The organism is Paenibacillus sp. DP01, from assembly GCF_044784315.1.
Classification (GTDB): Bacteria; Bacillota; Bacilli; order Paenibacillales; family Paenibacillaceae; genus Paenibacillus; species Paenibacillus polymyxa.
Genome location: NZ_CP173059.1, coordinates 4,282,131 through 4,332,500, shown reverse-complemented (window position 1 = coordinate 4,332,500; position 50,370 = coordinate 4,282,131). Strand labels below are relative to the sequence as shown.

The 50,370-nt window shown below is 46.3% G+C and carries 40 protein-coding genes, 11 tRNA genes and 2 rRNA genes (2 of these 53 running past the window's edge); 48 read left to right on the top strand and 5 right to left on the bottom strand.

The features are described 5' to 3' along the window. The 21 genes from ACH59B_RS18975 to yajC form a co-directional block, all read left to right on the top strand. A 23S ribosomal RNA gene (locus tag ACH59B_RS18975) occupies positions 1 to 2,624 on the top strand (it extends 302 nt beyond the left edge of the window). Between the two features lie 150 nt (positions 2,625 to 2,774). Beyond that, a 5S ribosomal RNA gene (gene rrf, locus ACH59B_RS18970) occupies positions 2,775 to 2,891 on the top strand. Between the two features lie 18 nt (positions 2,892 to 2,909). After that, a tRNA-Asn gene (locus ACH59B_RS18965) sits at positions 2,910 to 2,985 on the top strand. A gap of 3 nt (positions 2,986 to 2,988) precedes the next feature. Further along, positions 2,989 to 3,080, top strand: a tRNA-Ser gene (locus tag ACH59B_RS18960). Positions 3,081 to 3,097: 17 nt separating this feature from the next. Next, positions 3,098 to 3,169, top strand: a tRNA-Glu gene (locus tag ACH59B_RS18955). Positions 3,170 to 3,178: 9 nt separating this feature from the next. Continuing rightward, positions 3,179 to 3,254, top strand: a tRNA-Val gene (locus ACH59B_RS18950). Between the two features lie 30 nt (positions 3,255 to 3,284). Further along, a tRNA-Met gene (locus tag ACH59B_RS18945) sits at positions 3,285 to 3,361 on the top strand. Between the two features lie 26 nt (positions 3,362 to 3,387). Continuing rightward, positions 3,388 to 3,464 (top strand) — tRNA-Asp (locus ACH59B_RS18940). 28 nt (positions 3,465 to 3,492) lie between these two features. After that, positions 3,493 to 3,568, top strand: a tRNA-Lys gene (locus ACH59B_RS18935). A 35-nt stretch (positions 3,569 to 3,603) separates the two neighbouring features. Continuing rightward, a tRNA-Gly gene (locus ACH59B_RS18930) sits at positions 3,604 to 3,678 on the top strand. Between the two features lie 5 nt (positions 3,679 to 3,683). Next, a tRNA-Arg gene (locus ACH59B_RS18925) sits at positions 3,684 to 3,760 on the top strand. Between the two features lie 12 nt (positions 3,761 to 3,772). Next, positions 3,773 to 3,852, top strand: a tRNA-Leu gene (locus ACH59B_RS18920). Between the two features lie 7 nt (positions 3,853 to 3,859). Next, positions 3,860 to 3,933, top strand: a tRNA-Pro gene (locus ACH59B_RS18915). 113 nt (positions 3,934 to 4,046) lie between these two features. Then, positions 4,047 to 4,748, top strand: a complete 702-nt coding sequence (locus ACH59B_RS18910; protein WP_031462079.1) for a BofC C-terminal domain-containing protein — start codon at positions 4,047 to 4,049, stop codon at positions 4,746 to 4,748. A gap of 230 nt (positions 4,749 to 4,978) precedes the next feature. After that, complete coding sequence (gene ruvC, locus ACH59B_RS18905) at positions 4,979 to 5,482, top strand: crossover junction endodeoxyribonuclease RuvC (RefSeq protein ID WP_016819144.1); 504 nt, start codon at positions 4,979 to 4,981, stop codon at positions 5,480 to 5,482. Beyond that, positions 5,479 to 6,093, top strand: coding sequence for a Holliday junction branch migration protein RuvA (gene ruvA, locus ACH59B_RS18900; protein WP_031462078.1), 615 nt, complete (start codon positions 5,479 to 5,481; stop codon positions 6,091 to 6,093). Before ruvC ends, ruvA begins: the two co-directional genes overlap by 4 nt. A 50-nt stretch (positions 6,094 to 6,143) precedes the next feature. Beyond that, complete coding sequence (ruvB, locus tag ACH59B_RS18895; protein ID WP_016819142.1) at positions 6,144 to 7,151, top strand: Holliday junction branch migration DNA helicase RuvB; 1,008 nt, start codon at positions 6,144 to 6,146, stop codon at positions 7,149 to 7,151. A 225-nt stretch (positions 7,152 to 7,376) separates the two neighbouring features. Then, on the top strand, positions 7,377 to 9,470 hold the full coding sequence (locus tag ACH59B_RS18890) for a SpoIID/LytB domain-containing protein (RefSeq protein ID WP_123797537.1): 2,094 nt from the start codon (positions 7,377 to 7,379) through the stop codon (positions 9,468 to 9,470). 7 nt (positions 9,471 to 9,477) lie between these two features. Beyond that, a complete protein-coding gene (queA, locus tag ACH59B_RS18885) occupies positions 9,478 to 10,506 on the top strand; it encodes a tRNA preQ1(34) S-adenosylmethionine ribosyltransferase-isomerase QueA (protein WP_102999040.1) in 1,029 nt (342 codons plus the stop codon). Positions 10,507 to 10,526: 20 nt separating this feature from the next. Further along, on the top strand, positions 10,527 to 11,666 hold the full coding sequence (gene tgt / locus ACH59B_RS18880) for a tRNA guanosine(34) transglycosylase Tgt (RefSeq protein ID WP_019688330.1): 1,140 nt from the start codon (positions 10,527 to 10,529) through the stop codon (positions 11,664 to 11,666). A 35-nt stretch (positions 11,667 to 11,701) separates the two neighbouring features. After that, on the top strand, positions 11,702 to 12,037 hold the full coding sequence (gene yajC, locus ACH59B_RS18875) for a preprotein translocase subunit YajC (protein WP_016819138.1): 336 nt from the start codon (positions 11,702 to 11,704) through the stop codon (positions 12,035 to 12,037). A 69-nt stretch (positions 12,038 to 12,106) separates the two neighbouring features. On the opposite strand, the gene ACH59B_RS18870 is transcribed toward yajC, so the two are convergent. Continuing rightward, entirely contained in the window at positions 12,107 to 12,496 is a 390-nt protein-coding gene (locus ACH59B_RS18870; RefSeq protein ID WP_016819137.1) for a TIGR04086 family membrane protein, read from the bottom strand. A gap of 205 nt (positions 12,497 to 12,701) precedes the next feature. On the opposite strand from ACH59B_RS18870, the gene ACH59B_RS18865 reads away from it, so the two are divergent. Next, complete coding sequence (locus tag ACH59B_RS18865; protein WP_016819136.1) at positions 12,702 to 13,478, top strand: DUF421 domain-containing protein; 777 nt, start codon at positions 12,702 to 12,704, stop codon at positions 13,476 to 13,478. Between the two features lie 6 nt (positions 13,479 to 13,484). Here the strand turns inward: ACH59B_RS18865 and spoVB are convergent, their stop codons facing one another. Next, positions 13,485 to 15,056: a stage V sporulation protein B gene (gene spoVB / locus ACH59B_RS18860; RefSeq protein WP_404302384.1), complete on the bottom strand. Its 1,572-nt coding sequence runs from the start codon at positions 15,054 to 15,056 to the stop codon at positions 13,485 to 13,487. A 308-nt stretch (positions 15,057 to 15,364) separates the two neighbouring features. On the opposite strand from spoVB, the gene ACH59B_RS18855 reads away from it, so the two are divergent. The 7 genes from ACH59B_RS18855 to ACH59B_RS18825 all read left to right on the top strand — a co-directional run bounded on the left by ACH59B_RS18855 (position 15,365) and on the right by ACH59B_RS18825 (position 24,255). Further along, the gene (locus ACH59B_RS18855; RefSeq protein WP_013372642.1) at positions 15,365 to 15,622 is read left to right on the top strand and encodes a post-transcriptional regulator; all 258 of its coding nucleotides are present in this window, start codon (positions 15,365 to 15,367) and stop codon (positions 15,620 to 15,622) included. 90 nt (positions 15,623 to 15,712) lie between these two features. Continuing rightward, positions 15,713 to 16,969 (top strand): protein translocase subunit SecD, encoded by a 1,257-nt coding sequence (gene secD / locus ACH59B_RS18850; RefSeq protein WP_016819134.1) that lies wholly within the window; start codon positions 15,713 to 15,715, stop codon positions 16,967 to 16,969. Beyond that, positions 16,959 to 17,873: a protein translocase subunit SecF gene (gene secF / locus ACH59B_RS18845; protein WP_017427789.1), complete on the top strand. Its 915-nt coding sequence runs from the start codon at positions 16,959 to 16,961 to the stop codon at positions 17,871 to 17,873. The genes secD and secF overlap by 11 nt, the downstream gene beginning before the upstream one ends. A gap of 140 nt (positions 17,874 to 18,013) precedes the next feature. After that, complete coding sequence (locus ACH59B_RS18840; protein WP_404302381.1) at positions 18,014 to 18,970, top strand: cation diffusion facilitator family transporter; 957 nt, start codon at positions 18,014 to 18,016, stop codon at positions 18,968 to 18,970. Between the two features lie 33 nt (positions 18,971 to 19,003). Beyond that, on the top strand, positions 19,004 to 21,400 hold the full coding sequence (gene recJ, locus ACH59B_RS18835) for a single-stranded-DNA-specific exonuclease RecJ (protein ID WP_404302379.1): 2,397 nt from the start codon (positions 19,004 to 19,006) through the stop codon (positions 21,398 to 21,400). Positions 21,401 to 21,465: 65 nt separating this feature from the next. Further along, positions 21,466 to 21,978, top strand: a complete 513-nt coding sequence (locus ACH59B_RS18830) for an adenine phosphoribosyltransferase (RefSeq protein WP_013372637.1) — start codon at positions 21,466 to 21,468, stop codon at positions 21,976 to 21,978. Positions 21,979 to 22,206: 228 nt separating this feature from the next. Next, complete coding sequence (locus ACH59B_RS18825; protein ID WP_404302377.1) at positions 22,207 to 24,255, top strand: methyl-accepting chemotaxis protein; 2,049 nt, start codon at positions 22,207 to 22,209, stop codon at positions 24,253 to 24,255. Between the two features lie 146 nt (positions 24,256 to 24,401). Here ACH59B_RS18825 and uraA read toward each other — a convergent pair whose 3' ends face one another. Then, the gene (gene uraA, locus ACH59B_RS18820; RefSeq protein ID WP_016819129.1) at positions 24,402 to 25,712 is read right to left on the bottom strand and encodes a uracil permease; all 1,311 of its coding nucleotides are present in this window, start codon (positions 25,710 to 25,712) and stop codon (positions 24,402 to 24,404) included. A gap of 269 nt (positions 25,713 to 25,981) precedes the next feature. Here uraA and ACH59B_RS18815 point away from each other — a divergent pair, with 269 nt between their 5' ends. The 14 genes from ACH59B_RS18815 (at position 25,982) to crcB (ACH59B_RS18750) (ending at position 43,187) form a co-directional block, all read left to right on the top strand. Next, positions 25,982 to 28,159, top strand: a complete 2,178-nt coding sequence (locus ACH59B_RS18815) for a bifunctional (p)ppGpp synthetase/guanosine-3',5'-bis(diphosphate) 3'-pyrophosphohydrolase (protein WP_016819128.1) — start codon at positions 25,982 to 25,984, stop codon at positions 28,157 to 28,159. Between the two features lie 137 nt (positions 28,160 to 28,296). Next, the gene (gene dtd / locus ACH59B_RS18810; protein ID WP_013372633.1) at positions 28,297 to 28,743 is read left to right on the top strand and encodes a D-aminoacyl-tRNA deacylase; all 447 of its coding nucleotides are present in this window, start codon (positions 28,297 to 28,299) and stop codon (positions 28,741 to 28,743) included. A gap of 69 nt (positions 28,744 to 28,812) precedes the next feature. After that, the gene (locus tag ACH59B_RS18805; RefSeq protein ID WP_145958755.1) at positions 28,813 to 29,037 is read left to right on the top strand and encodes a hypothetical protein; all 225 of its coding nucleotides are present in this window, start codon (positions 28,813 to 28,815) and stop codon (positions 29,035 to 29,037) included. 229 nt (positions 29,038 to 29,266) lie between these two features. Further along, positions 29,267 to 29,773: a type 1 glutamine amidotransferase domain-containing protein gene (locus tag ACH59B_RS18800; RefSeq protein WP_031462070.1), complete on the top strand. Its 507-nt coding sequence runs from the start codon at positions 29,267 to 29,269 to the stop codon at positions 29,771 to 29,773. Between the two features lie 61 nt (positions 29,774 to 29,834). Further along, on the top strand, positions 29,835 to 30,305 hold the full coding sequence (locus ACH59B_RS18795; RefSeq protein ID WP_031462069.1) for a hypothetical protein: 471 nt from the start codon (positions 29,835 to 29,837) through the stop codon (positions 30,303 to 30,305). Positions 30,306 to 30,963: 658 nt separating this feature from the next. Further along, positions 30,964 to 32,208: a histidine--tRNA ligase gene (hisS, locus tag ACH59B_RS18790; protein WP_013372628.1), complete on the top strand. Its 1,245-nt coding sequence runs from the start codon at positions 30,964 to 30,966 to the stop codon at positions 32,206 to 32,208. Between the two features lie 85 nt (positions 32,209 to 32,293). After that, on the top strand, positions 32,294 to 34,072 hold the full coding sequence (gene aspS / locus ACH59B_RS18785) for an aspartate--tRNA ligase (RefSeq protein WP_031462068.1): 1,779 nt from the start codon (positions 32,294 to 32,296) through the stop codon (positions 34,070 to 34,072). Between the two features lie 158 nt (positions 34,073 to 34,230). Continuing rightward, a complete protein-coding gene (locus ACH59B_RS18780; RefSeq protein WP_016819123.1) occupies positions 34,231 to 34,980 on the top strand; it encodes a ThiF family adenylyltransferase in 750 nt (249 codons plus the stop codon). Positions 34,981 to 35,152: 172 nt separating this feature from the next. Then, positions 35,153 to 36,451, top strand: coding sequence for an NCS2 family permease (locus ACH59B_RS18775; RefSeq protein WP_017426714.1), 1,299 nt, complete (start codon positions 35,153 to 35,155; stop codon positions 36,449 to 36,451). Between the two features lie 97 nt (positions 36,452 to 36,548). After that, the gene (locus ACH59B_RS18770; protein ID WP_031462067.1) at positions 36,549 to 38,366 is read left to right on the top strand and encodes an ABC transporter ATP-binding protein; all 1,818 of its coding nucleotides are present in this window, start codon (positions 36,549 to 36,551) and stop codon (positions 38,364 to 38,366) included. A gap of 238 nt (positions 38,367 to 38,604) precedes the next feature. Next, on the top strand, positions 38,605 to 40,746 hold the full coding sequence (locus tag ACH59B_RS18765; RefSeq protein ID WP_017426716.1) for a UvrD-helicase domain-containing protein: 2,142 nt from the start codon (positions 38,605 to 38,607) through the stop codon (positions 40,744 to 40,746). Positions 40,747 to 41,025: 279 nt separating this feature from the next. After that, positions 41,026 to 42,336 (top strand): replication-associated recombination protein A, encoded by a 1,311-nt coding sequence (locus tag ACH59B_RS18760; protein ID WP_017426717.1) that lies wholly within the window; start codon positions 41,026 to 41,028, stop codon positions 42,334 to 42,336. A gap of 87 nt (positions 42,337 to 42,423) precedes the next feature. After that, positions 42,424 to 42,825, top strand: a complete 402-nt coding sequence (gene crcB / locus ACH59B_RS18755; protein WP_017426718.1) for a fluoride efflux transporter CrcB — start codon at positions 42,424 to 42,426, stop codon at positions 42,823 to 42,825. Continuing rightward, positions 42,822 to 43,187, top strand: a complete 366-nt coding sequence (gene crcB, locus ACH59B_RS18750; protein ID WP_016819117.1) for a fluoride efflux transporter CrcB — start codon at positions 42,822 to 42,824, stop codon at positions 43,185 to 43,187. Before crcB (ACH59B_RS18755) ends, crcB (ACH59B_RS18750) begins: the two co-directional genes overlap by 4 nt. A gap of 106 nt (positions 43,188 to 43,293) precedes the next feature. On the opposite strand, the gene ACH59B_RS18745 is transcribed toward crcB (ACH59B_RS18750), so the two are convergent. Next, the gene (locus ACH59B_RS18745) at positions 43,294 to 44,124 is read right to left on the bottom strand and encodes a PPK2 family polyphosphate kinase (protein WP_016819116.1); all 831 of its coding nucleotides are present in this window, start codon (positions 44,122 to 44,124) and stop codon (positions 43,294 to 43,296) included. A 418-nt stretch (positions 44,125 to 44,542) separates the two neighbouring features. On the opposite strand from ACH59B_RS18745, the gene ACH59B_RS18740 reads away from it, so the two are divergent. Both ACH59B_RS18740 and ACH59B_RS18735 read left to right on the top strand, forming a co-directional pair. Next, the gene (locus ACH59B_RS18740; protein WP_025365609.1) at positions 44,543 to 45,691 is read left to right on the top strand and encodes a WXG100 family type VII secretion target; all 1,149 of its coding nucleotides are present in this window, start codon (positions 44,543 to 44,545) and stop codon (positions 45,689 to 45,691) included. Further along, positions 45,688 to 46,344, top strand: a complete 657-nt coding sequence (locus ACH59B_RS18735) for a DUF5984 family protein (RefSeq protein ID WP_017426720.1) — start codon at positions 45,688 to 45,690, stop codon at positions 46,342 to 46,344. The genes ACH59B_RS18740 and ACH59B_RS18735 overlap by 4 nt, the downstream gene beginning before the upstream one ends. A gap of 269 nt (positions 46,345 to 46,613) precedes the next feature. Here ACH59B_RS18735 and mnmA read toward each other — a convergent pair whose 3' ends face one another. Next, a complete protein-coding gene (gene mnmA, locus ACH59B_RS18730; protein WP_025365607.1) occupies positions 46,614 to 47,735 on the bottom strand; it encodes a tRNA 2-thiouridine(34) synthase MnmA in 1,122 nt (373 codons plus the stop codon). 304 nt (positions 47,736 to 48,039) lie between these two features. Here mnmA and cymR point away from each other — a divergent pair, with 304 nt between their 5' ends. From cymR to ACH59B_RS18715, 3 genes are all read left to right on the top strand, one after another. After that, positions 48,040 to 48,459 (top strand): cysteine metabolism transcriptional regulator CymR, encoded by a 420-nt coding sequence (cymR, locus tag ACH59B_RS18725; RefSeq protein WP_013372613.1) that lies wholly within the window; start codon positions 48,040 to 48,042, stop codon positions 48,457 to 48,459. 389 nt (positions 48,460 to 48,848) lie between these two features. Next, complete coding sequence (locus ACH59B_RS18720; RefSeq protein ID WP_017426722.1) at positions 48,849 to 50,000, top strand: cysteine desulfurase family protein; 1,152 nt, start codon at positions 48,849 to 48,851, stop codon at positions 49,998 to 50,000. 135 nt (positions 50,001 to 50,135) lie between these two features. Further along, positions 50,136 to 50,370, top strand: partial view of a PRC-barrel domain-containing protein gene (locus tag ACH59B_RS18715; protein ID WP_016819088.1) — the 5' portion only. Its footprint extends 287 nt past the window's final position; only the first 235 of its 522 coding nucleotides appear in the window; it begins with the start codon at positions 50,136 to 50,138; its stop codon lies beyond the right edge, outside the window.

Here is a 50,370-nt window from a genome sequence, read left to right as displayed (position 1 = left end):
GGGACGTCTCACATGGAGTTACAAAGGAACCGGTTAGATGAAGAGGTCTGGAAAGGCCCGCCAGAGAAGGTAAAAGCCCTGTAGTTCAAAACCTGTTCCCTCCGAGACGGATCCCGAGTAGTGCGGGGCACGTGAAACCCCGTATGAATCCGGCAGGACCATCTGCCAAGGCTAAATACTCCCTGGCGACCGATAGTGAAGCAGTACCGTGAGGGAAAGGTGAAAAGCACCCCGGAAGGGGAGTGAAATAGATCCTGAAACCGTGTGCTTACAAGAAGTCAGAGCCCGATCTATGGGTGATGGCGTGCCTTTTGTAGAATGAACCGGCGAGTTACGTTCCCGTGCAAGGTTAAGGTGAAGAGCTGAAGCCGCAGCGAAAGCGAGTCTGAATAGGGCGAATGAGTACGTGGACGTAGACCCGAAACCGGGTGATCTACCCCTGTCCAGGGTGAAGGTGCGGTAACACGCACTGGAGGCCCGAACCCACGCATGTTGAAAAATGCGGGGATGAGGTGGGGGTAGCGGAGAAATTCCAATCGAACCCGGAGATAGCTGGTTCTCCCCGAAATAGCTTTAGGGCTAGCCTCGGAAAGAAGAATCGTGGAGGTAGAGCACTGATTGGGTGCGGGGCCCGCAAGGGTTACCAAGCTCAGTCAAACTCCGAATGCCATAGATTTAGTTCCGGGAGTCAGACAGTGAGTGCTAAGATCCATTGTCGAAAGGGAAACAGCCCAGACCATCAGCTAAGGTCCCCAAGTGTGTGTTAAGTGGGAAAGGATGTGGAGTTGCACAGACAACCAGGATGTTGGCTTAGAAGCAGCCACCATTGAAAGAGTGCGTAATAGCTCACTGGTCGAGTGACTCTGCGCCGAAAATGTAACGGGGCTAAACACACCACCGAAGCTATGGCTTGATGCTTTGCATCAGGGGTAGGGGAGCGTTGAATGCGGGTTGAAGGTGTACCGGAAGGAGCGCTGGACTGCATTCAAGTGAGAATGCCGGTATGAGTAACGAAAAGATCTGTGAGAATCAGATCCGCCGAAAGCCTAAGGGTTCCTGAGGAAGGTTCGTCCGCTCAGGGTAAGTCGGGACCTAAGGCGAGGCCGATAGGCGTAGTCGAAGGACAACAGGTCGAAATTCCTGTACCACCGTAATCCGCTATGAGCGATGGGGTGACGCAGTAGGGTAGTGACGCGGACTGATGGATGTCCGTCTAAGCAGTGAGGCTGATGTGTAGGCAAATCCGCACATCGTAAGGCTGGGCTGTGATGGGGAGCGAAAATTATAGTAGCGAAGGTCATGATCTCAGACTGCCAAGAAAAGCCTCTAGCCAGGAGAAGGTGCCCGTACCGCAAACCGACACAGGTAGGCGAGAAGAGAATTCTAAGGCGCGCGGAAGAACTCTCGTTAAGGAACTCGGCAAAATGACCCCGTAACTTCGGGAGAAGGGGTGCCTCGGTAGGGTGAATAGCCCGAGGGGGCCGCAGTGAAAAGGCCCAAGCGACTGTTTAGCAAAAACACAGGTCTGTGCGAAGCCGCAAGGCGAAGTATACGGGCTGACGCCTGCCCGGTGCTGGAAGGTTAAGGGGAGTGGTAAGCCTTCGGGCGAAGCTATGAACCGAAGCCCCAGTAAACGGCGGCCGTAACTATAACGGTCCTAAGGTAGCGAAATTCCTTGTCAGGTAAATTCTGACCCGCACGAATGGCGTAACGACTTGGGCGCTGTCTCAACGAGAGATCCGGTGAAATTTTAATACCTGTGAAGATGCAGGTTACCCGCGACAAGACGGAAAGACCCCATGGAGCTTTACTGCAGCTTGATATTGAATTTGGGTACGATCTGTACAGGATAGGTGGGAGCCGTAGAACTTTGAGCGCCAGCTTGAAGGGAGGCATCCTTGGGATACCACCCTGATCGTATCTAGGTTCTAACTTGGTACCGTGATCCGGTACGAGGACAGTGTCAGGTGGGCAGTTTGACTGGGGCGGTCGCCTCCTAAAGAGTAACGGAGGCGCCCCAAGGTTCCCTCAGAATGGTTGGAAATCATTCGAAGAGTGCAAAGGCAGAAGGGAGCTTGACTGCGAGACCTACAAGTCGAGCAGGGACGAAAGTCGGGCTTAGTGATCCGGTGGTACCGCATGGAAGGGCCATCGCTCAACGGATAAAAGCTACCCTGGGGATAACAGGCTTATCTCCCCCAAGAGTCCACATCGACGGGGAGGTTTGGCACCTCGATGTCGGCTCATCGCATCCTGGGGCTGAAGTAGGTCCCAAGGGTTGGGCTGTTCGCCCATTAAAGCGGTACGCGAGCTGGGTTCAGAACGTCGTGAGACAGTTCGGTCCCTATCTGTCGTGGGCGTAGGAAATTTGAGAGGAGCTGTCCTTAGTACGAGAGGACCGGGATGGACGTACCGCTGGTGTACCAGTTGTTCCGCCAGGAGCACCGCTGGGTAGCTATGTACGGAAGGGATAAGCGCTGAAAGCATCTAAGCGTGAAGCCCCCCTCAAGATGAGATTTCCCAGTATGTAAGACCCCTTGAAGACGACGAGGTAGATAGGTTGGGGGTGGAAGTGCAGTAATGCATGGAGCTGACCAATACTAATCGGTCGAGGGCTTATCCTAAAGATAAGACGCAATGAGTTTCGGATCCAGTTTTCAGGGTGTAACCTTGAAGGTATGTAGAAGTACATACAACAAGCGTATGGCGATTCATTCACACGATCTGTGCTGAAGCGAATAAGCTTACGGAAGAATTTGCGAGGCAAATTCATGTTTGGTGGCGATAGCGGAGGGGTTCCACACGTACCCATCCCGAACACGACCGTTAAGCCCTCCAGCGCCGATGGTACTTGGACCGCAGGGTCCTGGGAGAGTAGGACGCCGCCAAGCGAGTTTTATAATTATTATTCCCTGATAGCTCAGTTGGTAGAGCACTCGACTGTTAATCGAGTTGTCACAGGTTCGAGTCCTGTTCGGGGAGCCATATGGAGAGGTGTCCGAGTTGGCCGAAGGAGCACGATTGGAAATCGTGTAGGCGCCAAAAGCGTCTCGAGGGTTCGAATCCCTCTCTCTCCGCCAGAATTATTTTATAGCATGGCCCGTTGGTCAAGGGGTTAAGACACCTCCCTTTCACGGAGGTAACAGGGGTTCGAATCCCCTACGGGTCATAGTAGTATGGAGGCTTAGCTCAGCTGGGAGAGCATCTGCCTTACAAGCAGAGGGTCGGGGGTTCGATCCCCTCAGCCTCCACCATTTATTTTCAATAGATTTCCCTACTATTATCGCGGGGTGGAGCAGTTCGGTAGCTCGTCGGGCTCATAACCCGAAGGTCGCAGGTTCAAATCCTGCCCCCGCAACCAATTAACTTTTTAATGAGAATTATTATGGAACTGTGGTGTAGAGGCCTAACATGCCTGCCTGTCACGCAGGAGATCGCGGGTTCGAATCCCGTCAGTTCCGCCATTTTCACAAAGTTACATTACCCTGTTGGGAGCCATTAGCTCAGTTGGTAGAGCACCTGACTTTTAATCAGGGTGTCGAAGGTTCGAGTCCTTCATGGCTCACCATTCATGCACTTATACGTCATGAATATAATTGTATTGCGGACGTGGCTCAGCGGTAGAGCATCGCCTTGCCAAGGCGAGGGTCGCGGGTTCGATTCCCGTCGTCCGCTCCATATTTGCGCCCTTAGCTCAGCTGGATAGAGCGTTTGACTACGAATCAAAAGGCCGGGAGTTCGAATCTCTCAGGGCGCGCCATTAATTTCATAAGCCGGTGTGGCGGAATTGGCAGACGCGCGCGACTCAAAATCGTGAGGGAAACCGTGGAGGTTCGAGTCCTCTCACCGGCATCTATTTCGGGATGTAGCTCAGCTTGGTAGAGCACCTGGTTTGGGACCAGGGGGTCGCATGTTCAAATCGTGTCATCCCGATTCAAAAGAAAGTCGCTGGAAGCAGCGGCTTTTTTGTTTATGTTATTATCTTTTGTATAATTCAGTAATCTTCAGGTCACACTAACACAAAAAGTGGGACGGAAGGGATTACTGTGAAGCGATTAAGTTGGAAAAAACAGATGAAACGGTGCTGGAAACAGTGGAGAAGAGCAGTGTGGGCATGTACTATTTTTAGTGCGGCTTGTTTACTGACAGGTTTGGGCGTTCTGTTTTCGAATCATATGCAGGCTATGCTGTCGCAACCACTGGCTACTCCCGTTATGGCAGAGGTGGAAATGAAGGAGTTATCATATAGCCCGACCGAAGACCGCTCCCCACAGATGCAGCTATTGCAAAGTATTCGTGCTTCCGGTATAAGCAGGAAGACCCGTTTGTTAACTACCTACGTATGTGGCACGGAGACCACTTCCTTGGGAACGTTAAGTTCAAAGCAGCTGGAAAATTTGCTGAAGCAACATCCCGATTGGAAGGGAAGACTTAATACTAAAGGAGAAGTGTGGCTGGAGCGCAGAGTGGAAGATTTGTCGGAGTCATGCAAAGAGCGCGCATATATGGGCTTAAGCACTGATGGGCAGCTTACACTGTTTGAAGGGCTGCCAAAAAAGGAAAAAGTAATTCGTACCTTTTTTCAATTGGATATAGGGTCCATGGAGACGGCCTTGCCGGAAGGGGTATATAAACAACTTCAGCAGGGAATCCGTGTACAGGATATAAATGAGTATAACAGTGTAATCTCCACTTTTAGTGATTTTGCAGTGGAGCGAACACAGAGGGTATTAAAGCAGCATTATTGATTACACCAAGTACGGAGACGTTAGGCTTTGCCCACGAGGTGAGGTTTGTAGCGTCTCTTTTTATGTTTTCACTCATGGTTAAACTTTTTCCTCTATTAGATACAAAGTTTTGTTATAATGAAAAGAACGACACATATGTTCGCTTTATATGGGATTTGGTCATGTATATTGACGATAGTGCTGGCTGTTGGTTAGTTACGTCATGTTTGAGCGATAGGGGAGAGATTTTTTTGCGTTTTCTAGGAATTGATCCGGGTATTGCCATTGTGGGCTTCGGATTTGTAGACAAGGTTGGTAGTAAAGTGGTTCCTGTGCAGTATGGCTGCATCCAGACGGAGGCACACACCCCCGAAGAAGACAGGCTGCTTCATGTATATGAAGGCATGTTGCAATTAATTGATAAGTATAAGCCGGATGCGGTAGCATTGGAGAAGCTCTTTTTTAATCGCAACGTTACAACGGCTATGTCCGTAAGTCAGGCACGTGGAGTGCTGGTATTAGCTGCCAAACAACGTAATTTGCCTATAGGGGAATACACGCCGATGCAGGTAAAGCAGGCTATTGTAGGGTATGGCAAGGCGGAGAAGAAGCAGGTACAGGAGATGGTTAGAATGTTTCTAAAGCTCCAGGCTGTGCCCAAACCGGATGATGTAGCGGATGCTTTGGCAGTGGCTATTTGTCATGCGCATTCCTATGGACTAAATTCAAAATTAAATGAGGTATTACGAAAATGATAGATTTCTTGCGTGGTTCTGTAGCTCACTTGGAAAATGAATATGTCGTTTTGGATGTGCAGGGTGTAGGGTATCGGGTATTTTGTCCCAATCCTTACGCGTTCGCCAAAACGGAAGGACCGGTGGTTATTTACACTCATCATCATGTAAGGGAAGATGCAATTTTACTGTTTGGGTTTGCAACCCGTGAGGAGCAGCAATTATTCCGTAAACTGATCGATGTATCTGGTATTGGACCGCGTGTGGCACTTGGGATTTTGGGAGGCGGTACGCCTGCTCATGTGGTGACGGCGATTTATCAGGAGAATATCACATTTCTCACCAAATTACCGGGAATTGGTAAAAAGACGGCACAACGTATGATTCTAGATTTGAAAGACAAGCTGGACGGTATTGGGGCGTTGGGAATGGCTACCGGATTGTTTGCGGAGCCTGTTGTAGAAGAAGGTCAAGGTTCGTATTGGAGTGAGGCGCGTGAAGCGCTTAAGGCGCTCGGTTACACGGATGCTGAGCTAGATAAGGTATGGAGCAAAATGAAGAAAGATGCGAAACCTGATGATTCAGCGGATATTTTGATGAAACGGGCTTTGCAACTGTTGTTTGCCGGATAGGACGCTGATGTCCGTGGATAGGATTCTGGTAAAAAGAGGAGCGATGGAATATGGATGACCGGATTATTTCCGCCAATTTGATGATGGAAGACCAGACGGCGGAGTTAAGCCTTCGCCCCCGTTATCTAAATGAATATATCGGGCAAAATCAGGTTAAGGAAAATCTGAAAGTATATATTGAAGCAGCCAAGATGCGTAAAGAAGCATTGGATCATGTATTATTGTACGGACCGCCTGGATTGGGTAAAACCACGCTCGCTAACATTATCGCCAATGAGTTGGGGGTTAATTTACGTACGACTTCAGGCCCTGCAATTGAAAGACCGGGAGATCTAGCAGCATTGCTAACCAACCTGCAAGAGGGGGATGTTTTGTTCATTGATGAAATTCATCGCCTTCATCGTACAGTGGAAGAAGTGATGTATCCGGCGATGGAAGATTTTGCGTTGGACATTATGATTGGCAAAGGTCCGAGTGCACGTTCGGTGCGTTTGGATTTGCCTCCCTTTACTCTTATAGGTGCTACTACACGCGCTGGGTTGCTCTCTGCGCCATTACGTGACCGGTTTGGCGTTATTAGTCGGTTAGAGTTTTATACGACAGACGAGCTGGCTTACATCGTGTCTAGGAATGCGGATATTATGGAAATTGAGATTGTCGGGGACGCGGCGGAGGAAATTGCATTGCGTTCACGGGGAACACCGCGGATTGCCAACCGACTGTTAAAAAGGGTACGTGATTTTGCCCAAGTGGCCGGAGACGGTATTATTCATTCAGAGTTGGCTGCTGAGGCACTAAGGAGACTTCAAATAGATCCACTCGGGCTGGATGAAATTGATCATAAAATGCTTAAGGCTATGATTCATTCATTCCGGGGCGGACCTGTAGGATTGGACACCATTGCTGCGACCATTGGCGAAGAGAGCCAGACGATTGAGGATGTGTATGAGCCTTATTTGTTACAAATTGGTCTTTTACAAAGAACACCTCGGGGACGAACGGTGACTCCGGCGGCATATGCTCACCTTGGAATTCCAATGCCAACAGACCCACGGTGACTAGAAAACCATGGTGCACTTTTAAAAATCATTGAATGCTATTCGTAAGTATGGCGATATGAAATGGATAGACAGATAAATTGAGGTAAGAAGTGTGTAAGTCCGATTCGAGCGGGTTCAAAATTTGGTTTATTCCGCCGATGTATTTAAAGGGAAATACGCAGGTCGAGATCCGATAAATCATGTAATAAAAGTGCTAGTCAGCTAGAATTGGGGGAGCTAGAAATGAGTGGAGAAACATTGAACCGAAAAAAAACTTTCGGAGCGTGGACAGGCGGCTTCAAACGAGCAGCAGTTATTATGGTATTAGCTACAGCTTGCATACCTTGGTCTTCGGGCGTTCACGCTGCTGCCGCCCAAGAAGATATTCGTGTAGTGATCTTTGCGGATCTAGGTAGTAAATATAAAGCGACAGTCCCCGCTGTAACTTTGAAATCATCAGGAAGCCTGAGTGTCGGCCAGAACAGTGGGGGAAGCTTTCAGGCTTGGATGGGACTGCCGGACAGTACGGCTCGTTTTAGTGTAGACAGCTATCGAGTGAAGGTATTTGAAGGAAAAGAAGCGACTGCGATAAAAGCGGCTCAAGCTCTGCAAAAGACTAATGATAAACCTACTGTTTTTATCGGTTCAAAAAACGGTAGCTCTGTCTATCAAGTGTATGCAGGATTATATGCTAGTGAACAGTCGGCACAGGCTGCTGTGCAGCGGATTTCCTTAGCAACCGGAGCACAGGCCGAAGTTAAGGGAAACAAACATTGGTCGACGGGAAGCTACGGAACCGAGCAGGAGGCTAATCTTGTTCGCACGACTATTGCTGCCGCAGGCTTTGATGCTTTTACAGTAATTCAATCAAGAGGCCAGTACGCTGTATGGGTTGGAGAAGAAAGTAATGACAGCAAGCTGTCGGCCTTGAAAACAGAACTGGAGAGCAAGCAGCCCAGACTCACCCTTTCCAAAGTGAATACTACTCAAACTGGTCTGATTCTAAGACAGGAAGCAGGAGTAACGACAGGCTCACAGACGATGTCTCATTACATGCTAAGTGGCTCTAATAACAGCAAGGTAATTGTCAACGGCGGTAATAATGGAATCCAAGTGGTCGAAAGATCACAGCGAACATATCGCGGCGACATGGAGATTGGCATGACGTCAGGACAGCTGGCGCTTGTAAATGAAGTCCCTTTGGAGCAGTATTTGTATTCCGTAGTAGGAGCAGAGGTCTATTCTTCATGGCCAGATGAAGCGCTCAAGGCTCAAGCGGTAGCTGCTCGCAGTTATGCGCTTGCCCAAGGCAATCGGTTTCAGATCGGCAATGTGGTAGATGGCACCCTAAGCCAAGCTTACAACGGTAAGAGCTCAGAACATGCGAATGTCAACGAGGCTGTAGATGCAACAGCTGGTGAAGTTATTAAGAGTGGCGGCAAAGTGGTCGAAGCTGTATTCTCTTCTAATGCGGGCGGTGTGACAGCAGATGCTTCCGAGGTGTGGAATAGTGGTGGTGAAGCGTTTGCGAGCGTGGACAGCTCGGGAGATACTTCGGCACAAAAAGGAGCACAAGAGTGGTATCACGTACTTCTCTCCAGTGGCAAGACAGGCTATATTCGCGAGGATAATGCTAAGGAGCTGGAGGGAGTTACAGAAGCAGGGTTAGACAAAATCACCGTCACTGCGGAAAATACAAATGTGCGTCCTATTCCCCAAATCCAATCAACGGTTACACCCGTAGCAAAGGCGCAGCCGGGCGAAGAGATGATTGTTTTGGAAAAGGTGCCTCAATCCGGAGACTATGCATGGGTTAGAGGCCCCTTTACAGCAGCTCAAATTGCTAAGTCCTTGCAAGGAAAAATAACTGGCACGGTACCATCCTCTATTAATCACCTTGATGTCACCAAACGAGGTCCGTCAGGGCGAGTATTGGAGGTTGAAGCAGATGGCACCCCTTTAAAAGTGAAATATCCGGACATGTATCGCTCAGCGATGGGGGGACTGCCGAGCACACTGTTTGATATTGCGAGTACCGGCAGTTATACTGTATTAGGCGCTGATGGAGCTACTACTCATATAAGCGGCACACAAGGCACCCAAATTCTGTCTGCATCTGGCACCAGCACTTCAAGTGGTAACGGGGTGGTCGTCATGAATGAAGATCGCCATGCACGAGTCATCGACAAAACGCAAAGCTTTATTTTTACAGGTAAAGGGAATGGTCATGGCTTGGGCTTATCACAATGGGGGGCCAACGGTTTGGCAGAGCAGGGGTATGATTACAAGAAAATTTTGCAACACTATTACAAAAATGTGGATATAGTTAAGGACTGACCAATATATGAACGTAAACGACTACGATTTTGAACTACCTGAAACATTAATTGCACAGACGCCTTTGCTTGAGCGGACCGCTTCTAGATTACTGACGTTAAACAAAAACAACGGCGAAGTGGGACATCATACATTTTCGGATATTGTGCAGTATCTTCAGCCAGGGGATACGCTGGTTCTGAATGATACCAGAGTAATTCCTGCACGTTTGTTTGGCATCAAGCAAGACACTGGGGCTAAGGCCGAGGTTCTGCTGCTTAAACAACTGGAGGGAGACCGATGGGAAGCATTGGTGAAACCCGGCAAAAAGCTGAAAAAGGGAGCTGTTATTGTTTTCGGTGATGAGCTGAAGGCGGTTATTGAGGAAGAAGGAGATATGGGCGGAAGGGTACTTTCATTTTCATATGATGGTATTTTTCAGGAGATTCTGGATCGCTTGGGGCAGATGCCGCTTCCTCCGTATATCAAGGAACAGCTGGATGATCGTGAGCGGTATCAAACCGTTTATGCTCGGCACGAAGGTTCTGCTGCGGCACCAACGGCAGGGTTACATTTTACAGAAGAATTACTGGACCAAATTAAAGAGAAGGGCGTTACGGTTGCCTTTATCACACTTCATGTCGGTTTAGGGACGTTCAGACCGATGTCGGTGGATACGATTGAGGAACATGTTATGCATGAAGAATACTATTCATTGTCACAGGAAACGGCAGATATACTCAATGCAACCAAGGCACGCGGTGGGAGAGTCGTGGCAGTGGGAACAACCAGTTGCCGAACGCTGGAGACGGTGGGCAATAACTTCGTAGATGGTGTGCTACAGGCCAGCAGTGGCTGGACACAGATTTTTATTTATCCAGGCTATGAATTCCGTGTGGTGGATGCAATGATTACGAATTTCCATTTGCCTAAGTCCACCTTGGTTATGCTGGTCAGCGCACTAGCTGGCAGAGAGAATATTATGCATGCTTACCAGGAGGCGATTGACCAAAAATATCGGTTCTTTAGCTTCGGGGACGCTATGTTCATATATTAATTAAGGATGGTAGAGAAAATATGGCACCAGCAATAAGATACGAACATATTAAGACCTGCAAGCAATCAGGAGCACGTCTGGGGCGTGTACACACCCCCCACGGAGTTATTGAGACTCCAACCTTTATGCCTGTGGGAACTCAAGCAACTGTTAAAACGATGAGCCCTGAGGAACTGAAAGCGATGGATGCTCAAATTATTTTGAGTAATACGTACCATCTGTTTCTTCGTCCTGGTCATGATATTGTCCGTGAAGCGGGCGGACTGCACAAGTTTATGAATTGGGATCGTCCTATTTTAACAGACAGCGGCGGATTCCAAGTGTTTTCCTTAAGTGAAATGCGTAAAATTTCAGAGGAAGGTGTTCATTTTCGCTCTCATTTAAATGGAGATAAGAAGTTTCTTTCTCCGGAAGTGGCGATGGAAGTCCAAAACTCACTTGGCTCGGATATTATGATGGCCTTCGATGAATGTCCACCGTTTCCGGCTGAGTATGAATACGTGAAAAAGTCACTGGAACGTACCAGCCGTTGGGCTGAGCGTTGTTTGGAGGCACATGCGCGTCCTCATGATCAAGGTCTGTTCGCCATTGTACAAGGAGGCATGCATGAAGATCTGCGTAAGCAAAGTGCGGCAGATTTGACTTCCATGGATTTCCCGGGGTATGCTATTGGTGGACTGAGTGTAGGTGAACCTAAGCATTTGATGTATGAAGTGCTCGATTATACGGTTCCTCTGCTTCCTACCAACAAACCACGTTATCTGATGGGCGTAGGTTCGCCGGATGCTTTGATTGAAGGCTCCATTCGTGGTGTGGATATGTTCGACTGTGTACTTCCAACCCGAATTGCTCGCAATGGGACAACGATGACAAGTCAAGGACGTCTTGTCGTTCGGAATGCGAATTATGCAAGCGATTTTGGCCCGCTTGATCCGGCTTGTGATTGCTACACTTGTCGCAATTATTCACGTGCTTACTTGCGACATTTAATTAAAGCAGATGAAACCTTCGGGCTCCGACTGACAACGTATCATAACTTGCATTTCTTAATACAATTGATGCGTAATGTCAGACAAGCGATTATGGATGACAGGCTGCTTGATTTCCGCGATGAATTTTTTGAGCAGTACGGTCTTCATGATAATGATAAAGGCTTTTAAGTTTTAGGGGAGAGTATACGAAAGGGGGATTTAATGTGTTTCATTTTGCTACAGCTGCGGCTGCACCTGGTGGAGCTGGCGGACTTTTTCAAATGATCTGGCCACTGGCTCTGATGTTTGTAATCTTCTATTTCTTGCTGATTCGTCCGAATCAGAAAAAACAAAAGCAGCGTCAATCGATGCTTCAAGCTTTGAAAAAGGGAGATAAAGTAATTACAATCGGAGGTCTTCACGGTACAATTGTGGAGATTACGGACGATGTGGTTGTTTTGCGTGTGAATGATGTGACAAAGCTGACCTTTGACCGCAGTGCAATTAGTAATGCGATTGCAAAAGACACTGCAACTGAGGAAGTTGTTTCTAAATCGTAATATGCGATTGTAATGCAAAAACCGAGCCTTAGAGGAGGCTCGGTTTTTTTGTGTTGCATACATGTCGACTTACTTGCTGAAGTTAATGCCAAACATCCCGCCACCTGCTCCTATGACAAACGCGATTCCTAAGTGCATTAGGTCTTTACCGTTCATGCCTGCATCCAATGCCAAAAAACCGACTAGAAGAACGATTAGTCCATACAGAATGCCTGTAATACCGCCTTGATACCAGCCTTTGTTCGTGGATCTTTTACCGGCGACGAAGCCGCCAGATAGCATGGCGAACGCGTGGACGATGTACGTATACAATGATAAATCCTGTTCTTGCATCTGTGTCATCCACAAGAGTATTGAAAGAATCAATGCGCCAAACAGCATCCATGCAAAGGCATAAAATAAGCCGGATAAAATGGGATGGGCCAGACGAAACGAACACCAGCGGCGAATGAGCTCCATGGATAATTCCTCCTGTACCAAGGTTTGAACTATTATCATTCTATGGCCAAGCTTCCCGGGTTAGTACCAAGTCGTAAGCAGTCTTTCTCTTTATTTCAATAATTTAGCCTTTTGTTTTTTGTATGAGCCAAGTGAGGAACGGTCAGAATACGTGTACAATGAACGGCTAATGTCTTGTCGCAAGTACAGGAGAGGAGGCGAACTATTGAGTCACGATATTTTTGCTCATATTTTTCGGACGCTGCTCATGTATTTTATTGTATATCTGGTGATGCGCTTGATGGGTAAAAGGGAGATCGGAAAACTGTCTGTTTTCGATCTCGTCATATCCATTATGATTGCGGAAATTGCTGTGTTCAGCCTGGAGGATATAAAACGTCCACTTTATGAAGGGTTGATTCCTTTAGGAGTGCTGTTAATTTTGCAAATCGGGATTTCCTATTTCAGTCTGAAAAGTCGGCGTCTGCGCTTACTATTTGATGGTAGGCCCAGTGTATTGTTCTCCAATGGACAACTAAACAAGGACGAAATGGCGAAGCAGCGTTATAACTTAGATGACTTGCTGTTACAACTTCGTGAACAAAATATAGAAAGTTTGGACGAGGTTGAATATGTCATTCTGGAAACAACAGGTAAACTCACGGTGATTAGCAAGGATATTTACGATGGCGCTAAACGCGAAAAAATAAAGCAGGAACAAAGCGAGAATGATTTGATAAGCAAAGAGCACCAGGAAAATAGAGTCCACCCTTCTCCACAAATCGGTGGAAAGTTTAGATATGAGGGACTGCCGATTCCATTAATTATGGATGGCAAGGTGCTGGATCGAAATTTGGAACGGATGGATATGAACCGTTTTTGGCTTAAAAATCAGATTCAAGCGAAGGGACACAAAGATTTTAAGGATGTTTTCTTATGTTCGGTCAACCATAGAGGGGATGTATATATTACACCACCGGTCTATGGAGAATCTTCAGATTAGCTTTTTTTATGCTTTAAACCATCTTCTCAGGATTGGAATGCGTGTGAGGTTGTCCCAGTCGATCATTTTGATCAAGGTCATCAGGAAAAGGTACAGAATAATTCCCAAGCCTGCGGCAAAAATAAACTGGAGCCACATTTGATCGAAAATCGTTAAATGTCTGTAGGTATATAATACCGCTGCCGCCATAATGATCATGCCTATCCCGGTTTTCCAGAAGTCAAGTAAACGTACACGAAAGCGAAGCAGTTTGCTGACACTGAAGCCATGTAGGAGGGTAACGATAGCACTGTTAATACAGATGGCGATGACAGCTCCGTAGATACCGTACTGAGGCTGGGAAGCAAGCCATACAATCAGCCCAATTTTGATAATGGCTCCGACAAAGGTGTTCAATAAGGCGCTTCCAGGACGGTCTAACGCCTGAAGTGCTGCCTGAAGCGGGGCCTGAATGTACATAAAAAGTGCAAAGGGCGCCATGAGTTTAAGCATGCCCGCAATATCGCCATTATTGTAGAGCAGCAGACACAGCGGCTCTGCTAATACATACATAATTACGGCAAATGGCGCTCCTGCGACTAAAGCAAGACGAAGCGATTGATGCAAACGTTTGTGAATGGCGGTAATATGCCCTTTTGCTGCTGCTTCGGATAACGAAGGCACGAGTGAAACAGCCAGCGAACTGGTAAGGGCTCCAGGTAGTAATAACACAGGAATAACCATGCCTTGCATGGCTCCATATTGTGCAGTTGCCACGCCAGTTGCAATGCCTGCTACGGCGAGGCTACGCATGCATAAGATAGATTCGAGCAAATAAGATAAGGAACCGACAAGCCTTCCAGCAGTAACGGGAACGGAAATCGACATAAGACGTGACAAAACGGATGATTGCTCGGTATGAACTTCTGAAGGTAAAGGCGCCTTCGGTTGAAGAATGTGATCTTTTCGCTGGTTCCAGGCGTATTGCCACAGCAGCACAACCATGCCAATGAATTCACCCGCCAAAGCACCAAGCATGGCACCCGCAGCAGCGTAGGCTACCCCATGGGGAAGTAACAAGTAAGCAAACCAAATGACGCAAAAAATGCGCATGACGGTTTCCGCAATGGAGGAGCTTGCGGAAGGGATCATATTTTGTTTTCCTTGAAAATAGCCCCTATAAGCTGAGGAAACAGCAACAATGACAATCATTGGGCTCATACTCACGAATGTATAATACACACGGCTGTCGGTCAGGAGATGGCTTGTGATCCAAGGTGCAAACACAAGACAGATTGCCATGGCGATCAGGCTGAGTGTAATGGTGAAGCGCAAGCTAGTGTGCAAAATACGCCGCGACATTTCGGGTTGCCCCGCCGTCTCAGCTTCAGCTACAAGCTTGGCTACCGCAAGAGGGATGCCGCCGGTAATAAGAGTCACTAGTACAATAAAAAAGGGATACCCCTGCTGGTACAAGCCGACTCCTTCGGGGCCGATGATACGCGGGAGTGCGATTCGGGGAATAAAACCCAGTAGCCGATTGATGATTCCCGCTGCCAATAAAATAATTGCTCCATGAATGAATGTCTGCTTTTTCAATCGCAACTCCCTCTTCCCCAAAATGAAATTCTGCGTCTATGTGTTTCTTTAGAAGATATGCTGAACCTGTCCATGTTCATGACAAGCTTTTCAGCTTAGAAACAAGGTGATCCAGACTACAAGAGGGAGAGTGGTGAATTCTGCTATTGACGAGCGAAATGAATGCATATATTGTTGATTTACGGCTATTTTTCGATGAAAAGAAGGGTTTTCCAAGATCAGGACAGAAATGTTCTATAAAGCAGTCAATAACCCCGCTAATTGCTGATCTGCGGAACCGATAGTCGCTGGGAGGAGGAACGGCCATCGTGGGTATGGAAGAGCTGGATGAGCAGGATTGGGATGACGCAATTGAGATACTCTGTCAAAGTAAGGCAGACGAGCTGATCCTTGTAGGTTATGAACATGTCACCAGTAAGGACGTGTGGAATTGCGTCAGCCATAAATATGAAAAGGAGGGTATTCCTCCGCTGCACAAGCTCGTTAACGATATACTTTCCCTTAAAGCGACGAGCTTTATGAACTATTTGACGATGTCCGCATTACGGGGCTCCACTTTCGAATAGAAGGGGGTCTTTTTTTGCGTTCAAATTGACTGCTTTTTGAGGGGTAGCTATAATAGGAATATTGAGAATGAAAGGGGAACATGGGACGGAATGAAAAGAATTCTAAGTTTCATCGTGGTCGTGCTCATAACTACTGGTGTTATGGTCGGGACAAGCCCGGGCCTACTAAAAAGTTTAAAACTAGGCCTCGATTTAAAGGGAGGCTTTGAAATTTTATATGAAGCCCAGCCTTTGGAAGCCGGGCAGCGTGTAACCAGCCAGTCTCTGATACAAACAGCACAAAGCTTGGAGAGACGTATTAATGCGCTTGGTACGACTGAGCCGGAAGTAACAACTGAGGGGAGCAATCGTATTCGCGTGCGGCTTGCTGGTGTCTCTAATGAGGCGGAAGTCCGCTCCATGCTAAAAAAACCCGCAGAGTTAACATTCCGTAGTGCAACGGCAGCAGATGCTAAAAAGCCGGGTCAATACAGCAAAATTGAGCTCCGCGGTAATGATTTTGTGGAGAATGGTGCTGTGGTAGGCTATGATCAGCTGAACAAGCCTGAGATTAGTATCAAAGTAAAAGACAAAGCTAAATTTGCAGAAATCACAAAGCGACTTATGAATAAAGAGTTGGCTATTTTCCTGGATGATGAATTACTGTCTGCACCTACAGTCCGTAGTGAATTGACGGATGGCAGTGCTTCGATTACAGGTAGCTACACACGTGATGAGGCGAACAAGCTAGCAGATACGATCAACCTGGGTGCTCTTCCGCTTAAACTGACGGAAAAATATTCTCAGAGTGTAGGGGCTACACTGGGTCAGCTGTCACTGGATCAGACGATCCGTGCTGGTTTGATCGGCTCGGTCATCATTCTGATCTTTATGATTGCAATGTTCCGTGTACCGGGACTGATAGCTAGCTTCTGTCTCATCGTTCATACCTGGCTGGTGCTTGCGATTTTTTATTTGGGCGGTTTCGTGCTCACACTTCCGGGTATCGCAGCCTTCGTGCTCGGGATCGGGATGGCGGTGGATGCCAATATCATTACGTATGAACGGATTAAAGAAGAAATCAAGTCAGGCAAAACGATTCGTTCTTCTGTCATTGCAGGCAGTAAGGCATCGTTCCGTACTGTTATGGATGCCAATATTACGACAATTATAGCGGCAGCCGTCATGTTTGGTCTGGGTACAGGCTCCGTTCGAGGATTCGCTCTCGTGCTCATCGTTGATATTGTCGTGAGTATTTTGACAAATATCTTCTTCTCGCGCTTCTTGCTCAATCTGCTGGTTAAAGCAGATGCTGTGAAGAAGGCCAAGTATTTTGGTGTGAAGGAGAGTGATATCAGTGCGCTTTAATTGGGACTATAAATATGTCAAGATGAGCAAGTGGTTTTACACGTTCTCGATTATTATCACATTGCTTGGTATTTTGAGCTTATCGATATTTGGTTTGAATTACGGGGTTGATTTCCGTTCCGGTTCCAACGTGGATGTTAATTTGACTAAGACAGTTACACAAGAACAGATTCAAGCTTTGCTGAACAAGAACGGGATCGGCAAAGAGGTGGATTATACACCAGGTAAAGAGCGTTTCGGCATTCGTTTTTCACAGGTATTGACGGATCAGCAAGTGAATGAATTCAAAACCTCTTTTAACAAAGAGCTTGATCCGAAAGCATCATTTGAGGTCAATACGGTGGATACGGAAATGGCGCAAGAGCTGGAGCGAAATGCAATCTGGGCGATTTTGCTGGCCTCTGTGGCTATTGCTATCTACATTTCGATCCGGTTTGAATGGCGTTTTGCGGTTGCTGCGATTGTTTCGCTGCTGCATGATGCGTTTCTCGTCATTAGTATATTCTCGATTTTCCGGCTTGAGGTGGATTTGACCTTTATTACGGCTATTCTGACGATTGTCGGTTTCTCCATTAATGACACCGTCGTTATTTTTGACCGTATTCGGGAAAATCTGCGATTTGCAAAGAAAAAGTCCAGAACCGACTTGGAGCAAGTCGTCGATCACAGTATTGCACAGACAATGACACGTTCACTCGCAACTGTGTTTACAGTGTTTATTGCCTCCGTCTGCCTATTCATTTTTGGCGGCGAATCTATTCGGATGTTCTCGCTTGCGATGGTTATCGGTTTGCTGTTCGGAGCTTACTCTTCCATCTTCATTGCCAGTCCGCTGTGGGTAGCCTTGAAGGGGAAACAAAAGACGCCGACAGCTGGTGGAGCGGCCAAAACTGCAAAGTCTTAAGTTACGCAAATACCAGTAGTATAAATTAAAGAGAAAGCCGCGTCTGCTTGGGCGCGGTTTTCTAAGGTTTTAAGAATTCGGTTATATTGGATTGGAGCTTTATCGGGAAATGGTTAGTTCAGGATTGAGGGGGAAAAGTTGTGAATAGCGAACGCAGCCGATCATTAGAAACTGCGGCGTTGAGCGGAATTTTAGGGAATCTCGCGCTGGCTGTTCTAAAGGGAACCGTCGGTTATGCAGCAAACAGCAAGGCGTTGATGGGGGATGCACTGCACACGGCTGCGGATAGTGCTTCCCGTTTGCAGGAGATGCTGTTTTCCAAGGGTGGTGCAGATCACGGAATGCTGGCGCGGTTGCGGAACGGTGAAAAAGTTCGGACGGTTATATCTGTGGTGCTGGCTATTTTAGTGCTGATGAGCGGACTTCAACTAGCTATTTCTGCTATTCGTTCATTAAGCAGTTCGGAACCGCAAGCTCCCGGTTTGTACGCATTAATTACCGTGTTTATTGCTTTGGTATTGAGAGAAGCGTTGTTTCAGTTTCAATATCGCTACTCGATTAAACACGGCCATAAAGCGGAAGCGGATCGGTACGCTAACCATGAACGGTACTCGCTATATGCATCGCTGATTGCATTGATCGGCATGATCGGTGCAATGACTGGCGAGGCAATGGAATGGCCTGCATTATTATATCTTGATCCAACTGCAGCTTTGCTGGTAGCCTGTCTGGTGCTGCGTAAAGGATATCTCATGGTAATGAATACCGCATACCAGGTGCCTGCACAGCCCTTGCAGGAGGAAGACTCCCAGCGCTTTATGGAGACGATTCAACGGGTATATGGTATTGTAACGGTTGAACACTTACATGCTCAGGAAACGGGTCATTTCATAACAGTGGATGTGACGATAAGTGTTAACCCGCGGATTACGGTGCAGGAGGCGCAGGAAATTGCTGATCGAGCCAAAAATTTACTGTTAGCCCGTTTTCCACAGGTAACTCATGTACAAATGCAGTTCATTTCTTACCAAGCCGGGTATCCTTATAAATCCAATCATGAACTGCCAGATAATGATGCGTCGTCCTTGCTTCAATAAGGCAGGCCGACTATGAAAGAAAGGTGAATAGGATTGCTTCATTCGCAGTACAGATGGAAGACCCCGGAGGTTAACCTGGAAGCGGCTCAACCGTTAACAGAAGAGCTGGGGATTTCACCATTGTTGTCCCGGCTTTTAGTGAACCGGGGCGTCACTACGGCCGGGGAAGCAAACCGCTTTTTGTACGGAAGTGTGGACGATGTACACGACCCATTTCTGCTTCTTGGCATGAAAGAGGCCGTGCCGAGAATTCGCCAGGCTCTGGAGCGCGGCGAGCATATATTAATCTATGGCGATTATGATGCGGACGGTGTATCCAGTACATCATTGATGATTCAGCTTATGCGTTTTCTGAAGGCATCTTATGATATTTACATTCCCCATCGTTCTAATGAGGGATATGGTCTGCATAACCATGCTCTGGATTGGGCACATCAGCAGGGAGTGACGCTGGTCATTACAGTGGATACGGGAATTAGTGCAGTAGAGCAAATTGCTTATGCGACTTCCTTAGGAATCGATGTGATTGTGACTGACCATCATGAGCCGCCTGCTGTGCTTCCCGAGGCTTATACTTTGATCAATCCGAAGCTACCGGATTGTCCCTACCCGTTTAAAGGCCTTGCAGGCGTTGGTGTTGCCCTGAAGCTGGCTCAGGCGCTGTTGAGTGAAGTACCCGAGGAATGGTTTGAAATCGCCGCTATTGGTACGGTAGCTGATTTGATGCCACTACATGGTGAGAATCGGACGATAGTACGTAGAGGGATTCAATCTATGAGAAACACTGCATTCCCAGGGATTCGGGCGTTGCTTCATGTAGCGGGTGTGGAGATATCCACAGTGACTTCGGTCAACATCGCATTTGCATTGGCACCGCGGATTAATGCGAGCGGGCGTCTGGATCATGCGGGACGAGCAGTTTCCCTGCTGACGACAGAAAAAGAGGAGGAAGCAGACCAGCTTGCGCATGCGCTGGATCTGCTCAATCGTGAGCGCCAACAAGTGGTCGAACACATAGTGGAGCAAGCCGAGCAGCAATTAGCATCCAAACTAAATGAAGGCAAGCTTCCATCTGTGATTGTTTTGGCTGGTGAGGGCTGGAATGTTGGTGTCGTCGGAATTGTGGCATCCAAGCTATTGGATCGGTATTATCGTCCGACCATTATTCTGGGCATAGATGCGGAGACAGGCATGTGCAAAGGCTCTGCTCGTTCTATTCCTGCATTGGATATATACAGTGCTCTTACAGATTGCCATGAGCTCATGGAGCATTTTGGTGGACATCCTTCGGCAGCGGGGATGACGCTGTCCCGTGACAATCTGGAATTATTCGAAGAACGGCTTAACTGCTATGCAGGTTCCATTTTGACACCGGAGGATTTTATCCCTATAGCTGAGGCTGATATGGTCTGTCGTCTGGATGAGGTGTCTTTACAAGTGGTTGAAGAACTGGAATTACTTCAGCCTTTTGGGATGGGAAATCCTTCTCCACGATTCATATTACAGGGGCTTCAATTGCGCGAGGCTCGTAAAATGGGACGTGAGAAAAACCATGTGAAGCTACTATTGGAGCAGAATGGTTTATCGTTGGATGCGATTGCCTTCCGACGTGGCGATTTGGCTGATTTTTTACAGCAGCAAACGGACATAGATCTGTTGGGCGAGTTATCAATTAACGAGTGGAACGGTAAACGTTCACTTCAGCTGATGATGCAGGATATTCGTGTGCAGGCTCCGCAAATTTTTGATTATCGTGGAGTATCGGACCCACTTGCCGAACTGGAGCGAGGGCTGAGGATCTTCCATCCAAGCTTAAAGGAACGAAAGAATGATGTTGCGGTGTTGATCCATCCGTCATCCCGGCTTCGGACATCGAGCTCCGTGGGCGCTGAATCCTTATGGTTATACGATAAAGATGGCAGCGTTACTCCTAGTGATGGTCGAAAAGATACACAGCACTCTGTGAAGTCGCTGTTCGTACTGGAGCCGCCAGATACACCCGAGCAGTTTCATGCATTATGGTCTACCTTTGAGAATGTAGAGAACGTGTTTCTTCTTCATTCGATCAGTGAGCGTGGCGGCCGGCTCGTGAGCCCCGATAGGGAGCTGTTTAAGCGTATTTACATTGTTCTTTCTCGAATGGGAACACAGCTAATTGATGAAAAAGCAATGCTACCTGCTCTTAGCAGGCAGTGCTCGTGTTCAGTGCGCATGTTATCCAAAGTATTGGACATCTTCGAGGATCTTGAATTTTTGACTCGTACAGATGGTCAATTTCGTTTTGTATCCAATCCGCCCAAGCGGGATTTAACTGCTTCTCCGCGCTATCAGGAATTGTACAATATGGCTGAGATGGAGCGGTATTTACTGGATGCGGACACCACCCAGATGACGAGCTGGATCATGTCGCTTATGAAAGGTGCGTCTTGAGATATTACCTTGCAGTTTTGTAAAATGTATATACTAATTAGAAGTTTACAGTAGGAGGAACTAAGTTGGACTACAAAGAATATATTCGGGTAATTTCCGATTTTCCACAACCAGGGATTAGTTTTAAGGACATTACGACCCTAATGAAAAATGGTGAACTGTATCGCAAGGCGATCAACGATATGAAGGAACTGGTATCTGATTTAAAAATTGATTTGATTGCAGGTCCGGAAGCACGTGGATTCGTTGTTGGTGCACCTCTGGCTTATGCGCTTGGTGTTGGTTTTATTCCCATCCGTAAGAGTGGCAAGCTGCCTGGAGAAACCATTGAGGAAGCATACGGTTTGGAATATGGTAAGGATACTCTAGCTATGCATAAGGATGCGATTGAGCCGGGGCAAAATGTTCTGATTGCTGATGATCTGCTTGCTACAGGCGGAACCATCGCTACGTCCGTTAACTTGGTACGCCAACTTGGTGGCAATGTGGCAGGGGCTGCCTTTCTTATCGAGCTGTCTGACCTCAACGGACGGGCGAAGCTGCCTGACGTAGATGTATTCACCCTAATTAAGTACTAAGTGTTTAGAAACCGGGGTTTCCCGGGAAATATTTATACATGGATTACCTAAATAGTCCGTTGGAACATCTCTTTATCTAAAGAGTTGCTCCATCGGACTATTTTTTGATTGTAATTAAATTGGATTTTTTATTGTAACAAATTACCACGGGTTTTATTGGAAAATACTTATAAAAAAATAAAATAAATGTCGATAAAAGAGTAAAAAGAAACAAGAGGTGGATATATATTGGGTATATTTCAATTTAAGAGTTTACAAGCACGGACATTTTCTACCTTGGTTCCGCTAGTACTTATAACGCTGATTTTAATCAGTTTTTTGTCTTATTTTTTTGCCAAGCAGAAGCTGGATACGGAAATAAGCCAAAATGCTGCTCATTCCTTGTCGAGGGTTAAAGCAGATATAGCAGCTAACATAGATCGTCATGCTTTACTTGTTTCGATGCTGACTAAGAGTGCGGAACAACTGGGAACAGAAATGAACATTGAGGGCTATGGACGATTCTTTGAACAAGAGCTGACATTAAATGATATGACTTACGGGTTAGGGATTTATTTTGCTAAAGATGCGTATGACCCAGGAGTGACATACCGTTCAATATATGTGCATAGAGATGGCGAGCTAGTCAAGCAATCGACTGAATATGACGATCCGCAATATGACTATTTAACGCAGCCTTGGTATACAGAAGCCGTGGAACGTGGTAAAGACATAAATTTCACAGAGCCTTTTTACGATAGCAAGCTGAACATCAATATGATTACGGAAGGGAAAGCATTTTACGACAGGGAGGGGAAACTATTAGGTGTCATTACAGGCGACCTAAACATGACGAGTATCCAGACGTATATTGAAAAAATGAAGTTTGGTACTCAAGGTAGTGCGATCTTAGTGGATAAGAATGGAGCCATTCTGTCATCCGGTCTTCAGTCCTTAAAAGCAGGCGAGCCGTTAAAAAACACGATGAATGCGGAAGCAGCACAATCTATTCAAAGTGGTATGTCTGGACAACTATCCATACACATTGATAATGAGGACTACCGGATAATGTACGAAACACTCCCACAAACCGGATGGAAAATTGGTGTATTACTGCCAGAATCGGATTTGAATCGCTCTGCGAATGAAATGCTTAAACTTCTGCTGATTGTTAGTGTTATAGGTATTTTACTAATTATGGGAGCGGTATTGATTAACAATTCAGGCATGATCAAAGAAATTAAAAAAATTAGGCAGATGACCAATCGTATGGCACTTGGTGATTATACCGTTGAATTACCACATCATCGTAAAGATGAGTTTGGCCAAATGGCTGATGGGATCAATAAAGTGATTGTTGCAACCAGAGGAATGGCGTCACGCTTGAGCGAAGAGTCAGGTGTGATCTCAGGTGTATCTTTAAAAATATCTCAGGAGATTTCCGGAGCGACTAAAGATGCGCACCATAATGTAGGAGAACTGGCGCAGGTAAAGGAAGGGGCAGAGCTTCAGTTGACCGCAGCAGCAGAAAGTGCGACTGCGATGGAAGAAATGGCTGTTGGCATACAGCGTATTGCTGAATCTATACAGCATGTATCCGAGACTACCACTGAAATTGAACAAAAGGCCCAACAAGGAAATGAACGGTTAAACGTGGTCAGCCAAGGAATGCATAAAGCGAAAATGTCTATGGATGAGGCAGGCAGGGTAGTAAGCTCGTTAAATGAGCGGTCCGCTCAAATTGGCAGCATTATTGGAATGATTCAGGATATTAGTGGGCAGACCAAGTTGCTGTCGCTGAATGCTTCCATTGAAGCCGCTCGTGCTGGGGAGCATGGCCGAGGGTTCGCTGTAGTGGCTTCAGAAATCGGAAAGCTGGCCGTAAACGTAAGCGAGTCTGCGGAGCAAATTACAAATCGAATTCGAGCCATGCAGGAAGAAACCAAATTCGCTTTGGAAGGAATGCAGCAGGGGGCTCTGGAGATGGATGAAGGCGTATCTATTTTACGTGAGGTGGAAGAACGTTTTATAGCGATGAATCAAGATATTCAGCAGGTGGCGATAGAAGTGCAGGAGGTCTCATCTGCCTCTGAAGAAATGTCGGCAGGCTCAGAAGAAGTTGCTGCATCTATTGGTTATCTTGCAGATATTGCGAAAGCTTCAGCTGAACGTGCAGGGCAAGCCTCGGAACGATCCGAACGGCAGTTAAAGGATCTGGAAGGTCTGGACAGTTCCGCCAAGTCACTTACAGGTGTTTCTGATACGCTTAATCAGGTTGTATCCCGTTTTCGTGTGTGATATCTTATTTTAAAAATAAATAAAAAAGCCGTGCATAAAAAGACGCCGTTCCAGGTAAGAAGGATACTTACACGCTTGTCTATACAGCCTGAGCGTGTTCATCCATAACTAACATGGAGCGGCGTTTTAAAATTGAAAAGTAGATATTAATCTGGTGTTTTTTCAGTTAAAGGTTCCTGCGTTTTATCATTCGACCAGCCGAGCACATCAACCAGCTTGAAGAACAAACTCAGAATAATACCGATGATTGTCGCCAGGGCCATACCTTTCAAGGTGACCGCACCCCAAGTGAGCGTAGTACCGCTGATTCCGACCACAAGCACGATGGTAGCGAGCAGCATGTTAGTTGGCTTGGCGAAATCAACTTTTTGCTCGACGAAGATTCTAAGACCAGAGGCAGCGATCACACCGAATAATAGCAAGGATACGCCACCCATAACTGGAGATGGAATATTAGAAACAATCGCTGAGAACGTACCCGAGAAGGACAACAGGATGGCAATAACGGCCGCTCCGCCAATAACCCATACAGAGTACACTTTAGTTAATGCCATAACACCGATATTTTCACCATAAGTCGTATTAGGTGTAGAACCAACAAAACCGGAAATGATGGTAGAAATCCCGTTACCCAGCAAAGAGCGGTGGAGACCAGGATCTTTGGACAACTCACGTCCGACGATGTTGCTCGTCACTAGCAAGTGACCAATATGCTCTACGATGACGACCAGAGCAACCGGAAGAATCGTCAGCATAGCCGAAGCATTAAAGGTTGGAGTGGTAATTGCGGGATGAGCGAACAAAGGAGCGTCCGCAATAGCCTGCGTATTGACCATACCCATGAAATAAGCAAGCACATAGCCCACCACGATACCGATTAGAATATGAATGATTTTGGCAAATCCGCGAAACAACACCGCACCCAGAACAGTAACACCGAGCGTAACGAGGGAAAGGGTGATCGTTTTGGGATCTGGCGTCCAGGCTTTAGTAGGATCGGCATTAATAATGCCTGCCATGCCTGCAGCAACCGGAACCAGTTCCAGACCAATCAAGGCTACGATTGATCCCATGACAGCCGGTGGAAAAACGATGTCTAGCCAACGTGTCCCGGCGTATTTGATTACCAGTGCAACGAGACAGAAAATAATACCTGTAACGATGAAAGCACCCAGGGCCATTGCATAGCCATTGCTGCCAGGGTTACTTTTAAGCACAAGACTGACAGGAGCGATAAAAGCGAAGCTGGAGCCGAGATAGGCAGGGATTTTGCCACGGCAGATCCATATGTACAACAATGTTCCGATACCGTTCATGAGCAAAATCATGCCGGGATCGACGCCAAAAATATTGGGCACCAGCACGGTGCTGCCAAACATGGCAAACAAATGCTGTACGCTGAGCAGGATCCCAGGTCCTGCTGGAAGCTTTTCATTAACTTGAATTTCGCGTTGCAACGCAGTTCACTCCTTAGTTCTTTCAATTATTCTTATATACATTAATTACTTTTCGTAATTTTTTCAATATAATTCGTTTCATTTCGTCAACAATCCTGATTTTACTTAACCATGTGTGACAAAATAATGCGACAGTGCCAAACCTGTAATAGTTGACGTGTGGCGTGCTAAGCGTCATAATTGTAGGAAATCACTTTTAAAAGGGAACCTTTGCGCGACATTGATCGGCGGGTTCCATTTTGCATAGAAAGGACACGGAATAGAGCAGAATGGGGATAGAGCAATTACTTAAAAAGGCCGGGGCCTATACCAGAGAAGCAGATCTTATCCGCATCAGGGACGCCTATGATTTTGCCGAGCAGGCCCATTCCGGCCAGACTCGTAAGTCCGGTGAACCTTATATTCTGCATCCGCTTGCGGTTGCTGATATCGTCGTTAATATGCAGATGGATACCATCTCCATTATCGCCGCTCTTTTACATGACGTTGTGGAGGATACGACGGTGTCTTTGGCGCAGATTCGCGAGCATTTTGGCGATACATGTGCGATGCTTGTTGATGGTTTGACGAAGCTGGAGCGTATCCAGTTCCGATCCAAGGAAGAACAGCAGAACGAAAATTATCGAAAAATGTTTATTGCCATGGCGCAGGACATTCGTGTCATCGTCATTAAGTTGGCAGATCGTCTGCACAACATGCGTACCCTGAAATATCAATCGGAAGAAAGCCAGCGTCGAATCGCTTATGAAACGTTGGAAATTTTCTGTCCGGTTGCAAACCGATTGGGTATTTCAGCGATTAAATGGGAAATGGAAGACATTGCTTTGCGCTATCTGAATCCTCAGCAGTATTATCGCATCGCTAATTTGATGCATAAGAAGCGGGCAGAGCGCGAGCAATTTATTGATAATGTCATACAGCGTATCAGAGAGAAGCTGGAAGAGATGGGGATTCAGGCTGATTTGTCTGGACGCCCTAAACATATTTACAGTGTGTTTAAAAAGATGACGACAAAAAACAAGCAATTCAATGAAATATACGATTTGCTTGCGATTCGAATTATTGTGGATAACATTAAAGACTGTTATGCCACATTGGGGATTATCCATACGTTGTGGAAACCGATGCCGGGGCGGTTTAAGGATTATATTGCCATGCCTAAGGCTAATATGTATCAGTCCCTCCATACGACCGTAGTAGGTCCCAACGGAGAGCCTACAGAAGTACAAATTCGCACAGTGGATATGCATCGCACTGCTGAATTCGGGATTGCGGCCCACTGGGCCTATAAAGAAAACAACGGGGCAAATAACACAAACTTTGAGGATAAAATCACCTTTTTCCGAGAAATTCTGGAGCTGCAAAACGAGGCGAAGGATGCTTCGGAATTTGTGGAATCACTCAAAATGGACTTTTTCTCAGACCTTGTGTTTGTCTTTACTCCTAAGGGAGAAGTCATTGAGTTACCGGCTGGATCGGTTCCGCTGGACTTTGCTTTCCGTATCCATACAGAAGTTGGAAATCGAACGATTGGCTCTAAGGTAAATGGAAGAATTGTTCCTTTGGATTATCGTCTGAAAACTGGCGATATCGTGGAAATTATGACGTCCAAGCACTCCTATGGACCTAGTCAGGACTGGCTTAAAATTGCTCAGTCCTCTCACGCGCGCAGTAAAATCAAGCAATGGTTCAAGAAAGAAAAGCGTGAGGAAAATGTAGAAAAAGGCCGCGAAAGTCTGGAACGTGAGCTAAGGAAGCGTGATATTGAGCCATCCGTGTGGATGAGCGAGGACAAACTTCAGGATGTGGCACAAAAGTTCTCTTTTAATGATTCTGAAGATATGCTGTCTGCGATTGGCTTTGGCGGTATAACCGCAGCGCAGGTTTGTACACGTTTGACAGAGAAGCTGCGCAAGGAACAAGAAGAGGCACGTCTAATTGAGCTGACGACCGAGGTTAAGGAGTACAAACCCCAGGGTGATCGGAAAAAAACACCGACCAACGGTGTCAGCGTCAGAGGCGTCGACAATTTGCTCGTTCGCTTTGCACGATGTTGTAATCCCGTACCGGGTGATGACATCATCGGCTACGTAACACGCGGGCGCGGCGTATCTGTTCACCGTACCGATTGCCCGAATATTCCTTCGGGTGTGGGCGAAGATCAGGCGCGTGTGATTGAAGTGGAGTGGGAAGAAGCAGCCGAGGTCAATTATAGTGTCGATATTGAGATTACAGGGCATGACCGCAATGGTTTATTGAACGAGGTGCTCCAGGCCATTTCTGAGAATAAAACTAGCTTCTCGGCCGTGACAGGACGTACAGATAAAAATAAAATGGCAATGATTCACATTACAATTCTTATTCGTAACACGGATCATTTGCATTCTGTTGTCGAACGGATCAAACGGGTGAAGGATGTATACACCGTGCATCGGATTATGCAATAAACTTGTTAAGCATACACGCAGGTTTATATAGCCTATGTAATACATCTTGGGTACAAAGACTCATAGGTGGCTGAAAGAGCCGTGGTACGACTGTAAGCACCTTGTAAGGAGAAGAGTAAAGGAGCAGCGGATAGGCAATGAAGATCATTATTCAGCGCTGTAAAGACGCTCAGGTAACGGTGAATCAAAAGGTGGTCGGTAAAATCGGAACTGGATTAATGCTGCTGGTTGGTATTGGTCAGGGAGATACGGCAGCCGATGCCGTTTATTTGGCGGATAAAACAGCGGGATTGCGTATATTTGAAGATGCTGAAGGCAAAATGAACGACAGCGTTCTGGATGTCGGTGGGGCCATTTTGTCTGTCTCGCAATTTACGTTGTATGGTGACTGCCGTAAAGGGAGAAGGCCCAACTTTATGGGAGCAGCCAAACCTGAGGAAGCGGAGAAGCTGTATGATTTCTTTAACAGCCAGCTTCGAGCCAAGGGCCTGGAGGTCGAGACGGGGATTTTTGGAGCTATGATGGATGTTTCCTTGACCAACTGGGGTCCAGTGACGTTGATTTTGGATAGCGAACGTTCGTAGGTATCCATTCTTGGTATGATCTGAGAACATGAGTAGAAGAGAATAAAATAGCCGTTTAGAGGAACCATAATGTCATCCCGGTTGGTAAGCAGCCATCTGGAAAGCCTTAAGGGTGACAGGAGAGACGAAGCTATGCGTCAGACCCCAAAAATGGACGGATATCAAAGCGCGGTGCTACTTTATCCTGGTAGTATGCGGGAGGCAATCAACCTTACTCGTAATGCTGATGCGTTATTACAGCATGTTGCTACAGCTATGGACAAGCCAGGACGCGGTGCCCTACCGCGTAGGTAAGTCATTTGTAAATGCAGCATTAACGACGTATTGTCTCAAGCGGTTATAAAGAGATCGAAAATAATTATGTAGCAGTACATCATGGAGGAGCCAACGGGCTCCTTTTTCTTTTTCACTGCTTGGAATTGTTATAAACACAGATCAAGCGGGTAATAACAAAGCGTGGTAAACAAACAAACCTAACTTTAAGCTCGCTTTAAGGATAACCGGAAAGGAGATCTGAACGATAATGAGTAAAATTGCATTTTTGTTGGCTGACCAATTTGAGGATTCCGAAATGAAGGTCCCTTATGATGAACTGAAAAAGGCTGGACATGAGGCAGATATTATTGGATTAAAACAAGGTGAAAAAGTGAACGGTAAGCAAGGCAAAGTTAGCTACACTATTGAAAAAGCCATTGCAGATGTGAAATCAAGTGACTATGATGCAGTGGTTATTCCTGGTGGATCATCACCGGAAAATCTGCGTTTGGATGCCAATGTTCTGAAGTTTGTAACTGAAATAAATGAGTCCAAAAAAACGATCGGAGCTATCTGTCACGGGCCGCAAATTTTGGCGAGTGCCGATTTGTTACAAGGCCGGACGATTACAGCTTACCCTCCATTGAAAGATGACTTGATTAATGCGGGTGCTCATTTTGAGGATCAAGAGGTGGTGGTGGACGGTAACTTTATTACGTCTCGGACTCCTAAGGATGAGCCCGCTTTTGTGCGTGAGTTGTTAAAGGCATTGTAATTTAACCGTGAATGCTTCCTAGATTTATGCCAGTACAATTCCCAAACGAGGAGGATTTGATATGGCTAAACAGATTCAGGCTTATTTTCGCACAGAAGATGAAGCTGAGGGCGCCAGAGCTTCGCTTCAGGCTTATAGAACTGAACATTTGGAAGTAGGTGCTCTGGATGAGACGCTCGGTCGGGAGACGAGGGTTTTAATTCCGTTGGTCCCTTATAACAATACTGGCTCTGTGAGCACAGGAGGTTCTGCGGGTGCGGCGATTCCAGCCGCAGGGACTTATGGCGAGAATATTCTACCCGATGCGAAGAATGACGAGATTAATTCTAGTGCAGCCCAAAGGGATCTGAATGAGGACAGGAGCGGAACAACGAGTCATGACGGAGGTTTGCTCCGTGCGACTGATGTGTATATTAACGGTGATCATGATGAATTACGGTATGTATTGTCCGCCAAGGTGAATGATGCCGATTATGATGAGATCATTTATAAGCTTCGTTCCAATCGTGCATATGTGGCGCAGCTGGATTAAAAAGGGAGCGAATGTCACAAAAATGTCGATATACGAGGAAATTAGTCACACTAGAGTGGCTGTAATACAATTGTAATATTCGAAACATCATTCCTTAATATTCGTTGTTTATAATAACAGCATGACCCCCTTTTGATATATCTTTTTAAACCTGCGGACCGTTTCCGCAGGTTATTTTCTTTTTATAAGACTTATTTGTCTGATTCTAGGGGGAATGTCTTGACTTTGTCGAAGCAGTTCATTAAAATCATAAAATAATGAAAAATGATTTGATGACGGGACCAAGTACTCCGAACCCACAAGCGCAGAGAGGAATTTCCAGGCTGTAAAAATTCCCTTGATGAGCGGACGAATGACCTCCCCGAGAACAGGCGGCGAACAATGAGGAATCTCTGCTGAGTCATGCATGGCATATGCCAAACAGCGGACCATCCTGCATAATAGCCGTACTGCGCGTTACGGGCGTTATACGTATGAGCGGAGTCAGTGTAATGCTGACGGACACTGAGTCATTTATATGCTAGTGGTCTGGGTAAACTCCGGAATGTGGGTGGTACCACGGGTGATTTGTAAACGACAATCCCTCGTCCCTGTTAATGATAACAGGGCGAGGGATTTTTTGTTTTTATAAGAAATACAATGACGGGGGGATACGTAAATGGCCTTTCAAAAACCGACGGGAACACAGGACTTGCTGCCAGGCAGTGTAGAAAAATGGCAAGTGGTCGAGGAAAAAGCTCGTGAGATTAGCCGCCGCTTTAATTACCGAGAGATTCGTACACCAATGTTCGAACAAACGAATTTGTTCGTTCGGGGCGTGGGTGAAACGACCGATGTGGTGGAAAAGGAAATGTACACTTTTGAGGATAAAGGCAAACGGAGCATGACGCTGCGTCCGGAAGGAACGGCAGGGGTTGTCCGCTCTTATGTGGAGAACAAACTGTATGGTGAACCGGATGTAACTAAGCTGTACTATATCGGCCCAATGTTCCGGTATGAGCGTCCACAAGCTGGGCGTCAGCGCCAGTTTCACCAATTTGGCATTGAAGCATTCGGGGCGATGGACCCGGCGCTGGATGCAGAAGTTATTGCTTTCGGGTATCAGTTCTGTCGTGAGCTGGGCCTGAAAGGGGTACAGGTAGAAATCAACTCTGTTGGTAATGCTGCCAGTCGTGCTGCTTATCGGCAGCATTTGGTGGACTTCCTGATGCCCATTAAGGATACGTTGACCAAGGAGAGCCAAGCGCGCATCGAGCGTAATCCGCTGCGTGTGCTGGATAGCAAAGATGATCAGGACAAATTTGGCGGAGCACCTTCGATTTTGGATAGTTTGGACGAGGAATCCAGCACGCACTTTGAGAAAGTGAAGCAAAATTTGGATGCGATGGGCGTGGAATATACAGTGAACCCGCGTTTGGTACGAGGGCTGGATTATTATACGCTGACAGCATTCGAGTTCAAAGCCGAAGGCATTGGTGCTATTGACACGATTGGTGGAGGCGGTCGCTACAACGGATTGGTTGGAGATCTGGGCGGACCGGATCAGCCAGGGATTGGTTTTGGCATTGGGCTTGAGCGAATTCAGCTGATTTTGGAGCATCAGGGTGTCAAATTGAACGAAGCCAAGCCGCTGGATATCTATATGGTGGCTTTGGGTGAGGCGGCAGAAACGGAAGTGACCAAACAACTGTTCAAGCTGCGTCAAGCTGGATTTTCCGCAGAGCGAGATTATCTGGGGCGTAAAATGAAGGCTCAGATGAAATCGGCAGATCGCTTTAAAGCAAGATATACGGCGATTCTGGGTGATGATGAGCTGGTTAAAGGTGAAATTGCACTGAAAAACATGGAAACCGGTGAGCAACGTACCGTTAAGCTGGATCAGCTGGTGGAAGAATTAGGCTAAACAACATGATGTAACATCAGTCAGGGGGAGCTTCCCTCTGGCTGTCATATAGCATTAACTACTAAACCTAACAGGAGTGTGTATTATGAAAAGGAGTCATCAATGCGGCGCATTGACTCATGCGCATATCGGAGAAACAGTTACATTGAACGGTTGGGTACAGACCCGTCGTGACTTAGGGGGCGTACTTTTTATAGATTTGCGTGACCGTAGCGGAATTGTACAAATCGTGTTTAATCCGGCCTATTCCGGTGAAGCACTGCAAATTGCGGATCGTGTTCGCAGTGAATATGTGCTTGAGGTTACTGGTACTGTTGTCAAACGTGATGCAGAAACGATCAATACGAACCTGCCTACAGGTGAAATTGAAGTGCGTGTCACTGAAATCGAAGTATTGAATGCATCCAAAACACCTCCGTTCTTCATTGAAGACGGCGTAGAAGTAGACGAGTCGCTGCGTTTGAAATACCGTTATCTGGACCTGCGTCGTCCGGAAATGCATCAGACGTTGAAACTGCGTTCCAAAGCAGCAAAAGTATTCCGCGACTTCCTGGACGGTGAAGATTTCATTGAGGTAGAAACACCAATTTTAACGAAAAGCTCCCCAGAGGGTGCACGTGACTATCTGGTGCCTAGCCGAGTGCATGAAGGCGAATTTTTTGCCTTGCCGCAATCGCCACAATTGTACAAGCAATTGCTGATGGTAGGCGGCCTGGAGCGCTACTACCAAGTGGCACGTTGTTTCCGTGATGAAGATTTGCGTGCTGACCGCCAGCCTGAATTTACGCAGATCGACATTGAGACTTCCTTCATGCAACAGGATGACTTGCTGCCTATGATGGAGCGTCTTATGGTGAAATTGTTCAAAGAAACAGTTGGGGTAGAACTGGAAACCCCGTTCCAACGGATTACACATGCAGAGGCAATGGACAAGTATGGCTCTGACAAGCCTGACCTGCGTTTTGGTCTTGAGTTGATAAATGTCAATGATATCGTGGCAACCAGTGGTGTAAAAGTATTTGCTTCCGTAATTGAAAAGGGTGGCGAAGTTAAAGTCCTTAATGCCAAAGGATGTGGCACGTGGAGCCGTAAGGATATTGATGACCTGGGTCCTTTTGCAGCACGTTATGGAGCAAAGGGCTTGGCTTGGATTCAAGTGAAAGAAGGCGAATTCAAGGGGCCTATCGTTAAATTCTTCACACCGGAAGAAATCGAAGCCTTGAAAGAGCGTACGGGAGCCGAAGAAGGCGACCTGTTGCTGTTCTCTGCGGATAATAAAAAAGTAGTTGCTGATGTTTTGGGCGCGCTTCGTCTGAAAATTGGCCGTCATTTGGGGCTTATCGACGATAACAAATTCAAATTTGCCTGGGTCGTAGACTTCCCGCTTTTGGGCTATGACGAAGAACAAAAACGTTATGTAGCGGAGCACCATCCGTTCACTCGTCCGAAGGAAGAAGATCTGGCCCTCATGGACACAGATCCAGGTCAAGTTCGTGCTCAGGCCTACGACATCGTGCTGAATGGCTACGAAGTGGGTGGCGGCTCGATGCGTATTTTCAAACGTGAAGTTCAGGAGAAAATGTTCAAAGCGCTCAATCTGCCGCCTGAAGAAGTGAAGGATAAATTCGGTTACCTGCTGGATGCATTTGAATACGGTACGCCTCCACATGGTGGTATTGCCTTCGGTTTTGACCGTCTTGTTATGTTGCTTGCAGGTCGTACAAATCTGCGTGAAACCATTGCATTCCCGAAAACGGCCAGCGCGACAGACCTGCTTATGGATGCACCAGCCGAAGTGGATCAAGCTCAATTGGATCAGCTTCATATTCGTCTTGCTCCGAAGCCTGTTGCACCTAAAGCTTAAAACAAGCGTTGGATTTTGCAAGTGCAAGTTGCCATCTGTTGGCATGTAAATAGATTATAAAATGCCTTGAACCCGTTACCCTTTTATGGATAATGGGTTCGTGGTTTGTATGCTGGAGTTCAAGCATAGAGTTTAGACCAGTGAGGGAGGATTACCATATGCTGCATCAATTTTCACGCACGGAACTGGCCATCGGGACGGAAGGTCTGGAGGTTATGAAAAATAGCACGGTAGCTGTATTGGGTATCGGCGGTGTCGGTTCGATTGCAGTGGAAGCGCTGGCGCGGACGGGTGTTGGACGCATTATTTTGATTGATAAGGATGTCGTAGATATTACCAATATTAATCGCCAAATTCATGCGCTGACGACAACAGTAGGTCAAAAAAAGGCTGATCTGATGGTAGAACGTGTGAAGCTGATTAATCCTGAATGTGAGGCAATTGCACTGAACATGTTTTATACGGAAGAAACATATGAGGAGCTATTCAAGTATGATCTGGATTATGTGCTGGATGCTTCGGATACGATTATTTACAAAGTTCATTTGATTAAAGAATGCTTGAAACGGGGAATTCCGATGATCTCCAGTATGGGTGCTGCGAATAAAATGGACCCAAGCCGTTTTCAAGTTGCCGATATTTCCAAGACAAGAATGGACCCGATTGCCCGTGTCATCCGCACAAAGCTGCGCAAAGAAGGTATTACCAAAGGCGTCAAGGTTGTATTCTCTGATGAGGAGCCAATGAAGCCGCGTGAAGAAATTACCAAAAAAATTGTACCTGCCAACGCACCTGAAATCCGGAAAGCGAAGCAACCACCTGCAAGCAATGCTTTTGTACCTCCGGTAGCAGGATTGATTATGGTCAGCGTAGCTGTCAAGGACCTGTTAGAGCACGCTGGTGTATAAGCTTGAAATGTAGCATGACAGTACATTCGTTAGATTTACAGTAGTATGTTTCAACCTAAGACCTGTAGTTCTGTGCATCACTTCTTGGTGTCACAGTAGGCTACAGCTCTTTTTGTTTTGAAAAAAGCAGCTTACTGCAAACAGATTGAACAACTTGCTGGAGGGTTTTGGTATGAAGGATGGGCTATGGTCCAGAAGTCTCGGTTTCAAGCCCGAGCATCATTGGAAAAAGGAATTAGCCGCGGGTGCCATTTCTTATTTTTCCGTTGTATATATTATTATGGTTAATGCAACCATTTTGGCAGATGCCGGGATCCCTCTTCAAGGGGCAATGCTCGGGACGCTGCTGACCTCGATGATCGGCTGTCTGCTGATGGCTTTTGGCGGAAAGTCTCCCATGGTCGTTGTACCAGGGATGGGGATTAATGCCTTTTTCACTTACACACTCGTACATTCCATGAAGCTGAGCTGGCAGGAAGCGTTGATGGTGGTTGCCGTCACAGGAGTGATATTTGCCGTTGTGGCGTTTACATCATTGTACAAGCTGATCAGTCAGGCGATTCCCCATAATTTGCAGCATGGAATTACGGTAGGTATTGGTCTGTTTTTGACCTTTATCGGTCTGCAAAAAAGTGGGATCGTAATTGCACATCAAACGACTTTTGTGGCTATTGGTCATTTCAATGATCCCAAGGTGATTACGGCCTGTGTAACGTTGCTACTCGCGATTGTATTATTTGTGCGTAACGTTCAGGGCGGTTTGCTTATCAGCATTTTGGCAGGAACTGGGCTTGCATACGTACTGGGAGCTGTAGAACCAACAAGCACGGTACGAACCTCTGAAACGGTGCGACAGTATGGGCAATTGTTTGGGGAGCTTTCCTTTTCAGGTATCGCTTCGGTAGCCTTCTGGATCGCTGTTTTTTTGCTGTTACTGATTGTGTTGTTTGAGAATGTTGGAATGATTACTGCACAGACCAACATGATTGGAAGACCGGATTCTTTTAAGAATAGCTTGCGTGTATTGGCTGTGACCAATATTTTTGCTGGTATTCTGGGCAGCAGTCCCGCGGTAGCCGCTGCGGAGTCGACGGCTGGTATTGCGGCAGGCGGACGTTCAGGAATGACCCCGCTGGTAACTGCAATTTTATTCGGAGCGACATTTTTCTTTATTCCACTATTGGCTTATATTCCTGACAGTGCCATTGCACCTGTATTAATCATTATCGGAGGCCTAATGGTACAAAATGTGCGAGAGATGGATTTCAGTGATTTTACTGAATCCTTTCCTGCATTTCTGATCATGGTGATGATGCCCTTTACTTACAGTATTGTAGACGGTATGGCATTTGGTTTTATTGCATATCCCGTAGCCAAGCTGGCAGCAGGACGGGGCAAGGAAGTGCCTGTCGCATTATATATCATTTCTGTACTGTTTGTGGCTAACTTTGTGCTTCATTCTCTGGTGTAGTAAACTCGAAGATAGGTTGTACTGTTCATACCCGCGCAGAGCGCGGGTGTTGTTGTTTGAACAAGAATGGTCAGACAGGAAGCGAGGTTGATGGTTTATGGAAAAAGAACAACATGGGCGACAAGATGAGCAGGAAGATCGGATGAAGGAAAAGCCGGGTAAAAGGCCGGACAAGGCTGGTATGGGTCGGTTTATCAAACTGATTGCGAGTGCGCATCCGCCCAAGGCCATTCTGATCATCGCCCTGATACTGACCCTGGTTCAGACGATTGCTGGTTTAATCGTACCAATGATGACCAAAGGGTTGATCGATGGCTTAACCTTTTCTTCACTGAACCGTATGGTCATTATTGGTTTGCTTGGCGCTTTTGTGCTTCAAGCGGTAGCTTCGGCAGTTTCGATCTATATGTTGAACTACGCCGGGCACAAAATAGTGGCTAATTTGCGCAAACGCTTATGGCATAAAATTTTATCTCTACCCATTCCATACTTTGACCGGAATCGGTCAGGAGATACGATGAGTCGTGTCACTAATGATACAAGCCTGATTATGAACTTAATTACCGAGTATCTCGTGAATCTGATCTCTAATGTGATTGCGATTATTGGTGGTATTGCGTTGTTATTTTATCTGGATTGGGTGATGACGCTCATTATTCTGACCATTGTTCCGCTAACAGCCCTGATTTTATTTCCGGTAGGCAGAAAAATGTATCGTATCTCCAAAAAACAGCAGGATGAGATGGCAGATCTGACCTCAGTGCTGAGTCAGGTTATCGGCGAAATCAGGCTGGTGAAGGCCTACGGAACGGAAAGCAGAGAGGCACAGGCCGGGGAGGATCGCATTTACCGTATGTTCCGCTTCGGGTTGCAGGAGTCACGTATATTGGCCCTTGTAGGTCCCATTTCTACCTTTTTGCTGACTGCGGTGCTCGTTATTATATTGGGTGTTGGTGGTGTTCGCGTCGCATCAGGTGTACTAACCGCGGGTGATTTGGTGGCTTTTATTTTGCTACTGTTTCAGGTGATTACACCGATGGCCCAATTCACGACCTTATATTCACGTCTGCAAAAGGTAGTTGGTGCCACTGAACGAATTCAGACTATTTTAGACCATGAAGAGGAACCACTTGAATTGAAGCAGGAAGCGGCAAAAGAGAGCAGAGATATTGTATTTCGTGATGTCGCTTTTTCCTATACCGAAGGTGAAGAGGTTCTTCATCGTGCAAACCTGGTCATTCCGGCTAACCGAACGACAGCATTCGTGGGACCGAGCGGGAGTGGGAAATCCACCTTGTTTTCATTGTTGGAGCGCTTCTATGTGCCAGATACAGGGGAAATTCGTTATGGAGACGAATCGATATCGTCATATACACTGTCCTCCTGGCGCTCGAAGATTGGTTATGTATCACAGGAGAGCTCGATGATGACCGGAACGGTTAGAGATAATATTACGTATGGCTTGGGGCGCGAAGCTGATTTGGAAGAAGTCAGACGAGCTGCCATGATGGCGTATGCGGATACATTTATTATGGATCTACCTCAAGGCTACGATACGGAGGTAGGGGAACGGGGAATGAAGCTGTCCGGCGGGCAGCGACAACGGATCGCCATTGCGCGTGCGCTTCTTCGCAGTCCTGACATCCTCATGCTGGATGAGGCTACCTCTAGCCTGGACAGCTCATCCGAGCATGAGGTGCAGAAGGCCTTAGCGAACTTGATGGAAGGACGCACGACGATTGTCATTGCACACCGATTGTCCACAGTGGTCCACTCCGATCAAATTATCGTGTTGGACAAAGGCAATGTGACTGGTGCAGGAACCCATGCCGAGTTATTAGAAACCCATCAGGTGTACCGCGAGCTGGCTCAAAAGCAGTTTGTGGAGATGGGGGAGAGAAGTATGGAGTATTAAAGGTCGCTTCGCGTGTGATTTGATCCACCGATCACTCCGCTTCTTCGGATTCAAATCACCCGCTCCACTGGTGCCGCAAAGCTTCATACTTTTGTGAAAGAGTAGGGGATTGGGCGTATTAGGAAATAAGGTTGGATTTTTGTGTTCAAATGTGTTACGCTTACTTTCCTTTTTTTGTATCGGAGCAAGTGAATGAGATGCAGAAATCGAGACTTGATATTCTTAGGAGGTAACTGAAATGGAGAATAAGTTTCAAAGTGCCTATCAAGAAGAACAGCATAGGCTGTCGCTTGCTATGGAGGAAATTGATCGGAGATTGGAACGGCTTCGCAATACGCCAGTGTACACCGGGCATGACTTTACGGAGCAAGTACTGGAATCTGCACGGGAGGAAAAACGCCAGGCTTTGACCAAAAGCTCGCAGGAGCCTTATTTTGGGCGTATGGATTTTGACGAGCGCGGTAGAGGTCAGCGCAAGCCACTTTATATCGGTAAGATCGGGGTGGAGCGTGAAGAAACGTCAGCATATCCGCTGGTGATTGATTGGCGTGCACCGATTGCCAGTTTGTTTTATTCGTTTACAGGTGGTGAGGAAACGGCGTCCTACGAAGCTCCTGAGGGAACTGTCGAGGGCTTGGTGTATCTGAAACGCAACGTTGTCATTCGGAAAAGAATCCTGGAACGGGTAGCTGATACGTACAATCGTGAAAGTGACGAGCCTGCCGTTTCTGATGAGTTTCTCGTTTATCGTTTGGGAGAGAACAAGGATAACCGTTTACGGGATATCGTATCTACCATTCAAGCGGAGCAGGATCAGATCATCCGCGCGGCTAAAAATACAGCCCTCGTTATTCAAGGGGTAGCCGGTAGTGGCAAGACGACCGTAGCGCTCCATCGACTCGCATTTTTGCTGTATCAATACAAGAATCAGGTGTCGGCGGACAAAATGGTTATTTTCGCACCAAACCACATGTTTCTCGATTATATTTCAGATGTACTTCCAGAGCTGGGGGTTGGAAATATTCAGCAAAGTACATTTGCAGACTGGGCGTTAGGCTTGCTGGGGCTGGATTTACCTCTGGCAGATCCTACCGAAACGTTATCTTATTGGTTTGAAAGTGGCAGCTTGAGAACGGAATCTATGGATGAGGCGCCGGGTAGATTTAAGGGATCGGTTCATTTTATGAAGCTGCTTCAGGATTTTGTGGAACGACTGGAGCCTATCTCGGTGCCTGAGGGCGACTTTTCACCTTGGGATGGGGCGGTGCTGCCGCGAACTGAGATTTTGAATTGGTTCAATGAGGAATATAAGCCCTATCCGCTCGCGAAGCGGAAGGAGCGTGTGCTGGCAAGAGTCCATCGCTGGATTGAAATGGAACTGAAAAAGTCACCTTCGGCGGCTGCGCTCAAGGAAGGAAAGAAAAAAGCCGGATCTCGGGAAAAGGCGTATGCTAAAAAATGGCCACAATATGACGCACTGACGCTTTATAAGCAGCTTTTTCAGGCAACTAAAGGATTACCTGCAGAGACCGCTGCGGAAATGAAGGCTTCTTTGCCGGCTCCCATCTTTAAGGCCACACAGTCAGACCTGCGAAATCAGATCATCCGTGAAGAGGATCTGACTGCGTTGGTGTATCTTCACGTGCTGATTCATGAGGTAGAATCATCTCAACGTTTTGACCATGTGGTCATTGATGAAGCGCAGGATTTTTCACCTTTTCATATCGCTCTCCTGGATTTGTTCGTAAAAGGGCATTCCTTTACAATACTGGGCGATTTATCGCAGGGAATTCATGAATATCGTGGTGTACATGCATGGGAGGAAATGAGTTCACTATTTGTGCCTGAACAAACGGGGTATTTTGCACTTACACGGAGTTATAGATCAACTTTGGAAATTATAGAATTTGCAAATACAATTTTGGAGCAGGGAGTACGTGGCGGCATTACAGCGGTTCCGGTATTTCGTAGCGGTGATCCGGTGCGTACTGTGTCTTACGACTCGTCCATGCGTGAACAGAGTTTACTTACCGCTCTAAAAGAGCTTTCCTCCAAGGAGTATCGTACGGTTTCCGTACTGACACGTACCTTAAAAGAAGCTGTAGAGCTGCATGAGGTTTTCACCAGTGCGGGGTTGGATGTCCATTTGATTGATGGTGGTAAAAAGCAATATGAAGGCGGCTTGTCTGTACTGCCTGTATATCTGTCCAAAGGTCTGGAGTTTGATGCAGTTATTGTGGCCGATGCCGACCAGGATCATTATGGAGAACGGACTTGGGATGCCAAGCTGTTGTATGTGGGATGTACCCGTGCGCTGCATGAGCTGTGGCTATTGCATGACGGTCCACTTCCAAGTTACGTACCGGCGCAAACGGAGTAATTAGAACGCTGAAGGTCATGCCAACCAAAGAACAGCCACGAAATTCATTTTTCGTCCTAGGCTGTTCTTTCTTTTTAGTTGAATCACAGGTAAGGCTACAGTTATACCGTGACCAGGCTATCTGCAACTTGTTAACCGATATGGTAGAATAAGAGGCGGTTTATAATCGTTTTAATACAGTAGATCGATTGAATTTTCATGTCTTTTAGCTGTATGGGCGAACTTGTTTTCAATGAAAAAAGAAAGTGTTCGTTCATAAATGATAAGGAAGTGAATGAATTGGACTTATTTTCATATTCCCAGGAGTCAACGCCAAACAATCGGTTGCTTGCAGACCGCCTGCGTCCGACATCGCTGGATGAATATATTGGACAGGAGCATGTTGTGGGTCCAGGCAAGCTACTGCGGAGAGCTATAGAGGCCGATCAGGTTTCTTCTATATTGCTGTACGGGCCACCGGGATGCGGCAAAACGACACTGGCACATATCATTTCTCAACACACGCAAGGTGATTTCGTCCGTCTAAATGCAGTAGAAGCATCTGTAAAGGATGTAAGAGAAGTCATTGACCGTGCACAGACGAATAAATCGATGTATGGCAAAAAGACTATTCTGTTTCTTGACGAGGTCCATCGTTTTAACAGTTCGCGTCAGGATGCATTGCTGCCTGCGGTGGAAAAGGGAACGATCGTATTTATCGGCGCCACGACGGAAAACCCCTTTCACTACGTCAACGGCGCTTTAATGAGCCGTTCTACGTTATTTCAGCTTGAAGCGCTAACCCGGGAGCATTCGCTGGCTGCTATGCGCCGTGCCTTGAGCGATGCGGACAAGGGGCTCGGCTATATGCAGCTTCAGGTAGATGAAGCTGCACTGGACCACATCGCGTCCATGGCGAACGGCGATATCCGCCGTGCATTGAACGCACTGGAGCTAGCGGCGCTCACGACCCCTCCGCTGGCAGACGGCACGATTCATGTGACGCTGGAAGTGGCAGAGGAATCCATCCGCCGCCCGATTGTCAAGGCAGACGAGTCCACACAATATGACGTGCTGTCTGCCTTTCACAAAAGCATTCGCGGTTCCAGCGACGCGGCGCTGTTCTGGTTCCTGTATGCCGTAGAGAAGCTCGGCATGGACCCGATGACTTTTATTCGCCGCCTCATTGCAGCGAGCAGCGAGGACATTGGTCTGGCGAACCCGCAGGCGATGGTGCAAGCGGTGAGTGCGCTTGAGGCCTACCGCAATAACGGCTGGCCTGAGGCCAAACTGAACATTGCACAGGCCATTTTGTTCGCCGTGGAAAGTCCCAAGTCGAATGCCGTATACACGGCGATTTCACGGGCCATGTCGGCCATGGACGATATAAAATCGGCCGAGGTGCCGCTACATCTGCGCGATGCACATTACAAAGGCTCGGAAAAACTCGGCCATGTTGGCTATCAATATCCGCATAATTTTCCGAATCACTATGTGAGACAGCAATACTTGCCCGATTCGATAGCAGACCAGACCTTTTACCAGGCCACTGAGCAGGGAAATGAGTCTAAAATCAGGCAAAACCAACGTTGGCGGGATTCACAGTCTTAATATATGTGTGACTTTAATATACGAAGTGTGTACGACATTGTCAGGTTACACGATGATCTTGCAAGAGCGAAGAAGGGAATAAAAGAAATGAAAGACGTACTATTCGTCGCAGCAGGTGGAGCGCTCGGAACCTCTGCTCGCTACAGTATACAATTATTATTGCCTGCGGCTGGGGCAGACTTTCCATTTGGCGTCCTGTTAATGAATTGGCTTGGCTGCCTGTTTCTCGGCTGTTTTTTTACGGTGACCTTGCGATCATGGCGGATCAACCCCCGCTGGCGACTTGCCATCGGAACAGGCTTTACAGGGGGATTTACTACCTTTTCCACTTTTACAGTGGATGCTGTACGCCTCACGGTTCACGATCGTATGCTGACGGCTATATTGTACTTGCTGCTTAGCGTAGGCGGGGGCTTGTTTTTGACGTGGGCAGGTATCCGTTTAGGCACAAAAATGACACAGGTTGCCCCTAAGGAGGAGCATTTATGATTTGGTGGGCGGCAGCAGGTGGGATGGTAGGTACTTTAGCTAGATACGGGCTTGGCATGTGGGCCGGAAAAAGGTTGGGTACTGTATTCCCGTGGGGGACGTGGATCATTAATATTAGCGGTTCATTGCTGCTAGGCTGGCTGTATGGCGAGTTTGCGCAACACAATTTGTCTCCTGCACTCTGGATGCTACTGGGAACCGGTTTTTGTGGCGGCTACACCACCTTTTCCACATTCGGCTATGAATCTCTTCAACTGATGGAACACAAAAAATACCGACGTATGGCTATGTATGTATTATCTTCTGTAATAGTAGGAGTTATAGCTGCAGCAATCGGGTACAGGGTCAGTTATACCTTATAAATTTTCAAAATGACATGTGAGCACACCATAAAAGCTTCCAAACCCTCACTCAAGGCGTTATCAGCCATGAATAGGAGGGCGGAAGCTTAGTGCTGTGTTTATTTAACTATTTTTTATCTCGTTCTTTGTATAATTCAGGTAAAAGGGCTTTGAGTTCAGGTCGTGGATCAGGGTCAGACAGCTTCATTTCCTCTAGCGTTTGGACGGCAATCCGCAGTACAGTATAATCTCTGTACCAACGATTGTCTGAAGGAACAACATACCAAGGTGCTTGCTTGGTTGCACTTAGCTCTAGTACCTCCTCATAGTATTGGGTATATTGCTTCCAAAATTTCCGTTCCTGCAAATCACTCGGATCAAGCTTCCAGTTTTTGCGAGGCTTCTCAATCCGGTCAATCAGCTTTTCCAACTGGAATTGCTTTGAAATATGTAAAAAGATTTTAACCACCTTTACACCACTATCCAGCAACAACTGTTCAAAATGCTTGATATGCTTCATATTCTGCTTGGCCTGCTTATCGGATACCTGTCCGTGAACACGTGTAATCAGCACATCCTCGTAGTAAGAACGGTTGAACGCCGCAATATATCCGCGTCCTGGAGTTACGCTATGGGCGCGCCACAAGAAATCATGGCTTAATTCCTCAGTCGTAGGTGATTTGAAGCTGTGTACAGTCACCCCGGCAGGGTTAAGATTAGAAAATACCTGCTTGATCACGCCATCTTTTCCGCTGCAATCCATACCCTGGAATACAAACAAAACGGCTTGTTTTTTCTCTGTAAATAATTTACTTTGTAATTCGGCAAAGCGTTCCTTCAATTGATCTGTTTCCTGTCGGATTTCTTCTTTATTTTTAATATTCTTCGTATCCTTGGGGTCCCATTCTTTCAAAGAAACTTTCTTACCCGGTGTCAGCATTCCTAATGAATCAGACATAAAGGCACGCTCCTTTTCAATTGAAGTAATGATCTTGTCTACATCATATACCCAAATGGGGGCGTTATCAAAAATTTCTTAGTGTCGCAATCCGTTTAACAACCGATGAGCGCATGAATGAACCTCTTCACGTAAGTTGCCCACAATGAGCAAGTTGTCATTACTCACAGTCATGCAGAAAGACGATATCAACAGAAACGGTTACACTTCCACTCCTAGACGCAGCTTGAAATTTAACTCTACTTTGATCCATGTAACTCATAACAAGGGATTATAATACTTTTGACATAGTAATCTGTTTATTTCAGTCCATTGGTCACATAATATAAAAGGAAATATCAGGATAATAGATGGATGTCCCTAAACATCCCCTTCTGATAAGATTATTTCCATCAAAATTAAAGTGGGCGTGGTTAAAATGGGGAGAATATTAGTTCCACCTGACAAACTGATGGAAGTTGCTGATCAGTTTTTACAAGGAAAGCATGAATTGGAACGTATGCTGAATTTCTTGAATGGACGAATTGATTTTGTCCAACAAGGCTGGTATGGTGCCACCCAAGAGAGATTTTTTCAGGAATTTCAGGTTTCTCGACAATCCATGAGTGTAACAATTGACCGACTATCGACAGTAGCACAAGAACTTATTTTTATTTCAAAAAACTTTACACAGGTAGATGGAGAAAAAGTCGTATTGAATGTGCCCTGGCTTGGTGCCCCTGTTAAAACGGCATCCACAGGTGAAGGTTGGTTACATAAAATCTTTGAACAGATTGGACAAGCTGAGATTACCAAGGCTGAAGCTCAATTGGAAGCTAGCAAACTTCAAGGAGAAATCCTTTGGGATACTGCACAGGGAGCAAAAGGAGCTATTCAGGGAAATTTGACATTGGGGATGCTGCCAGATAAAGAACGAGATTATGATCATCCCATGGCAGCTAAAGTAGGAGAAATCCTCGGGAATGTAGCTACAACATTGCAGGGGGCTGGTGAGGTAGTAGCTGGATTGGGTGGAGAAGGATTATCAGTTGCTATATCATCTACAGGCGTAGGGAGTATAATCGGAGTGCCCGGATTAATTGGATCGGCAGCTTTGGCGGCGCATGGAGCTACAACTGCGGTTAAAAGTGCAAGTGGAGTAGGGGAAAGCTCAGCGGAATTGTGGCAGATGGCCAAAGGAGAAGGTAGAGGTTCGTCTAACTCCCCAGAAGTTAAGGTAGAAAAGGTACCTGATGGTTTTGAAGGAACGGGTGAAATTCAAAAGAGAACATATGAGCCTAGCCCTAAACATGATCCTCAAAGTGGGTGGGGGAGTCCTAACCCCATTCCAGACGCTGAGACAGGGCAAAAGTTATTGGATGCAGCCTATTCATCTTCAAAAAATAAGCAATTATATAATATTTATGAGGGGAAGCTTGTTAAATTTCAACCAGATGGTGAAACGGGTTGGCATCCATATGAGGTTACGAACCCTGCTAGGGAAGTACCTGCCGATGTATTGAGGCAGTTCCTAAGGGATGGTAAAATTACGAAAGTGGAGTACAATAAGCTATTAAGAAATAAGTGAGGTGCGTTATTCTGAGAACATTTGGAGATAAAAGTACTTTTGCTATCCAATATGAACTTGTAAATAATCCTTTTAATGAAAAGAGTTTAGCTGGTGAATCATGGGGAGAAATTGAAATTTTTGTTCGAGGAAGAAATATTTTTGAGTTCAAGAAAGAGAATGTTGTAACACCTTTTCAATGGAACTTAATTTATATTGTTGAATGGTTTAGTGAAAATCATATGCATATATTGAGTGATGAAGCATTTCCTCTTCCAGTTGAAGGACAAAACTCTCTTGAACTTATAGATAATTGTTTGTTGTTTGATTCCGACAATGACGCTGAATTTGATCAATGGTTCGATACAAAGCAAGAATGGGAGTTTAAACACTCATGGTTTTCAAATAGAGCAGGCTCATTTTTGCCTGATGTATTCTTCAGGAGAGTTAACGATAAAATAGAGATTGCATGGGATAATGAGTCTACGTACTCTTCGGAAGGGATCACTTTCATGAATCCAATTGGAGTTGAATATATTCCCATTGGTATATTTGATTCTACTGTAAGGAATTTTGTTGAAGATTTCTTGGATAATCTTCTATTGAATTCTAAGAACAAAAGTGACGCCGAAAAAATTTGTGAAAAAATAAAGGGCTTAATAGTCCAAGAATAGTTTTACTGCTTGATTAGCTTTGTGCCTCTAAGGTCTTTTTCGATGGGCTATCATTGTCCAATAAACTAATTATTAAACTCCTAATAGCCTGTATACTTTGGAAACCTTTTTACAGGAAATGTTTGTTCAGCATGATAGACATAATAAAGAGCAGATAACCAATTCCCTTCGACTTATGGCTAAAAACATGTAACAGAAAAAAGTCGCTCCTCCCAAATCAGGAGAGACGACTTTTTTATTACGGCTATTCAATGTTAATTGTCATTCATTCAAACCGTTTCAGGCTGAAGTTTTTCAACCTTATCAATGGTTCCCCCACCCAGACAACGTTCCCCGTCATAAAATACAACTGCTTGTCCAGGGGTAATGGCCTTTTGATGTACATCAAATACGACATGCACGGTCCCATCCGCAAGCCATTGTAAAGTGACTTGCTGGTCAGGCTGACGGTAACGGAACTTGGCTGTGCAGCGGAATTCGCCGGATGGACGTGCATCTGCGCCTTCAATCCAGTTTACATCCGTGGCAATCAGGCTGGTAGAATACAGGCTGTGGTGACGATCACCTTGTACCACATACAGGATGTTCTTCTCCAGATCCTTATCTGCTACGAACCATGGTTCGCCTGAACCTGAACCGCCAATGCCCAAGCCTTGTCGTTGACCCAGTGTATAGTACATCAGACCATCGTGGCGTCCTTTGACTTCACCCGTAGCAATATCCACCATATCTCCACCTTTTGCAGGCAGATATCCACTCAGAAACTCCTTAAAATTGCGTTCGCCGATAAAGCATACGCCCGTGCTATCTTTTTTCTTGGCTGTATAAAGTCCCGCAGCTTCTGCGATTTTACGTACTTCTGGTTTCGGCAGATGACCGATCGGAAACATGGCTCGCGACAACTGTGTTTGGCTTAATGCATTCAGGAAATAAGTCTGATCCTTGTTGCTGTCCACACCTCGCAGCAAAGTAAAGCGGCCGTCTTCCTCCACAACCCGTGCATAATGTCCAGTAGCAACATAATCTGCTCCCAAATCCAGCGCTTTGTTCAGAAACTCGCCGAACTTAATTTCACGGTTGCACATGACATCTGGATTGGGTGTGCGTCCAGCTTTATATTCATCAAGAAAATAGGAGAATACTTTATCAAAGTATTCTTTTTCAAAATTGACTGTATAGTAAGGAATGTCGATCTGTTCACAGACGCGGCGTACATCCTCCGCATCCTCTTCAGCCGTACAACGGCCAAATTCATCCGTGTCATCCCAATTTTTCATGAAGATGCCGATTACGTCATAGCCCTGCTCCTTTAGCAGCAGCGCGGTAACGGATGAGTCGACGCCACCGGACATGCCGACGACGACACGGGTTTCATGATTGGCTTTAGCCATGGTCATCACCCAATTCTTTCAATATTGTTGTAGAACCCACCTATTGTAACATAAACGATAATAAGTTACGATGTTTGGATGAACAAACGACACGGCGAACGATGCAAGAAAGCTACATAAAACGGGCTAAATCTGTTGCTAATCGCTCGAAAGCAACTTTTTTTAAGATTGTTACCGTAATGTTTCCCTTTACCTGCCCTAATATGTTAACATAAGCTGAGGGTTAGGATCGGAATAGAGAGGTTTACAACTCCAAATATTCCGCGTGTTTAACGGAATTGTTAATATAAGCGAGGTGCCACAATTGAAAATATCAACGAAAGGCCGTTACGGCCTGACCATTATGATGGAGCTTGCGGCCAGGTTTGGCGAAGGTCCAACTTCTTTAAAAAGTATTGCCGAAAAAAATCAGCTATCAGAGCATTATCTGGAGCAGCTCATTGCGCCTTTGCGTAATGCAGGTTTGGTAAAAAGTATCCGTGGTGCTTATGGCGGTTATATTTTGGCGAATGAACCGTCAGGCGTAACAGCAGGAGACATCATTCGTGTGCTGGAAGGCCCGATTTCTCCAGTTGATTTTACGGAAGAAGACGATCCGGCAAAACGTCAGCTCTGGCTGCGAATTCGTGACAGCATTGCTGAAGTGCTGGATTCAACTACACTCAAGGACTTGATCACATACCAAGAACATGATGAATTGGATAACTACATGTTTTATATTTAATTTCCAATTGTGTATATAACAAGAGATATCTTGGCTCATCAAACGTTTTAGCCCCATTATATGGGGCTTTAATTCTATATAAAATACATTAAAATTGTCTATCCTGTAAATTACCAAGCTTGAGCATGTCTGAGAGTTATTTTTTACGGACCAATCCCTTTTTTGATTTCGTCATAAGCAGCTTGAGCTTTGGCCAAAGCTTTTTATAGTACAATCTCTTCGTGATATCTGTCTTCTTACACCGATAATCGGATCAAGGGGGCCTCCGTAAAAACTTGCAATGAAATGCTCTTACAAAAACTTTTAAAGTGCATTATATCAATAAAGAAGTATATAATGGAACTTCAGCAATACTAAAAACAAGATGTTCTATATTTGAGGTGGATAACATGAACAGAATTTATCTGGATCATGCCGCATCGACTCCTATGCATCCTGAGGTTGCGCAGACTATGATGGATATCATGACCGGCCAATTCGGCAACGCTTCGAGCGTTCATGCCTTTGGCCGCGATGCCAAGCGCACCGTCAGCGCAGCGCGGGATGCCGTTGCGGCCTCTTTGGGCTGCAAGCCTGAAGAAATTATATTTACGAGCGGAGGGACAGAGAGTGATAATCTGGCCCTGTTTGGGACGGCTACGGCAGATGGTCGTACTTCCGGCCATATTATTACAACCGCGATTGAACATCACGCCGTGCTTCATGCTTGCGATGAGCTGGAAAAAGCGGGATACCAGGTGACCTATGTCCCAGTCAATGGTTTTGGGCGTGTGAATCCTGCGGACATTGAGGCAGCTATTCGCCCGGATACTTTTTTGATCAGCATGATGTATGCCAACAATGAAGTGGGCGTCATTCAGCCGATCCAAGAAGTAGGACAGATTGCGAGAGAGCATGGAATTATATTTCATGTAGATGCAGTCCAAGCCTTCGGGCATATATCCATCGACTGCGGGAACCTCCCGATTGACTTACTTAGTGTGTCTGGCCATAAGATTAACGGACCGCAAGGAGTGGGTGCATTGTATATCCGTCAGGGTACACGCATTCAGCCGCTAATGCATGGGGGACTTCAGGAGAAGAAACGCCGTGCAGGAACAGAAAACATCGCCGGCATTGCTGGGCTTGCTAAAGCCGCAACTCTTGCCAATGCTTCCATTGAAGAGCGAGGAGCACACGATATGGCTCTTCGCCAAACGCTGCTAAAAGCGTTGGAAAGCTCTCTGGGCAGCGATGAGTTTATAATCAATGGCGATCCTGAACATTTTGTGCCTAATGTGCTAAATATTAGCTTTCCGGCCATTGGTACAGAGACCATGCTGATGAATCTCGATATGGAAGGAATCGCAGCTGCCAGCGGATCAGCCTGCACTTCGGGGTCTTTAGAGCTATCGCATGTGTTGCAGGCGATGGATCTTCCTGAAGATGTTTTGAATTCAGCGATTCGATTTAGCTTCGGTTTGGGTAATACTACGGAAGAAATGGAATACACGGCCAAGAAAATTGAAACTATATGGAAGCGGCTGCGTACTAGGTACTAGGGATTTCTCCGCATTTTAGTAAGAAGGGAGGAGCGGTTTCCATTTCATTGCATGAACGGAAGCAAGGTATTGACAGGCATGTAGGAAAAACACCGCACCTTCGTTCGGACTGCATAGTAAGGAGGGACCCTATATATGAGGCTTCAAGACATGATCGGACTTGCTGTTTTCGATGTCGAGGACGGGAAGCAGATTGGTAAAATACATGACTTTATGTTGACAGCTGATTGGCGAATTACAGGGATTGAGCTAGAAGGTAAAGGGCTTTTTTCATCTCATGTCAAAATGGTGGCCTGGGATGACATCGTTGCTTATGGTGAAGATGCGATCATGATTCGCAATCAGCAGGCCGTCCGTAAAACAGAGGCCC

What these genes read in the sequence shown, in the direction of transcription:
- ruvA (WP_031462078.1), top strand. Translation starts at nt 5,479, where the DNA reads ATGATAGATTTCTTGCGTGGTTCTGTAGCTCACTTGGAAAATGAATAT.
- ruvB (WP_016819142.1), top strand. Translation starts at nt 6,144, where the DNA reads ATGGATGACCGGATTATTTCCGCCAATTTGATGATGGAAGACCAGACG.
- ACH59B_RS18890 (WP_123797537.1), top strand. Translation starts at nt 7,377, where the DNA reads ATGAGTGGAGAAACATTGAACCGAAAAAAAACTTTCGGAGCGTGGACA.
- queA (WP_102999040.1), top strand. Translation starts at nt 9,478, where the DNA reads ATGAACGTAAACGACTACGATTTTGAACTACCTGAAACATTAATTGCA.
- tgt (WP_019688330.1), top strand. Translation starts at nt 10,527, where the DNA reads ATGGCACCAGCAATAAGATACGAACATATTAAGACCTGCAAGCAATCA.
- ACH59B_RS18870 (WP_016819137.1), bottom strand. Translation starts at nt 12,496, where the DNA reads ATGGAGCTCATTCGCCGCTGGTGTTCGTTTCGTCTGGCCCATCCCATT.
- secD (WP_016819134.1), top strand. Translation starts at nt 15,713, where the DNA reads ATGAAAAGAATTCTAAGTTTCATCGTGGTCGTGCTCATAACTACTGGT.
- ACH59B_RS18815 (WP_016819128.1), top strand. Translation starts at nt 25,982, where the DNA reads ATGGGGATAGAGCAATTACTTAAAAAGGCCGGGGCCTATACCAGAGAA.
- dtd (WP_013372633.1), top strand. Translation starts at nt 28,297, where the DNA reads ATGAAGATCATTATTCAGCGCTGTAAAGACGCTCAGGTAACGGTGAAT.
- ACH59B_RS18805 (WP_145958755.1), top strand. Translation starts at nt 28,813, where the DNA reads ATGTCATCCCGGTTGGTAAGCAGCCATCTGGAAAGCCTTAAGGGTGAC.
- ACH59B_RS18800 (WP_031462070.1), top strand. Translation starts at nt 29,267, where the DNA reads ATGAGTAAAATTGCATTTTTGTTGGCTGACCAATTTGAGGATTCCGAA.
- ACH59B_RS18795 (WP_031462069.1), top strand. Translation starts at nt 29,835, where the DNA reads ATGGCTAAACAGATTCAGGCTTATTTTCGCACAGAAGATGAAGCTGAG.
- hisS (WP_013372628.1), top strand. Translation starts at nt 30,964, where the DNA reads ATGGCCTTTCAAAAACCGACGGGAACACAGGACTTGCTGCCAGGCAGT.
- aspS (WP_031462068.1), top strand. Translation starts at nt 32,294, where the DNA reads ATGAAAAGGAGTCATCAATGCGGCGCATTGACTCATGCGCATATCGGA.
- ACH59B_RS18780 (WP_016819123.1), top strand. Translation starts at nt 34,231, where the DNA reads ATGCTGCATCAATTTTCACGCACGGAACTGGCCATCGGGACGGAAGGT.
- ACH59B_RS18775 (WP_017426714.1), top strand. Translation starts at nt 35,153, where the DNA reads ATGAAGGATGGGCTATGGTCCAGAAGTCTCGGTTTCAAGCCCGAGCAT.
- ACH59B_RS18770 (WP_031462067.1), top strand. Translation starts at nt 36,549, where the DNA reads ATGGAAAAAGAACAACATGGGCGACAAGATGAGCAGGAAGATCGGATG.
- ACH59B_RS18765 (WP_017426716.1), top strand. Translation starts at nt 38,605, where the DNA reads ATGGAGAATAAGTTTCAAAGTGCCTATCAAGAAGAACAGCATAGGCTG.
- crcB (WP_017426718.1), top strand. Translation starts at nt 42,424, where the DNA reads ATGAAAGACGTACTATTCGTCGCAGCAGGTGGAGCGCTCGGAACCTCT.
- crcB (WP_016819117.1), top strand. Translation starts at nt 42,822, where the DNA reads ATGATTTGGTGGGCGGCAGCAGGTGGGATGGTAGGTACTTTAGCTAGA.
- ACH59B_RS18745 (WP_016819116.1), bottom strand. Translation starts at nt 44,124, where the DNA reads ATGTCTGATTCATTAGGAATGCTGACACCGGGTAAGAAAGTTTCTTTG.
- ACH59B_RS18740 (WP_025365609.1), top strand. Translation starts at nt 44,543, where the DNA reads ATGGGGAGAATATTAGTTCCACCTGACAAACTGATGGAAGTTGCTGAT.
- mnmA (WP_025365607.1), bottom strand. Translation starts at nt 47,735, where the DNA reads ATGGCTAAAGCCAATCATGAAACCCGTGTCGTCGTCGGCATGTCCGGT.
- ACH59B_RS18720 (WP_017426722.1), top strand. Translation starts at nt 48,849, where the DNA reads ATGAACAGAATTTATCTGGATCATGCCGCATCGACTCCTATGCATCCT.